This window comes from Streptomyces sp. NRRL F-6676 (assembly GCF_000725625.1).
Lineage (GTDB): Bacteria > Actinomycetota > Actinomycetes > Streptomycetales > Streptomycetaceae > Streptomyces.
This window is the reverse complement of the sequence record NZ_JOHS01000029.1, coordinates 1-57,671: the sequence shown is the minus strand read 5'-3', so window position 1 is coordinate 57,671 and position 57,671 is coordinate 1. Positions and strand designations below refer to the sequence as shown.

At 73.2% G+C, this 57,671-nt stretch carries 49 protein-coding genes, 1 pseudogene and 1 riboswitch (1 of these 51 running past the window's edge); of the genes and pseudogenes, 16 read left to right on the top strand and 34 right to left on the bottom strand.

The features are described from left to right. The 19 genes from IO29_RS18990 to IO29_RS18900 form a co-directional block, all read right to left on the bottom strand. Positions 1–183: the 5' portion of a glycosyltransferase family 2 protein gene (locus tag IO29_RS18990; RefSeq protein ID WP_030381124.1), read on the bottom strand. The gene continues 783 nt to the left of window position 1, outside the view; only the first 183 of its 966 coding nucleotides appear in the window; the start codon lies at positions 181–183; its stop codon lies off the left edge, out of view. A 19-nt stretch (positions 184–202) separates the two neighbouring features. Next, positions 203–1,594 carry an MATE family efflux transporter gene (locus IO29_RS18985; RefSeq protein WP_051707622.1) on the bottom strand — a complete coding sequence of 464 codons (1,392 nt, stop codon included), beginning with the start codon at positions 1,592–1,594 and terminating at the stop codon, positions 203–205. Then, complete coding sequence (locus tag IO29_RS18980; RefSeq protein WP_030381122.1) at positions 1,591–2,874, bottom strand: DUF4910 domain-containing protein; 1,284 nt, start codon at positions 2,872–2,874, stop codon at positions 1,591–1,593. The genes IO29_RS18985 and IO29_RS18980 overlap by 4 nt, the downstream gene beginning before the upstream one ends. After that, entirely contained in the window at positions 2,862–3,887 is a 1,026-nt protein-coding gene (locus IO29_RS18975) for an NAD-dependent epimerase/dehydratase family protein (RefSeq protein ID WP_030381121.1), read from the bottom strand. Before IO29_RS18975 ends, IO29_RS18980 begins: the two co-directional genes overlap by 13 nt. Before the next feature lie 3 nt (positions 3,888–3,890). Next, entirely contained in the window at positions 3,891–4,538 is a 648-nt protein-coding gene (locus IO29_RS18970; protein ID WP_030381120.1) for a PIG-L deacetylase family protein, read from the bottom strand. Further along, entirely contained in the window at positions 4,535–5,329 is a 795-nt protein-coding gene (locus IO29_RS18965; protein WP_030381119.1) for a glycosyltransferase family protein, read from the bottom strand. The genes IO29_RS18970 and IO29_RS18965 overlap by 4 nt, the downstream gene beginning before the upstream one ends. Next, entirely contained in the window at positions 5,326–6,561 is a 1,236-nt protein-coding gene (locus IO29_RS18960; protein WP_030381118.1) for a class I SAM-dependent methyltransferase, read from the bottom strand. The genes IO29_RS18965 and IO29_RS18960 overlap by 4 nt, the downstream gene beginning before the upstream one ends. Continuing rightward, positions 6,558–7,838 carry a glycosyltransferase gene (locus IO29_RS18955; protein WP_033225582.1) on the bottom strand — a complete coding sequence of 427 codons (1,281 nt, stop codon included), beginning with the start codon at positions 7,836–7,838 and terminating at the stop codon, positions 6,558–6,560. Before IO29_RS18955 ends, IO29_RS18960 begins: the two co-directional genes overlap by 4 nt. Positions 7,839–7,840: 2 nt before the next feature. Further along, positions 7,841–9,148, bottom strand: a complete 1,308-nt coding sequence (locus IO29_RS18950) for a membrane protein (protein WP_030381116.1) — start codon at positions 9,146–9,148, stop codon at positions 7,841–7,843. A 1-nt stretch (position 9,149) separates the two neighbouring features. Continuing rightward, positions 9,150–10,712 (bottom strand): right-handed parallel beta-helix repeat-containing protein, encoded by a 1,563-nt coding sequence (locus IO29_RS18945; protein ID WP_106969810.1) that lies wholly within the window; start codon positions 10,710–10,712, stop codon positions 9,150–9,152. A gap of 4 nt (positions 10,713–10,716) precedes the next feature. After that, positions 10,717–12,648: an alginate lyase family protein gene (locus tag IO29_RS18940; RefSeq protein ID WP_030381114.1), complete on the bottom strand. Its 1,932-nt coding sequence runs from the start codon at positions 12,646–12,648 to the stop codon at positions 10,717–10,719. Beyond that, positions 12,645–14,837 carry a bi-domain-containing oxidoreductase gene (locus tag IO29_RS18935; protein WP_030381113.1) on the bottom strand — a complete coding sequence of 731 codons (2,193 nt, stop codon included), beginning with the start codon at positions 14,835–14,837 and terminating at the stop codon, positions 12,645–12,647. Before IO29_RS18935 ends, IO29_RS18940 begins: the two co-directional genes overlap by 4 nt. A 27-nt stretch (positions 14,838–14,864) precedes the next feature. Next, a complete protein-coding gene (gene asnB / locus IO29_RS18930) occupies positions 14,865–16,793 on the bottom strand; it encodes an asparagine synthase (glutamine-hydrolyzing) (protein ID WP_030381112.1) in 1,929 nt (642 codons plus the stop codon). 3 nt (positions 16,794–16,796) lie between these two features. After that, positions 16,797–18,527: a Wzz/FepE/Etk N-terminal domain-containing protein gene (locus IO29_RS18925; protein ID WP_078618382.1), complete on the bottom strand. Its 1,731-nt coding sequence runs from the start codon at positions 18,525–18,527 to the stop codon at positions 16,797–16,799. Further along, entirely contained in the window at positions 18,524–19,933 is a 1,410-nt protein-coding gene (locus tag IO29_RS18920) for a Wzz/FepE/Etk N-terminal domain-containing protein (RefSeq protein WP_030381110.1), read from the bottom strand. The genes IO29_RS18925 and IO29_RS18920 overlap by 4 nt, the downstream gene beginning before the upstream one ends. Next, positions 19,930–21,231 carry a glycosyltransferase family 4 protein gene (locus tag IO29_RS18915; protein WP_420705371.1) on the bottom strand — a complete coding sequence of 434 codons (1,302 nt, stop codon included), beginning with the start codon at positions 21,229–21,231 and terminating at the stop codon, positions 19,930–19,932. The genes IO29_RS18920 and IO29_RS18915 overlap by 4 nt, the downstream gene beginning before the upstream one ends. Further along, complete coding sequence (locus IO29_RS18910) at positions 21,221–22,537, bottom strand: nucleotide sugar dehydrogenase (protein WP_030381108.1); 1,317 nt, start codon at positions 22,535–22,537, stop codon at positions 21,221–21,223. The genes IO29_RS18915 and IO29_RS18910 overlap by 11 nt, the downstream gene beginning before the upstream one ends. A 123-nt stretch (positions 22,538–22,660) precedes the next feature. Beyond that, positions 22,661–24,157: a sugar transferase gene (locus tag IO29_RS18905; RefSeq protein ID WP_030381107.1), complete on the bottom strand. Its 1,497-nt coding sequence runs from the start codon at positions 24,155–24,157 to the stop codon at positions 22,661–22,663. Positions 24,158–24,554: 397 nt separating this feature from the next. Then, the gene (locus tag IO29_RS18900) at positions 24,555–25,298 is read right to left on the bottom strand and encodes an SDR family oxidoreductase (RefSeq protein WP_030381106.1); all 744 of its coding nucleotides are present in this window, start codon (positions 25,296–25,298) and stop codon (positions 24,555–24,557) included. Positions 25,299–25,473: 175 nt separating this feature from the next. Here IO29_RS18900 and IO29_RS18895 point away from each other — a divergent pair, with 175 nt between their 5' ends. Then, on the top strand, positions 25,474–26,400 hold the full coding sequence (locus IO29_RS18895) for a LysR family transcriptional regulator (RefSeq protein WP_030381105.1): 927 nt from the start codon (positions 25,474–25,476) through the stop codon (positions 26,398–26,400). Between the two features lie 185 nt (positions 26,401–26,585). Here IO29_RS18895 and IO29_RS18890 read toward each other — a convergent pair whose 3' ends face one another. Further along, positions 26,586–26,999, bottom strand: coding sequence for a (R)-mandelonitrile lyase (locus IO29_RS18890; protein WP_030381104.1), 414 nt, complete (start codon positions 26,997–26,999; stop codon positions 26,586–26,588). A 119-nt stretch (positions 27,000–27,118) separates the two neighbouring features. Then, entirely contained in the window at positions 27,119–28,135 is a 1,017-nt protein-coding gene (locus IO29_RS18885; protein WP_030381103.1) for a zinc-dependent alcohol dehydrogenase family protein, read from the bottom strand. A gap of 163 nt (positions 28,136–28,298) precedes the next feature. On the opposite strand from IO29_RS18885, the gene IO29_RS18880 reads away from it, so the two are divergent. Beyond that, complete coding sequence (locus IO29_RS18880; RefSeq protein WP_030381102.1) at positions 28,299–29,219, top strand: helix-turn-helix transcriptional regulator; 921 nt, start codon at positions 28,299–28,301, stop codon at positions 29,217–29,219. A 146-nt stretch (positions 29,220–29,365) separates the two neighbouring features. Then, complete coding sequence (locus tag IO29_RS18875) at positions 29,366–30,115, top strand: SDR family oxidoreductase (RefSeq protein ID WP_030381101.1); 750 nt, start codon at positions 29,366–29,368, stop codon at positions 30,113–30,115. 81 nt (positions 30,116–30,196) lie between these two features. On the opposite strand, the gene IO29_RS18870 is transcribed toward IO29_RS18875, so the two are convergent. Next, positions 30,197–30,892, bottom strand: coding sequence for an SDR family oxidoreductase (locus tag IO29_RS18870; protein WP_030381100.1), 696 nt, complete (start codon positions 30,890–30,892; stop codon positions 30,197–30,199). 94 nt (positions 30,893–30,986) lie between these two features. On the opposite strand from IO29_RS18870, the gene IO29_RS18865 reads away from it, so the two are divergent. Together IO29_RS18865 and IO29_RS18860 are read left to right on the top strand one after the other, a co-directional pair. Beyond that, positions 30,987–31,556: a TetR/AcrR family transcriptional regulator gene (locus IO29_RS18865; RefSeq protein WP_030381099.1), complete on the top strand. Its 570-nt coding sequence runs from the start codon at positions 30,987–30,989 to the stop codon at positions 31,554–31,556. Between the two features lie 111 nt (positions 31,557–31,667). Further along, the gene (locus IO29_RS18860; RefSeq protein WP_030381098.1) at positions 31,668–32,288 is read left to right on the top strand and encodes a TetR/AcrR family transcriptional regulator; all 621 of its coding nucleotides are present in this window, start codon (positions 31,668–31,670) and stop codon (positions 32,286–32,288) included. Between the two features lie 6 nt (positions 32,289–32,294). On the opposite strand, the gene IO29_RS18855 is transcribed toward IO29_RS18860, so the two are convergent. Both IO29_RS18855 and IO29_RS18850 read right to left on the bottom strand, forming a co-directional pair. Next, positions 32,295–32,540 (bottom strand): DUF397 domain-containing protein, encoded by a 246-nt coding sequence (locus IO29_RS18855; protein ID WP_030381097.1) that lies wholly within the window; start codon positions 32,538–32,540, stop codon positions 32,295–32,297. Continuing rightward, a complete protein-coding gene (locus IO29_RS18850; RefSeq protein WP_030381096.1) occupies positions 32,537–33,391 on the bottom strand; it encodes a helix-turn-helix domain-containing protein in 855 nt (284 codons plus the stop codon). Before IO29_RS18850 ends, IO29_RS18855 begins: the two co-directional genes overlap by 4 nt. 157 nt (positions 33,392–33,548) lie before the next feature. On the opposite strand from IO29_RS18850, the gene IO29_RS18845 reads away from it, so the two are divergent. After that, complete coding sequence (locus IO29_RS18845) at positions 33,549–34,001, top strand: ATP-binding protein (RefSeq protein ID WP_030381095.1); 453 nt, start codon at positions 33,549–33,551, stop codon at positions 33,999–34,001. Positions 34,002–34,054: 53 nt separating this feature from the next. Here IO29_RS18845 and IO29_RS18840 read toward each other — a convergent pair whose 3' ends face one another. Further along, complete coding sequence (locus tag IO29_RS18840) at positions 34,055–35,083, bottom strand: sporulation protein (RefSeq protein ID WP_030381094.1); 1,029 nt, start codon at positions 35,081–35,083, stop codon at positions 34,055–34,057. A 196-nt stretch (positions 35,084–35,279) separates the two neighbouring features. On the opposite strand from IO29_RS18840, the gene IO29_RS18835 reads away from it, so the two are divergent. Further along, positions 35,280–36,833 (top strand): hypothetical protein, encoded by a 1,554-nt coding sequence (locus IO29_RS18835; RefSeq protein ID WP_030381093.1) that lies wholly within the window; start codon positions 35,280–35,282, stop codon positions 36,831–36,833. Here IO29_RS18835 and IO29_RS18830 read toward each other — a convergent pair. Further along, positions 36,793–37,689: a helix-turn-helix transcriptional regulator gene (locus tag IO29_RS18830; RefSeq protein WP_030381092.1), complete on the bottom strand. Its 897-nt coding sequence runs from the start codon at positions 37,687–37,689 to the stop codon at positions 36,793–36,795. The two genes, IO29_RS18835 and IO29_RS18830, sit on opposite strands and share 41 nt — an antisense overlap. 195 nt (positions 37,690–37,884) lie before the next feature. On the opposite strand from IO29_RS18830, the gene IO29_RS18825 reads away from it, so the two are divergent. Next, complete coding sequence (locus IO29_RS18825) at positions 37,885–38,838, top strand: aldo/keto reductase (protein ID WP_030381091.1); 954 nt, start codon at positions 37,885–37,887, stop codon at positions 38,836–38,838. Between the two features lie 67 nt (positions 38,839–38,905). Here IO29_RS18825 and IO29_RS18820 read toward each other — a convergent pair whose 3' ends face one another. From IO29_RS18820 to IO29_RS18805, 4 genes are all read right to left on the bottom strand, one after another. Beyond that, positions 38,906–40,009: an ABC transporter ATP-binding protein gene (locus tag IO29_RS18820; protein ID WP_030381090.1), complete on the bottom strand. Its 1,104-nt coding sequence runs from the start codon at positions 40,007–40,009 to the stop codon at positions 38,906–38,908. After that, a complete protein-coding gene (gene modB / locus IO29_RS18815; protein WP_030381089.1) occupies positions 40,006–40,860 on the bottom strand; it encodes a molybdate ABC transporter permease subunit in 855 nt (284 codons plus the stop codon). Before modB ends, IO29_RS18820 begins: the two co-directional genes overlap by 4 nt. Next, positions 40,857–41,684 carry a molybdate ABC transporter substrate-binding protein gene (modA, locus tag IO29_RS18810; RefSeq protein ID WP_030381088.1) on the bottom strand — a complete coding sequence of 276 codons (828 nt, stop codon included), beginning with the start codon at positions 41,682–41,684 and terminating at the stop codon, positions 40,857–40,859. Before modA ends, modB begins: the two co-directional genes overlap by 4 nt. A gap of 210 nt (positions 41,685–41,894) precedes the next feature. Next, complete coding sequence (locus IO29_RS18805; RefSeq protein WP_234307585.1) at positions 41,895–43,109, bottom strand: Nickel transporter NicT; 1,215 nt, start codon at positions 43,107–43,109, stop codon at positions 41,895–41,897. A 28-nt stretch (positions 43,110–43,137) separates the two neighbouring features. Further along, positions 43,138–43,350: riboswitch (cobalamin riboswitch) on the bottom strand. Between the two features lie 171 nt (positions 43,351–43,521). Between IO29_RS18805 and IO29_RS18800 the strand changes: the two genes are divergently transcribed. The 8 genes from IO29_RS18800 (at position 43,522) to IO29_RS18765 (ending at position 52,117) form a co-directional block, all read left to right on the top strand. Next, positions 43,522–43,875: an ArsR/SmtB family transcription factor gene (locus IO29_RS18800; RefSeq protein WP_030381086.1), complete on the top strand. Its 354-nt coding sequence runs from the start codon at positions 43,522–43,524 to the stop codon at positions 43,873–43,875. A gap of 100 nt (positions 43,876–43,975) precedes the next feature. Next, positions 43,976–44,386 carry a cell division protein SepF gene (locus IO29_RS18795; RefSeq protein ID WP_030381085.1) on the top strand — a complete coding sequence of 137 codons (411 nt, stop codon included), beginning with the start codon at positions 43,976–43,978 and terminating at the stop codon, positions 44,384–44,386. 142 nt (positions 44,387–44,528) lie between these two features. Beyond that, entirely contained in the window at positions 44,529–45,680 is a 1,152-nt protein-coding gene (locus IO29_RS18790) for a P-loop NTPase family protein (RefSeq protein ID WP_033225577.1), read from the top strand. A 71-nt stretch (positions 45,681–45,751) separates the two neighbouring features. Beyond that, the gene (locus IO29_RS18785) at positions 45,752–46,114 is read left to right on the top strand and encodes a nucleotide pyrophosphohydrolase (RefSeq protein WP_030381083.1); all 363 of its coding nucleotides are present in this window, start codon (positions 45,752–45,754) and stop codon (positions 46,112–46,114) included. Positions 46,115–46,288: 174 nt separating this feature from the next. Then, positions 46,289–46,765: a DUF6099 family protein gene (locus IO29_RS18780; protein ID WP_030381082.1), complete on the top strand. Its 477-nt coding sequence runs from the start codon at positions 46,289–46,291 to the stop codon at positions 46,763–46,765. A 102-nt stretch (positions 46,766–46,867) separates the two neighbouring features. Then, positions 46,868–47,788 (top strand): LLM class F420-dependent oxidoreductase, encoded by a 921-nt coding sequence (locus IO29_RS18775; protein ID WP_030381081.1) that lies wholly within the window; start codon positions 46,868–46,870, stop codon positions 47,786–47,788. A 223-nt stretch (positions 47,789–48,011) separates the two neighbouring features. Beyond that, a complete protein-coding gene (locus tag IO29_RS18770) occupies positions 48,012–49,502 on the top strand; it encodes a 3' terminal RNA ribose 2'-O-methyltransferase Hen1 (protein ID WP_030381080.1) in 1,491 nt (496 codons plus the stop codon). Then, entirely contained in the window at positions 49,499–52,117 is a 2,619-nt protein-coding gene (locus IO29_RS18765) for a polynucleotide kinase-phosphatase (protein ID WP_051707619.1), read from the top strand. The genes IO29_RS18770 and IO29_RS18765 overlap by 4 nt, the downstream gene beginning before the upstream one ends. Before the next feature lie 103 nt (positions 52,118–52,220). Here the strand turns inward: IO29_RS18765 and IO29_RS18760 are convergent, their stop codons facing one another. From IO29_RS18760 to IO29_RS18745, 4 genes and pseudogenes are all read right to left on the bottom strand, one after another. Next, entirely contained in the window at positions 52,221–53,657 is a 1,437-nt protein-coding gene (locus tag IO29_RS18760; protein WP_051707618.1) for an amino acid permease, read from the bottom strand. A 258-nt stretch (positions 53,658–53,915) separates the two neighbouring features. Continuing rightward, positions 53,916–54,923, bottom strand: a complete 1,008-nt coding sequence (gene argF, locus IO29_RS18755; protein ID WP_030381077.1) for an ornithine carbamoyltransferase — start codon at positions 54,921–54,923, stop codon at positions 53,916–53,918. 92 nt (positions 54,924–55,015) lie between these two features. After that, the gene (locus IO29_RS18750) at positions 55,016–56,245 is read right to left on the bottom strand and encodes an arginine deiminase (RefSeq protein WP_030381076.1); all 1,230 of its coding nucleotides are present in this window, start codon (positions 56,243–56,245) and stop codon (positions 55,016–55,018) included. A 193-nt stretch (positions 56,246–56,438) separates the two neighbouring features. Then, positions 56,439–57,577: pseudogene (locus IO29_RS18745) on the bottom strand (sulfate adenylyltransferase subunit 1). Positions 57,578–57,671: the final 94 nt, after the last annotated feature.

Genomic DNA, 57,671 nt, shown 5'->3' with positions numbered 1-57,671 from the left:
ACGGGAGTCCTTCGCGGCGTACCGGCGGCAGATCCCCTCCGTGCCGTCGGTCGAGGCGTTGTCGGAGATCACCAGCTCGAAGTCCTCGTACGTCTGGCCGAGCAGGGCGTCGAGCGACTCGGCCAGGTACTCCTCGCCGTTGTACACGGGCAGGCCGATGCTCAGCCTGGGTTGCGCGGTCATGGGGTCCTCACTTCAAGGCTCACGGCTGGCTCACTTCTGGCTCACTTCGGGAAGGGGACGGGTCGTGCCGCTCGCGCAGGGCGGACCGCAGCTGGAGCCACCACACGGCCGAGGCGAGGAGCGTCGCGGCGGCGACGCCCCACGCGGAACCGACCGTGCCGCCCCAGGCCGCCCCGCCGAGCCCGCCGCCCACGTAGCAGACGGAGGCGAACAGCTGGCAGCGCAGGCTGCGCCGGGCCGCGGCGAGCGCCCGCAGCCCGGCCGCCGCGCCGGTGCCGAGACCGGAGCCGGCGACGCCCAGCGTGACCGGCACGATCAGCGCCGAGGCGGAGTTCCAGACGTCACCGAGGACGAGTGCGCCGGCCCGGTCCGGCAGCAGCAGCAGCGCCCCGCCCCACAGCAGCGCGGCGACGGCCTGTCCGCCGCCGAGCAGCAGGCAGAACCTGCCGAGCCGGTGCGGGGCCCGCCGCAGCACCCGGGCCGCCTCCGCCACGGTGACCAGCGAGAGCCCCATCAGGATGGCCATGAACGGGCCCATCAGCAGCTCGGCGCCCCGGACCACGCCCACCGCGCCGACCCCGACGAGCACGCCGAGCCCGTACGCCCGCAGCTGGCTCGCCCCGCTGACGCCGACGTTCTCGACCAGGTACCGGTAGCCGAGGTCCCGGTGCGCGCGCAGCCAGGCGCGGATCCCGGTGAGCCGGGGCCGGATGCCGGACTGGAGGCAGCCGTACCCGGCGGCCACCGCGGCGGAGCCGCCCCAGGCGAGCACGAAGCCGCCCACACTGCCCATCCGCGCCGCCACCACCAGGGCCGGGATCAGTGCCACGCCCCACACGACGTCGTTGACGAACGCCTTGCGGCCGGTGCCCGCCGCGAAGAACGCGTACCGCCAGGCGTCCTGGAGCAGCAGCCCCGGCAGGACCACGCCCAGGCACGCGAACGCGGGCCCCACCCGGCCCCCGAGCGCGAGCCCGGCCGCCAGACACGCCACGCCGATGACGGTGCCGACGCCGAGCGCGGTCCCCGACGACCGGGCCGCCGCCCCGCGCCAGGACTCCTCCGGCACCCCGCTGAACCGCACCACGAGCGGGTCGGTGGCCACCCCGCGGGAGACGCTGAGCACCACGCCGTACGTCACCCAGGCCAGGCTGAACACGCCGAACGCCGTCGGCCCCAGCGAGCGGGCCACATAGACGCCCACCGCGAAGTTGCTCAGGCTGGAGGCGGCCTGGTCGGCCAGGCCCCAGGAGAGCCGGCCGAGGACGGCCCGGCCGGTGGACGGCCGGGTGGACGGCCGGGTGGACGGCCGGGCGGACGGGGGAGCGGGCGCCCCCTCGGGCCCGGCCCGCCCCGCCACCGGTGCGGCCGGTGTCGTCGTGCGCTCCCCCTCCGTGGTCATCGGCGTCACGCCTTGAGCAGTCCGGCGCCGTGCAGGGCATCGGCCGCGTCGGCGACGGTGTCGAACGGCAGCCCGGCCCGCTCGGCGACGTCGAGCACACTGTGCGCCCCGTCGGAGAGGCTGAGCACCCAGAGCATCGCCAGCTGCGCCTGCTCGGCATCGCTCCGCCCGCCCAGCGAGCCGTACAGCCCCCGCCGCCCGAGCTGTGGTTCGCCGTACGGACTGAGGTTGACGTAGCGCCGGTTGCGGTCCAGGACGCCGAACGCCTCGCGGCACACGGCGAGGGTGTCCGCCATCGCCGCCGGGGAGACGAAGTCCAGGTCGTCCGCCGAGGTGTGATATTCGGGGTACCCGGCGTACGGGGTCCGGGTGAGCGAGCCCACGCCGAGGTCGAAGCCGGGGGAGCAGTACTGCCGCTCGTCGTAGCCGTACGGGGTGAACTCCGTGACGCGGTGCGGGCGTTCGGACGCCGTCAGAACGTGCCGCAGCACCCGGTCGATCTCCGCGTCACCCCGCCTGCTCCGCTTGTACGTGAGCTGCCCCGGGTCGCCCGCGCAGGCGAGCACCAGCCCGTGTTTCACGCGGTCGACCCGCTCCCGGTTGCGGGCCAGCCAGGTGATCGCCCCGATGGTGCCGGGCGCGAAGATGAACCGGTAGGTGTAGTAGGGCTTCCGTTCCGCCAACTCCCGTGCCAGGTAGGTCGCCACGGCGATGCCGGCCAGGTTGTCGTTGGCCAGCGACGGGTGGCAGACGTGGCAGGAGACGATCACCTCGTCGGGCACCTGCCCGGGCACGACGTGCTCGGCGTAGGTGAGGTGGCCGTCGGCGAGGGTGGAGTCGACGCGTACCTCGTACTCGCCCTCCGGCAGCGCGTCCAGGGTGTCCTGGGCCAGGCAGAAACCCCACGTGGGCGTGTAGTAGCTCGTGCGGTACGGCACCCAGGAGGGGTGGTCCGGCAGGGTGTGCAGACGGTCGCGCAGCTCCGAGAGCGGCATCCGCGCCGCCACCGGCACGCTGTAGCCGAGCACATGCAGACTGGACTCCCGGAAGTCGACGACCCGCCGGCCGTCGGCGTCGGCGATGTAGGCGTCCCGGATGTTCCACTCCCGCGGGACCGTCCAGTCCAGCACCTGCGTACCGGTCGGCACCTCGTGCACCTGGAGCGGGACGTACTCGTCGACGATGCGCAGGGTCTCGCGCACCCCGTCGCCCGTGATGCTGCGGCAGAGCGGGTACAGCCGCTCCACCAGGGCGTGCATCTCTTCCCCCACCCGGGTCATCGGCGCCACCGCAGGGTGTCGTCCACCGTGCCCGCCTCGGCCGCCCCGCGCAGCACCGCGAGGCGTGTGTAGCGGCGCTCGAAGTCCTCCCGGGTCAGCCCGAACTCGCGGTAGGCGTCGGCGAGTTCGAGGGCGCCCCGCTTCACCGTCCACTCGCAGTCGAAGCCCGGGACCGCGGCCCGGAACCGGGAGAAGTCCACCCGGTACGAGCGCGGATCGGCGCCGGTCTCGCCGGTGATGACCACCTTGGAGCCGGGCACCGCCGCGGCGACCTGGTCGGCGATCTCGGCGACCGTGACGTTGTTGGCCTCGCTGCCGATGTTGAACGCCCGGTCGTGCACCGCCTCGCGCGGCGCGGTCAGCGCGGCCGTGAAGGCCCGTGCGATGTCGGCGGCGTGCACCAGCGGACGCCAGGGCGTGCCGTCGGACATGACCAGCACCTTCCCGGACAGCAGCGCGTGGCCCACCAGGTTGTTCAGCACGATGTCGGCGCGCAGCCGGGGCGAGAAGCCGAAGGCGGTGGCGTTGCGCATGTACACCGGGGTGAAGTCGTCGTCGGCGAGCGCGTGCAGATCGTCCTCCACCCGCACCTTGGACTCCGCGTACGGCGTCACCGGACGCAACGGGGCGTCCTCGCCCACCAGTTCGCCGCCGCCCGCGGCGCCGTAGACCGAGCACGTCGACGCGTACAGGAAGCGCCGCACCCCCGCCTCGCGGGCCAGCCGGGCGAGGCGGACGGAGGCGTGGTGGTTGATGTCGTAGGTGAGTTCGGGCGCCAGCGAGCCCAGCGGGTCGTTGGAGAGCGCGGCGAGGTGGATCACGGCGTCCACCCCGGCCACGTGCTCGGCCGTCAGGTCCCGCAGGTCGACCTGGGTGCCCGGCGGGTCGGCGGGCACCGGGCCCAGCACGCAGTCGGCGAACAGGCCGGAGTCCAGGCCGACGACCTCGTGTCCGGCGGCGGTCAGCACCGGGGCCATCACGGTGCCCAGGTAGCCCTGGTGTCCGGTCAGCAGTACGCGCAAGGTTCAATCCCCCAGGTTCAGAGTGAGTTTGGTGACGTGGAACGCCTCGGCGTAGCGGGCGTGGCATTCGATGCCGCGGATCCGGGCGAGGCCGAGGAAGGCCTCGCGGTCGTACCAGGGGCGGTGGCGCTGCGAGGGGTAGTGCTCCTGGAGCAGCCGCGCCTTCTCCTCGGCGATGTCCGGCGACAGCGGCTGGTAGGCCGTCGGGCGGCCGAGGTCGCCGTCCCACTTGACGATCTCGTAGCCGAGCACGAGGTGGTCGCGGAACGCGCTCGGCATCAGCTTGGCGAGGCAGCGGTGGTCCTGGTGGGCGTCCTCGGTGCGCGGGGCGAGCACGAGGTCGGGCTCGGTCCGGCCGCGCAGTTCCTCGACGGCCGTCTTGGCCTCCTCCCAGTACGCGGGCATCCGCCCGTCGGGCAGCTTGAGCACGGTCAGCCGCAGCTCGGCGTCCGGGCAGAAGGCGGCGAGCGCGGCCCGCTCCTCCCGCTCCCGCTCACCGCCGCCCCCGGAGAGCACCAGCGCGTCGACCCGCAGCCCGGGCCGGGCGCGGCACAGCGTCAGCAGGGTGCCGCCGGCGCCGATGGCGAGGTCGTCGCAGTGCGCGCCCACCGCGACGATCCGCTCCAGGGGCCCGGCGCCGAGCCGGATCACGCGCGCACCTCCGCGCCGTCCCGCTCCCAGACGGCCCACGGGCGGTCGCCGCGCGCGTAGGCGGCGTCGAGCGCGGCCCGCTCCTTGACGGTGTCGGTCGGCCGCCAGAAGCCCCGGTGCTGGTGCGCCACCAGCCGCCCCTGCTTGGCCAGTCGGGCACATCCGTCGGCGACGAGGTCACCGTTCTCCGGGATGTGGTCGAAGATCTCCTGACGGAGCACGAAATAGCCGCCGTTCTCCCACAACGGCAGCTCGCTCACCGGGGTGATGCCCCCCACCAGACTGTCCTCGCCCAGCTCCACGCAGTGGAACGAGGACTGCGGCGGCACCACCATCATCGAGGCCCCGGCGTCGCGCCGCGCGAACCGGTCGATCATCTCGGGCAGCGGGGCGTCGGTGAGCACATCGGCGTAGTTGGCGAGGAACATCTCGTCGCCGTCCAGATGGTGCCGCACCCGGCGCAGCCGCTCCCCGATCGGGGACTCGATGCCGGTGCCCGCGAACGTGATCGTCCAGTCGGAGATGTCGGTGGACAGCAGCTCGGTCCGCCCGCCGCGCAGCACGAAGTCGTTGGACGTCGTCTCCTCGTAGTTGAGGAAGAAGTCCTTGATGTGGTCGGCCCCGTAACCCAGGCACAGGATGAACTCGGTGTGCCCGTAGTGCGCGTAGTAGCGCATCACGTGCCAGAGCAGCGGGCGCGGGCCGACCATCGCCATCGGCTTGGGCACGTCGTCCGCGGCGCCGCTGCGCATCCGCATCCCGTAACCGCCGCAGAACAGGACGACCTTCACGGTGCCACCTCGACAATGCTCAGTTCCGGTATGGGAAAGACCAGCCGGCCGCCCCACTCGCCCACGAAGGACAGCTGCTCGGTCAGTTCGGCGCGCAGGTTCCACGGCAGGACGAGGACGTAGTCCGGCTTGTCGGCGGCGATCCGCTCGGGCTCGAGAATGGGGATGCGCGCGCCGGGGGTGAACCTGCCGTGCTTGTAGGGGTTGCGGTCCACGGTGTACGGCAGCAGGTCGGGCCGGACGCCGCAGTGGTTGAGCAGGGTGTTGCCCTTGCCCGGGGCGCCGTAGCCGACGACCGTCTCGCCGCGCTCGGCCGCGTCGATGAGGAACCGCAGCAGGTCCCGGCGCACCTTGGCCACGCGGGCGGAGAACTCGGTGTAGCCGGACAGCTCCTGGAGCCCGGCGGCCTTCTCCCGGTCCAGGACGTCGGTCACCCGTCGCGTGGGCTCGCCCGCCACCCCGTCGGGGCGGGCCCACAGCCGGATCGAGCCGCCGTGCGTGGGCAGCAGCTCGACGTCCACCAGGGTGAGTCCGCCGCTCGCAAGGGCCCGGGCCGCAGACGCCACCGTGTAGTACTGGAAGTGCTCGTGGTAGATCGTGTCGTACTGGTTCTCCTCGATCAGGGTCAGCAGGTGCTGCACCTCGATGGAGACCCAGCCGTCGTCCGCGACCAGCGCGCGCAGCCCCTGGGTGAAGCCGACCACGTCGGGGATGTGCGCGTACACGTTGTTGGCCACGACCAGGTCGGCCGGTCCGTGTTCGGCGCGGACACCCGCGCCGGTGTCCGGGCTCAGGAACGCGGTGAGCGTGGGCACCCCCGCGTCCCGGGCCGCCGCGCCGACGTTCACCGAGGGCTCGATGCCGAGGCAGCGGATCCCGCGGTCCACCATGTGCTTGAGGAGATATCCGTCGTTGCTCGCGACCTCGACGACGAACGCGTCCGTGCCGAGCCCCAGCCGTTCGACGGCACCGGTGACGAAGGCGCGCGCGTGCTCCACCCAGGAGGTCGAGTACGAGGAGAAGTACGCGTACTGCGTGAACGTCTCCTCCGGGGTGATCAGCGGCGGGATCTGCGCCAGCCAGCAGTCGGTGCACACCCGCAGATGCAGCGGGAACGCCGGTTCCGGCAGGTCGAGTTGGTCCGCGGCGAGGAAGCTCTCGCACGGCGGGGTCGCGCCCAGGTCGACGACGCTCGAAAGCGCCGCCGAGCCGCAGAGTCGGCATCGTGTCATCTACTGCCCCCATTTCGCTCACGCGGGCGCCCCCGCCGCGAGCCGGTCATTGCGTTCCCCTCGGGCGGCGGGCTCTCCCCGCCGCCGGACCGGACCGCGAGTGCGGCGCGGTACCCCTCCACCAGGCGTTCCAGGCCGACGGCCGGACTGAAGTCCCGCTCGTAACGGTCCCGGGCCGCCCGGCCCATCTCCCGGTTGCGGTCACCGTCGCCCGCGATCCGGCGCAGGCACTCCGCCAGCGAGGCGGCGTCGCCCGGCCGGTGCAGCAGCCCGCTCACCCCGTCCTCGACCAGCTCGGTGAAGGCGCCGTGCCCCGCGGCGACGGCCGGGACCCCGGCCGCCATCGCCTCCACGGCCACCAGGCCGAACGCCTCCAGCCAGGTCGAGGGCGCCACCACGGCCACCGCCCGCGCGAGCGCCTCCCGGCACTCGTCCGGGCCGTACAGCCCGGCGTACCGCACGTCGTCCCGGCCCGCCGCCCACGCGGCCACCTCGCGCTCCAGCGGCCCCGCCCCGGCGATCACCAGCGGTACGCCCGCGCCGCCGGACGCGGCCAGCTCGTCCCACGCGGCCATGAGTAGCCGTACGCCCTTGGGCTCCGCGAGCCGGCCCAGGTAGAGCAGATGCTCGCCGGGGCCCGTGCGGCGGGCGTCCGGGCCCGGGTCCGGGACGAAGTTGTGCTTCACCGCGAGCCGTGCGGCCGGCATCCCGGCCTTCACCAGCACCTCGCGCTGGGCCGCCGAGATGCAGAAGAACCGCTCCACGCCGGTCCACCAGCGCCGCCGGTTGACCGCGAGGCTCACCGCGAGCGGCACCGTCGCCGCCCGCGAGTCGCGGTAGCAGCCGTGCTTGACGGCGGGCAGCGGCGAGGAGCCGACGCACTCCGTGCACGGCCGGCCGTCCCGCTGCAAGGTGCCCGGCGGGCAGACCTGCGTGTAGTTGTGCAGCGTGGCGACGGCCGGCACCCCGGCGTCGGCGCACGCGGCCAGTACGGCGGGGGACAGCAGCGGGAAGACGTTGTGCACGTGCACCACGTCGGGCCGCTCGGCCCGCAGCCGCGCGGCCAGCTCCCTGCGCACCGCCGGGTTCCACGGCACGAGCAGCGGCACGGCGGCCTTGCCGAGCGGGGAGCGGGCGGCGATGTCGTCGCTGCGCCGCTCGAACAGCTCGACCTGGTGGCCGCCCGCGCGCAGCAGCTCCACCTCCTGGTCGACGGCCTTGTTCTCCCCGCTGGGCTGCGCCGAGCGGTAGCGGTTGTGCACCACGAGGACACGCATGGTCAGGGAGCCTCCGGTTTCCGGGCCCAGCGCGGGACACGTCGGCGCGGGGGTTCGGGCGGCGCGGGGAGCGCGAGCGGCGACGGGTCCGGGGCCGGCGCCGCCAGCAGCGAGGCGGCCACCGTCAGATGCAGCAGATACGGCGAGGCGTCGCCGAGCCCCGCCTCCGTGTACGACGCGAGCGCGCAGTAGCTGATCAGGAAGAGCGCGCAGGCCCGCGACAGCGACGGCGGCCGCAGCAGCGCGACCCCGCCCAGCACGACGAGGGCTGCCGCCACCAATGAGACGCCCAGCAGGCCCTGTTCGTGGTAGACGGCCAGCCAGCTGTTGTCGATCGGCAGCCCGTCGAAGGACTTGTCGCCCAGCCCCACCCCGAACACCTGCTCGGTGACGGTCCGGGGCGCCGCCAGCAGCGCGTGCCACACCTTGGCCCGGCCGGTGAGGCTGGAGAAGTTCTCCTCGCTCTGCCCGCGCAGGAACCACGCCTGCAAGGCCGAGCCGAACCCCACCGCCGCCACGGCCGCGCACACCACCGCCCAGGTGAAGAACCGGCGGGCGGCGGCGCTGGTCAGGAACAGCGAGCCGATCGCCACAAGGAGCCCGACGAGCAGGCCGAGGGTGGCCGTGCGGGTGTGGGTCAGCGCGAGCAGCACCAGCGACGGCACGATGATCACCGCCGCGCTCGCCCGGTCCGTCCGCCGGCCCAGCAGGAGCAGCACCGTCAGCCCGATGATCACCGCCGCGTACTGGCCGATCTGCGGCGGGGTGAGCGGCCACAGCGCGCCGACCAGCCGTCCGCCGTACAGATCGGGCAGCGCCGCGCCCGGGGAGATGACGGCACCGGCGGCGACCGACCCGAGCACCGCGAAGTACATCCGGATGTGGTGCCGAACGAAGGTGTGGCCGCCGTCCCACCAGCGGCTGAGCAGCCACAGCGTGCCGAGGAACAGCGCGAGCCGGGCGCAGCGGAACAGCGCGCCGAACCCGGACCCCAGATCGGCGCTGGAGATCACGCTCGGCACCAGCAGCAGGGTGAGCAGAAGCAGGAACGCGCCGCCCCGGACGCGCAGCCGGGGATTGACCGCGAGCGCCAGCGCGAACGCGGCGACCAGCGCGCCCATCGTGACCATCTGGATGAGCGAACGGGGCAGCGGCACGATGGTCTTCGCCCCGGCGGAACCGAGGGTGTTGAGGACGAGCAGCCCCCAGACGACGGCGACGGTCCGGGGCGTGCGGCCGGGACGGGACGCGGCGCCGGCCGGAGGCCGGACCGAACCCGGCAGCCCCTCGCCCCGCAGATCCGTACTCATCTCAGCCCCCCGCCCGTGTGTCGAGGGTGCTGCCTGTGTCCTGCCGGTAGGGCGTGGCCCGCCACTCCTCGAAGTCGAGCACCCGGCTCGGATCGTGGGCGACGAACTTCCACGGCCCGACGTAGACGTTGTCGTGCCACCGGTTGCGCTGCTTGCCGGTGATCGCCTCGGCCACCCGCTCGCCCTTGTACGGCGACCAGTCCGGATACGTGCCGTAGTTGGCCAGCACCGCCATCCGGTCGCACTTCACCGTGCAGTCGACGACGGACTTGTCCAGCACGAACCGGTTGGCGTGGATGTCCACCCGCTGGGTCTTCCAGCGGCAGTCCGCGTAGAGCGGCGCGTCGGCGATGGCCGGCCGCGCGCAGCGCTTCGTGTCCTTCACCAGCAGCGTGCAGTCGCCGGAGGAGGTGTTGGCCGGGCTGTTGCAGAACCGGTCGGCGTTCTCCCACAGGGTGATCCCGGACCAGTTGTTCTCCAGTACGTTCCGGTAGATCTCGATCCTGTCCGTACGGGCGGGGACACGCGGCTCGCCGCCGGACTCGGAGATGTACACGGTCGCGAAGGGGAAGTTGTCGCCGCGGTCGGCGTACGTGCGGCCCTCCACCCAGTTGTTGCGCCGGATGGTGTTGTTCCGCACAACCGCGTTGTAGCTGGTCTCGTAGATCAGCGCGGCACCGTCGTTGGCCTCCAGGACGTTGTCCTCGATGCGGAAGTCGTTGTTGTTGGTGTCCGCCCACAGCCCGGCACCGCGGTTGTCGTGCACCCAGTTGCCGCTGATGTCGGCGCCGTCGACGGCCCAGAACTTGACGCCCCCGGTGCAGCCGCAGCCCGGCTTCCGCTTCTCCCAGTCGCCGGTGTTGTTGCCCGTGATCTCGTTGCCCTCGACCACCAGGTCACGGAGCGGGCCGTTGCCCTTGTACGCGTTCATGCCGTACTGCCCGTTGTCGCGCAGACAGCTGTCCCGTACCTCCTGGCGGGACCCGGCCATCAGCCCGGCACCGGAGTTGCGCTGGATCGTCGCGTGCTCGATCACCCAGCCGTCGGCCGAGTCGTGGTTGACCACGCCCTCGTCCGGCGGGGCGACGAACCCCTGCACGGTCAGATGGCGAATGGTGACGTCGGGGGCGGAGCCGCCGAACGCGTACTGGTTGGTCTTCCGCCCGTCGAGCACCGCGCCCGGGGCGCCGAGGTAGCGGTCGCCCTTCTTGGGCACGACCTGGGAGAAGCGGTCGTGGTCCAGGCGGTGCTTGCCCGGCCGCAGCCAGAACGTGGTGTGCGGCGGGCTGCTCTTCGTCTTGGCGGAGAGGTCGCCGACGACCGAGGGGTCGACCGTCACCGCGCCCTTCGGCGCCTTCGCCCATCCCGCCGCGGGCTCCTCGCACACCCGGGCCACATGCCGGGTCACGGACGCGGAGGGTGCGGCGGTCGGCTCCGCCCTCGGGGCGTCCGGCGAGGCGGTGACACAGCCGGACACCAGCAGAACCGGCGCCAGCGGTGCGGCCGTCAGCGCCCAGCGCCGCCAGTTGATCCCCACGCGTCCTCCTCCCCCTTCCCTCTCCATGCGGTCAGTCGTGGAACGTGAGCACGGTGGTGAACCCGCGCGTGCCGTCGGTGAACCCGGTGCCGATCAGCGTCGTGGCGGGCTCCTTGCGGCCGAAGCCGGGGGAGTACCAGCCGAGCGGCGGATCGCTCTCGCCGCGGTGCGCCCGCCAGGACAGCCCGTCGGGCAGATCGAGCACGGCGGAGCGCTGCTCGCCGTCCCGGGCCCACGCCAACTCGGCCCGGTGGTCCGCCAGTTCGGCGGCGACGGCCGGTCCGAGGTGGAACGCCAGACGTACGGCCCGGCGTGGACCGCGCACCTCGTCGACCACCCGCAACCGCCTGCCGTCCGGGACGAGTTCGACCCGGCGGCGATGGACCGAGCCCCGGTAGCCGTCGTGCTCGGCGCACCAGCGCGACGGCCCCGCCTCCAGGACACGGCTGCGGGCGTGCCGGACCCACAGGAACGGGCCGCCGGAGCCGGACTGGTCCTCGCCGTCCAGCTCCAGGGTGTTGTGCCCGAGCGTCGAGCGGAAGTAGCGCCGCCACTCGGGCTGCCCGTGGTAGCAGTACGTCCCCGGGTCGGCGAGCACGTCGACCCCGTCGTGCCGCACCTCCAGCGAGAGCGCGTCCGCGTGGGCGTGCGCGGCGATGGACAGGAAGCCGTGCGGACCGCCGTCGCAGCGGCACCAGATGCCCGCCGGGCCGCGCAGCACGGTCAGCCCCGCGTCCGCGAAGTGGGCCGGCCGCTCCGCCGGGCGGCGCACGGACGGCTCCGTCGGCCGGACGAGCGCCGCCAGCAGCGTCGTACGCACATCCGTGCCGGTCACCGCCGGCCACCAGGGCAGGGCGCCGAACACCGCGTCCCCGGTGGCCAGCAGCGAGCCCCAGCGGTCGGTGCCCGCGCCGTCCACGACCAGACCGTGCCCGTCGTCCGCGTCGCCCTGGCGGGGCGGGCGCAGCCGGCCGTCCACGACGGCGGCGAGCGCGTCGGTCATCCGCAGCAGCACCAGCCGTACCGACGCCGGGACCGGAACCCGGGCGGCGTCCGCCTCCGCCAGCGCGGCCAGGCCGAGTTCCAGGACGAGGCCGTGGTACTCGGTGGCCAGCTCGCGGTTGAGACCGGAGGGGAAGGTGTTGGCGCGCAACTGCCGGTCGAGGGAGCGCAGCGCCTCGGCCCGCCACCGCGCCGAGTCGGGGAACCAGTCGAAGGCGCAGGCCGCGGCGAACTGCCCGGCGGCCTCCGCGATCACATGGTTGTTCGCCGAGGAACCCCGGCTGGGGAAGGCGGCCAGCCAGCGCTGGTGGTGCCACACCTGCCGCACCGCCTCCGGGTTCTCCTCGAACAGCCCGGCGGCGCCCGGCCAGCCGTCGAGCAGCCGGCGGATCCACACCCACGAGACGAGCCGGATGCCCAGCTCGATGCCGCTGACCCAGTGCACCCCGCGCAGCGGCGGATTGGCCGCCCACCACGACCGCAGCTGCCCGGCGACCCGCTCGGCGTACCGTGCGTCGCCGGTGAGCGCGTAGGCGGCGGCGAGCCGAGTGAGGTACTGGTGCCGGGACGGCTCCCAGATCTGCTTGATGTCGCCGACCGTCTCCTCGTCCCGGTACGGCACGTCGAAGGCGTAGCCCGACGGGGCCCGGCGCCCGGTCCTGGGGTCGTACGACCAGTCCGGGTCGGCCATGTCCGCGCGGCGCACGCCGAAGAACTCGGCGTGCCCCTCCAGCAGCCGGTCCGCCTCGCCGACCAGGCGCTTCGCGGCGTCCGGCGGCACCGCGGCGAGCGTCCCGGCGGGCAGGACGGCGGTGAACCGGGCGCCGGTCACGCGCGGGCCGTCCGGCGGGGGCGCCGACCGCCACCGCCGTCGGCGCACCGCGTCGGACGCCCGGCCGCCGACCTCCCGCGGCCCCATCCGGGACAGCCGCCGGAGGTACCAGCCCGGACCCATGCTCATCGCGCCCCCGCCAGCGTCACCGGGGCGCCGCCCGCCAGGCTCGCGCGCACGGCGAGGGTGGCCGCCGTGGTGGCGACCAGCGACTCCAGCGGCACCGGCATCGGGCCGCCGGTCCGCACCGCCCGCACGAACGCGGCCAGTTCGGCCTCCTGGCCCTTGTCCCGGGCCTTCGGCAGCCGCGAACTGACCCACCGCTTCCCGCCGTACACCGAGGCCCGGACGAAGTCGTCGAGCCGCAGCGCCCTGCCGTCCGCGACGAGGTCCAGCGTCTCCTTGGGGAAGCTTCCCGGCCCGCTGGTGACATAGCTGAGGGTGGCGATGGAGCCGTCCGGGTAGCCGAGGACGATCTGGAGGTCCTCGTTGCCGGGGGTGGCCGTCGCGTACACCGAGACCGGGTCGGCGCCGATCAGCCGGCTCGCGGTGTCGATGAAGTGCCCGCCCTCGCCGGTGAACCGCGAGCCCTCGCTGTCCTGCCGGAGGTACCAGCTCCCGTGGTCCAGACGGCCCGCGTTGATCAGATAGCGCAGGCTCGCCGGGCCGGTGCGGGGGCCGAAGCGCTTCCCGGCCTCGTGCAGCAGCGGGGCGAAGCGGCGGTTGAAGCCGACCTGGAGGCGGTCGTTGCCGGACTCCTCCACCGCCGCGACCACACCGGCCAGTTCCTCCTCGGTGAGCGCCAGCGGCTTCTCGACGAAGACCGCCTTGCCGGCCAGCAGCGCCTTGCGGGTCAGCTCGGCGTGCGAGCTGTGCCGGGTGACGACGAACACCGCGTCGACGGCACTGTCCCCGAGTACGGCGTCGAGGTCGGTGGTCGCCTCCGCGAAGCCGAACTTCCGCTGGGCGTTGGCGGCGGACAGCGCCGTCGTGGTGACCACCGTGGACAGCTCGACGCCGTCACGCCCCGCCAGCTGCGGCAGCAGCATCGACGTGGCGTAGTTCCCGGCGCCGACGAAGGCCAGGCGTACGGGAGTTCCGGCGGCGCGGGCCGGTGCGGGTGCCGTGGCGGTGCCGCGCCGCACGGCGGGCACGGTCACCTCCGCCGGCTCCGGGGGCGCCGCCTTCGCCGTCCGGCCGGGGTAGCGGAACAGCACCGCCACCGCCTTGAGTTCGCCGTCCTTCAGACGCCGGTACGCCTCGACGGCGTCGTCGAAGTCGGCGATGTGCGAGACCAGCGGCTCCACGTCGACGCGGCCCCGGGCCACGAGGTCCAGGAAGCAGGCCAGGTTGCGGCGCTCGGTCCAGCGGACATGGCCGATCGGGTAGTCCCGGCCCTGGAGCTCGTACTCCGGGTCGTAGCGCCCGGGCCCGTAGGAGCGGGAGAAGCGGACGTCGAGCTCCTTCTCGTAGTACGCGTTCCACGGCAGGTCGAGGCGGCACTTGCCGATGTCGACGACCCGGCCCCGGTCCCGGCTCAGCCGGGCGGCCAGCTCCACGGGCTGGTTGCTGCCGCCGCCGGCCGCCAGATACACCTGGTCCACGCCGTACCCGTCGGTGAGCTCGGCGACGGCGGCCTCCACGGCCGCCGCCCCGGGATCGCCGCAGGAGACGGCACCCAGACGCTCGGCGAGCGCGCAGCGCTCCGGGTCGGGGTCGGCGCCGACGACCCGGACCCCGGAGGCGGTGAGCAACTGCACCACCAGCTGCCCGATCAGCCCGAGCCCGATGACCAGCGCCACCTCGCCGAGCCGCGACTCGCCCTGGCGGACGCCCTGGAGCGCGATCGAGCCGACGGTGCCGAAGGCCGCGTGCCGGGGGGCGAGGCCGTCCGGCACGGGCGCGTAGAGGTTCTTCGGCACCCAGTTCAGCTCGGCGTGCAGCGCGTGCTCGTTGCCGGCGCAGGCCACCAGATCGCCGACCTTCACGTCGTCGATCCCGGCGCCGACCTCCTCGACGACCCCGCACAGCGAGTAGCCCAGCGGCGTGTACGAGTCCAGCTTGCCCATCACCTTGCGGTAGGTGGCGGGCACGCCGTTGGTGGCCACGCTCTGCATGACCTTGGCGACCTGGTCCGGGCGGGAGCGGGCCTTGCCGAGCATCGACATGCCGGCCTCGGACACCTTCATCAGCTCGGTCCCGGTGGAGATCAGCGAGTAGGCGCTGCGCACCAGCACACCGCCCGGCTTGCACCCCGGCACCGGCACGTCGAGGAGCGCCAGCTCGCCGCTCTTGTAGTTCTGTACGACCTGTTTCACCCGAGCTCCTCTTGGATTCCCACGCCGTCAAGCCGCCTTGTCGTGACCCGGGTCGGAGATCGCGTCGCGATACCAGTACTCGAGGGTCAGTACGTGCCACAGATGTTTGGAGAAGTCCCGCTGCCCGGCGGCGTCCTCGGCGACGAGCCGTTGCAGCGCCTCGCGGCGCAGCAGCCCGGAGCGGACGAGTTCGCCGTCGTGCACCACCTCGCGCACCAGCGGCGCCAGATCCCGGCTCATCCAGGCCCGCAGCGGGGCGCTGAACAGGCCCTTGGGCCGGTACACGATCTCCCGGGGGAGCACGGAGGCGGCCGCCTCCTTCAGGACGGCCTTGCCCTGCCGGCCGACGATCTTGCGGTCGCCGGGGAAGGCGAACGCCGCCCTCACCACCTCGACGTCCACGTACGGCACCCGGACCTCGGTCGACGCGGCCATGCTGGAGCGGTCCGTGTAGGCGAGGTTGAGGCCCGGCAGGAACATGCGGGCGTCGCCCAGGCACATACGGTTGACGAAGTCGTCGAGGTCGTTGTCCGCGTAGACGTCCGCGTGCTCGGTCAGTACGTCCTCGACGGTGCCCGCCAGATCCGGGTGGACCAGGGCGAGCAGCTCCTCGCGGTCGTACATCGTGTAGCTGCGGCGGAACGCGGTCTCCTCCGGCAGCTCGGCGAAGGACAGGAACCGCTTCGCGAACCGCACCGACCGGTAGCCCCGGCGGGCCGACGCGACCGGCAGCCGGTCCACGGCGGCGGACAGCCCGCGCCGCAGGGGGCGCGGGACGCGCTGGTAGCGCAGCGCGAGCACGTTGGCCAGGTGCTTGCGGTACCCGGCGAACAGCTCGTCGGCGCCCATCCCCGACAGCATCACCTTGACCCCGGCCTCCCGGGCGGCCGAGCAGATCAGATACGTGTTGATCGCGGCGGGGTCGCCGATCGGCTCGTCCAGGTGGTACGTCATCCGGGGCAGCAGGTCGAGCACGTCCGGCGCGATCTCGATCTCGTGCAGGTCGACGCCGAACCGTGCGGCGACCTCGCGGGCGTACCGCAGATCGTCCGGCATCGCCTCGAAGCGGGCGTCCTCGGCGCGGAACCCGATCGTGTAGGCGGAGATCCCGGGCCGGTCGCGGGCGGCCAGCGCGGTGAGATAGCTGGAGTCGAGCCCGCCGGAGAGGAAGGTCGCCACGGGCACGTCGGAGAGGAGATGACGCCGGGTCGACTCCTCGACGACGGCGGCGAGGTCCGGCGACTCCCCGGCGCGCGCCCGCTCCCGCCCCTCCGCGGCGACGTCCTTCAGAGTCCAGTACCGGCCGCGCTCCACCCGCCCGTCGGGCCGGCAGCGCAGCCAGCTTCCCGGCGGCAGCTTCTCCGCCTCGCGGAACGCGCAGCGCGAGTCCGGCACCCAGTAGTAGAGCAGCGAGGCGACCAGCGCCCCGTGGTCGACCTCCAGCCTGCCGCCGGTGACGGTGGCGAGCGCCTTGAGTTCGGAGGCGAACACCAGGCCGTCGCCGCGCCGGAGCAGGAACAGCGGTTTGATGCCCAACTGGTCGCGGGCGAGCGTCAGTTCGCCGGTGCGTTCGTCGAAGACGGCGAACGCGAACATGCCGCGCAGCCGGGGCAGGCACTCCGTGCCCCAGCGCCGCCAGGCCTCCAGGAGCACCTCGGTGTCGGAGGTGCCGCGGAAACGCGCCCCGGCGGACTCCAGTTCGGCGCGCAGCTCCGGCGCGTTGTACAGCTCGCCGTTGTAGGTGAGGGCGAGGCCGCCGGAGACCATCGGCTGGGCGCCGGTTCCGGACAGGTCGATGATGGACAGCCTGCGGTGCCCGAGCTGCACCTCGCCGTCACCGGCGGGGTGGCTGTAGCGGCCCGCCGCGTCCGGGCCGCGGTGGGCGAGGACGTCGGTGAGCCGGTCGGTCACGGCCTTGCCGTCCGGCCAGCGATAGGTACCCGCGATGCCACACATGCGCTAGCGCACCTCCCGTTCGCTGCCCGCCCGGCCGCTGCCCGACCGTTCGCTGTCCGCTCGGCCGCTGTCCGACCGTTCGCTGTCCGTCCGCTCGCCGTCCGGCACCCGCGGCACCGGCATCGACGGCCGCTCCGCGCGGGCCCGGCCCGCCGCGACCCCGTCCGGCCGCCCCGTCCACAACGTGCCGTCGGTACGGTCCCGGGGGTCGGCGTCGACCAGCACGACCCCGAGCACCCCGACCCCCCGCTCCGCGAGCTGCCGCGCCACGGTGTGCAGCCAGGCGGTACTCCCGTACCCGACGCGCACCACGAGCACGGCCCGCTCCCCGAGAAACGGCAGATCACCCCACGCGGCCCCGGGCCGAACGGACCCGACCCCGATCCGGCGCGCCGCTGCCGTGTTCCCGCGCGGGGCCGTCGTCCGCTCGCCGCCGCCCGTGGGCGTGGTGCGCGGGGTCACCGTGTGAGCGCCGTTGACGGTGGCCGTCGGCCAGGGGGCGCCGGCCACGGGCGTGGCGCGGTCGCCCCCGCGTGCTGCCGGGGTACGACCGGCGTCGTCCACGGTGACCGTGGGGTCGTCGGCGGTGACCACCGCCGGGCCGCCCCGCTTCCGGCCGAGCCTGGTCAGGTCCTGGCCCGGCAGGCCGTCCACGACGACCACCTGACCCTCCGCCTCCAGCGCCGCCGCGAGGTCCAGCGCCAGGGCGCTCGTGGTGCGGGCGCAGCCCAGTTCCAGGAGGGAGACGGGGGCCCGCGTGCCCCGTACCGTGCGGGTGAGGGTCGTGGTGAGGCGGGTGCGGGCCGCGCGGGTGCGGCGGCGCTGCCATCGGCCGCCCGGGCGGCGGGGGGCGTGGCGCAGCTCCGCGAGGACCGAGGCGCCCAGGTGCGCGGCGATCTCGCGGCGCAGTACCGGCCGGTCCGCCACCACCGCGCCGACCGCCGCCACCGCGAGCCCCAGGACGAGGCCGAGGACGAGGCCGATCGCGGCGTCGGTGACGACGGCCCTCGGCACGGAGTGCGGCACCGCCCGCGCGTCGTCCACGATCTGCGTGCCGGCCACGACCTTGGGCGTGCCGGTCCGCGCCTCCGCCGCGCGCTCGTCGAAGTCGGCGATGCGCGAGTTGAGTTCGGCCCGCCGGGCGAACAGCGACTCCACGCTCGCCGACGCCTTGGGGTCGTTCTCCGACTGGTCGCCGATCGACTTGTTGACCTGGGCGAGTTCGCCCCGCATCCGGTCGCGCTGGTCGAGCAGGGCCTGCGCCTCGGCGTCGGCGGCCTGCCGCATCCGTCGCACATGGTCGGCGACGAACGCGTCGGCCAGGGCCTTGGCGCGGGCCACCGCCTGCGCGTCGCTGTCGCCGGTCACGTCGATGCGCAGGAGGTTGTTGGTGAGGCCGGTGCCCCGGTAGTCCCGGAGGAAGTCCTCCGGCTTCTCCGGGGAGTCGAGCGCGCGCAGGGCCGCGCCGGCGATGCGTGTGGTGCCGAGGAGTTCGACGTCGGTGCGGATCAGCGTGCCCGTGTCGTTGGGCTGGTCCTCCGCGTGCGCGACCAGCACCGTCGTCACCGCGGCCGGCGCCGGCGGCAGCAGGACCGCCACCGCCGCCCCGAGCAGCAGCCCCAGCAGCGCCAGCGAGCCCCACAGACGGCGCCGTCGGCGCACCGCGGCCACCAGCGAGTGCAGATCCAGGAGCGGGGCGGTGCCCGACGGCTCCGCGGCTCGGTCCGCCGTCATACGGCACCCCCCGTCGTACGGCCGCGCGCCGCGAGCGCCGGCGCGGCGGTGTCGTCCGGGACGGCGCCGTCCGCGGCGGCCCGCTGCCGCCGGCCGGCGGACCGCGTCGTACGGACGCGGACGGGACCGGCGACGACGACGCCGACGACCTCGTGCCCGCCGTCCGCGCACGCCTCCGCGAGCCCGGCCAGCTCCTCCGCCGTCCAGGTGCCCGCGCCGGTCACGACCAGCGCACCGGACTCGGTGTCGCGGTCCGGCACCATCGGCCGGGACACCGGCACCTCCACCACTCGCAGCAGGGGATCGCCCCCGGCCTCGGCGACGAGTTCCCCGGCCGCACGCCGGGCGGTCTCGTCGCCTTCCGGTACGACGACCAGCAGCCGGCGCGGCGCCGGGAGCCGCTCCCGCAGCCGCGCGCACACCCGCCGGTGGCGCAGCCGCCGCCCGGCCTCGTCGCCCGACGCGCGCGGCACCGGCACGTCCCAGCGGGTGTCGGTGCCCAGCAGCCGGCGCAGCCGGGCCCGTACGCCACGGCGCTTCGGGCCGTGCCGCCCGGCGGGCACGTCGACCGTGCCCAGCGGCGTCGCGCCCAGCGCCGCGGCGATCTCCGCCTCGCCGTGCGGCCGGCGGTTGGCCCGCGCGGCCACGAGATGGCCGACGACCGCGAGCAGCAGGAACAACACCGCGCCGCCGACAATGAGTTGGAGCCGTGTCGGCGGCGCCTCACCGGTGGGTCTGGGCGCCGGGCCCATGACGACCATGCCCGCCTTGCTGGTCGCCGGGTCGGCTTCGTCCAGCTTCTTCATGGCCTCCTGGAGCGCCGTCCGCAACTGCTCCAGCTCGGTGCGGGCCTGCACGCTCTCCACGGTCTGCCCGGGATCGGCGGCGTCGGCCAGGTCGGTGATGCGCCGGTTGGTCTTCGTCACCTGCTGCCGCAGCGCCTCGGGCCCCGCCGCCCCGTCCGTGTCACTGGTGGCACCGGTGTCCCCGGTATCGCCCGCGATCCGCCCGGCGAACGCGACGAACTGCCGCGCGACCTGGTCGGTGAGGCGCTGGGCGCGCGCCGGGGTGTCGGCGGTGCCGGAGATCTTGATGATGTTGCCGTCGGTGGCCTTCGCGCTCACGTCGTCCCGCAGCTCGGTGCGGCTGACGTCGGGCCGGCGCAGCGCGGCCGCCGCGCGGTCGACCACCGTCGAACTGGTCGCGATCTCCGCCTGGGTGAGCAGCTCGCGCTCCTCCCACTGCCCCGGCAGCAGCACCGAGGCCGACGCGGTGTAGCGCGGCGGGAACAGCAGCGAGGTGCCGTAGCCGACGAGCGCGCCCACCACGACGAGGACGGCGAGCAGCCGCCGGCGCCGGCGCAGTATCCGCCCGAGGGTGACCAGCCGGATCGTGTCCTCGCTCATCGCCGCCGCCTTTGTCCCCTGCGCGGGGCGCGGCTCTCGCACGCGGCGGCGTAGGCGGCGAGCAGCGACGCCTGGGAGTGGCGCCAGGAGAGCCGCCCCTCGATCCGCTCCCGGCCGATCCCGCCCATCCGGGCCCGTTTCTCCGGGTCGTCGAGGAGCATCGCGATCAGCTTGGCGAACGCGGACTCGTCGTCGGCGGGCGCGTAGACGGCGGCGTCCCCGGCGGAGACCCGCGCCTCCTTGAGGTCGAAGGAGACGATCGGCCGGCCCATCGCCATGTACTCCAGGACCTTGTTCATCGTCGACACGTCGTTGAGCGGATTGCGCGGGTCGGGGGAGAGGCACACGTCGGCGGTGGACAGATGGCGCAGCAGGTCGGCGTCCGGGATGCGCCCGGTGAACGTCACCCGCTCCTCCAGACCGAGGCCGCGGGACAGCTCCACCATCGCGTCGAAGGCGTCGCCGGAGCCGACGAACACCGCGTGCCAGTCGGTCCGGCCCAGCTCGTCGCGGAGCTTCGCGAGCGCCCGCAGGGCGTAGTCGACGCCGTCCTGCGGGCCCATCACGCCGAGATAGCACAGCAGATGGGGCTTGCCGTGCTTGAGCTCCGGCTCGGGAGGCACCGGCCGGAACCGGTCGGTCCGGGGCGCGCTGCGCACCACGAACACGTCCTCGGGCCGCCGCCCGCCGCGGCCGACCGCGACCTCCTTGTAGCTCTCGTTGGTGGCGAGGACGACGTCCGCGGCCCGGTACGTCATCCGCTCCAGCGCGCACACCGCGCGGTACAGCAGGTCCTCGCCGCGGCCGAACCGGGACAGGTACAGCTCGGGCACCAGGTCGTGCTGGTCGAAGACGAACCGCGCGCCGCGCCGCTTGAGCCGCAGCGCGGGCAGGAACAGCAGGTCGGGCGGGTTGCAGGCGTGCACGACGTGGACGGGGCCGACCGCGCGGGCCAGCCGGGCGGTGTGCCACAGCGCCGCGCCGTACTCCCGCAGATACCCGGCGGGCCCGCCGGTGGCCGCGCGCAGCGGGTAGCGGTGGATCCGCACCCCGTCGATCTCGGCCTCCGCCTCCGTGTCCCGCTTGGTGCCCCGGGGGCAGATGACGTGCACCTCCCAGCCGGCGTCGCGCAGGGTCGTGCACTCCTGCCACACGCGCCGGTCGAACGGCACGGAGAGGTTCTCCACCAGGATCAGCGCACGCCGGCCCGGCCGCCCGGACCCGGCGGGACCTTTCGACGCGCCGGACCCGGCCGGGTCTTGCGACGAGCTGTCTTTCAACGTTCTGTCACCAGGCAAGGCCCACGTACCCCGGTTCGGCCCGGCGCGCGTCGGCGTCGGGAAGGCGGACGAGATCGACGAGCACGCGGCCGTCACCATGGGGCAGCGCCGTCAGCACGGCCGGGTCCCTCGTCCCCACGAGGCACACCTCGGCGTGGTCCAGCACCTCCTCCACGGAGTCCGCGAGCAGCTGCGCGAGATGCGGCAGCCGGGTCTCGACGTACTCGCGGTTGGCGCCCAGCAGCCGCGACAGGCTCACGTTGGCGTCGTGGATGCGCAGGTCGTACCCCTTGCCGAAGAGCCGTTCCGCCAGCTCGACGAGCGGGCTCTCGCGCAGGTCGTCGGTGCCGGGCTTGAACGACAGCCCGAACAGGCCCACCCGGCGCTTGCCCGTGCGCTCCACCAGCTCCACCGCGCGCTCCAGATGCGCGGAGTTGGACGGCAGCACATGGGAGAGGATCGGCACCGACACATCGGCCCGCTGCGCGGCGTACACCAGGCTGCGCAGGTCCTTGGGCAGGCAGGAGCCGCCGAAGGCGAAGCCGGGCCGCAGATAGGCGGGGCTGATGTTGAGCTTGCGGTCGGCCAGGAAGACGTCCATCACCTGGTGGGAGTCGACGCCGAGGGCCCGGCACACCGCGCCCAGCTCGTTGGCGAAGCCGATCTTGAGGCCGTGGAAGGCGTTGTCCGCGTACTTGATCGCCTCGGCCGTCGGCACCGGCACCCGGAAGACCTCGCCGGGCAGCCCCTCGTACAGCTTCAGCACGGTGTCGCCGCTGGCCGGGTCGAGTTCGCCGACGACGGTCTTGGGCGGGTCGAAGAAGTCCCGCACGCTCGTGCCCTCGCGCAGGAACTCCGGGTTGACCGCGACCCCGATGTCCACCCCGGCGAGCCCGCCGACGTGCTTCTCCAGGAGCGGCACCAGCAGGTTCAGGCAGGTGCCCGGGAGCATGGTGGAGCGGAAGACGACGGTGTGCCGGCCGCCCCGCTCGGCCAGCGCGGCACCGATCTCGTCGGTGACCCGCTCCAAGTACGTGGTGCACAGGCTGCCGTTGGGCTCGGAGGGCGTGCCCACGCAGACCAGCGACACCTCGCTGCCCGCGATCGCCTCACGGACGTCCCCGGTGGCGCGCAGGGCCCCGGAGCCCACCACCTCGGCGATCAGCTCGCCGATCCGCTCCTCGACCACCGGCGCCCGGCCCCCGTTGACCAGGTCGACCTTGACCTGGTTGACGTCCACCCCGATGACCTCGTGCCCCATCCCGGCCAGGCACGCGGCCGACACACAGCCCACGTAACCGAGCCCGAACACGCTGACTCTCATGACCCGTTCCTCCCCCCAGCTCCCATGACCCGTTCTCCCCCCGGCCGCCGTACCGGCCCGCTCTCGTCCCCCTGTCCGCCGTACCGGCCCGCGCTCCGCGCGCCGGTACGGCGGCCCCGTGCCTCAGTACGCGCCCTGCCCGTAGAGCACCGCCCGCAGCGTCTTCCACAAGATCACCGTGTCCAGGGCGAGCGACCAGTCCTCCACGTACCGCAGGTCGAGCCGGACCGCCTCCTCCCACGGCAGGTCGCTGCGCCCGCTGATCTGCCACAGACCGGTCAGCCCGGGCTTGACCAGCAGCCGCCGCCGGATGTCCGGTCCGTACGCGGCGGACTCCTCCGGCAGCGGGGGCCGGGGCCCGACCAGCGACATCGACCCCGTCAACACGTTGAACAGCTGCGGGAGTTCGTCGAGCGAGTAGCGGCGCAGCACCGCTCCCACCCGGGTCACCCGCGGATCGCGGCGCAGCTTGAACATCAGCCCGGCGCCCTCGTTGCGGTCGGCCAGCGCGGCACGGGCCCGGTGGGCCCCGGCGACCATGGTGCGGAACTTCAGGATGGTGAACTCGCGGCCGTCCTTGCCGACCCGGCGCTGCCGGTAGACCACCCCGCCCCGGCTGTCCACCAGGACCAGCAGGGCGACGAGCACCATCAGCGGCGCGAACAGCAGCAGCAGCAGCGCCGCGCCCAGCCGGTCGACGACCTCCTTGACCACCCGGCGGCCCCCGGTGAACGCCGGCATGCTGACCCGCAGCAGCGGGATGCCGAGCACCGCGTCGACGTGCAGCCGCGGCCCTGCCACCTCCATCAGCACCGGGGCGACGACCATCTCGGCGTCGCTGCCCTCGAGGTTCCAGGCCAGCCGCTGCAACCGGTCCGGCGTCCAGTGCGGGTCCGGGGTGACGGCGACGACGCGGTAGCCGTCGCGGCGGACATGGGTCGCGACCTCCGTCAGCCGGCCGACGACCGGCACGCCGTCCAGGTGGTCGGTGTCCGGGCCGAGACCGTCCGTCGTGCACACCGCGTCCACGCGCCAGCCGAGGTGCGGGAACTTACGGGTGCGGGTGATGAGATCGCGGACGGTGGCCGGGTTCCCGGCGGCGAGCACCGGTCTCAGGCACCGGCCCTCCTTGCGCTGTCCGTGCAGCCAGAGGCGCAGCAGATAGCGGGCGATCATGGTCACGAGGGCGATCGCGGGGATCGCGACGAAAATCCAGAGTTTGATGTTGCGCGAGGTGAGCGCGATACCGCCGAGTGCCAGGACGACCGTCGCCATGAACAGCGAACGGCCGAGCCGGCGGAATTCCTCGGCGCCCTGGCCGAGTACCGCCGGCGCCCATGCCCGGCTCACTCCGAGCGCGGCCAGCACGAGTAACTCGGTGCCGAAGGCGAGAATTCCCCACTTCTCGTGCCAGTTGGCCGCGTCCCGGGCCCCGAAGAATTCCCCGATCACGGCCACGACCAGGGCGGTCGCCACCGTATCGGCCATGATCACCGTACGGCGGTAGCGCTGTTCCCAGTCGTGTCCGGACGGTCTGATCCCGCCGTCCGCCTCGTCCACCCCGTCCGCCAGACGCCCGCGCGCCGACGGAAAAGGGCTGACCAATCCCCCCTGCCGCACAGAAACCCCCCAGGTCACCAGTGGTTCGGCGTGCCCCGCCCACCACTGTGCTCACCGCGAGAGGCCCCCGCCCCTCGCAGTCCCTCCCCTTCATGGGGGGCACCGCCCCCCGTGTCGCGCCGTTCCTCCCCGCGGCAGGCCCCCGCCTCCCGCGCACGACATCCCCGCCACTTTCCCGAGTGTGCGCAATGCTGATCCATACCCGTGGAACATCCGGAGAACGCCCGTGGAACACGGGGAACTCCACAATGGATCACCGGTAATTGATCATCCCCTGAAGATCATTGCCGTTTGCCTCGCACCCGAAGGTCCGAGGCACGGTCAATCTAGACCATCGGGGCCGTTGTGTAGAGGGGATGTGTGCAATTCGTGAGCGGCTTTGAGACAGGATTACCTGTCAGATCTGCGTGCCGCCTCCGTCCACGGTGAGTTCCGCGCCGGTGGTGTACGTCGCCTCGAAGGCGAGGAACGCCGCCGCCCTGGCGACCTCGTCCGGCGTCCCCATGCGCCCCATGGGATTGGCGGCGGCCATCTGCGCCTTGGTCTCCTCCGCGGCCTCCCTGGGCATCGACTTCTCCAGGATCCCGGAGTCGATCGGCCCCGGGCTGACCGCGTTGACCCGGATCCGGCGGGGAAGCAGCTCGCGGGCCAGGCCGCGGGTCATCGAACGCAGCGCCGCCTTCCCGGCCGCGTACGCGCTCAGCGTGGGCAGGCCCAGCACATTGGCCACCGAGGTGGTGAGCACCACGCCGCTGCCCTCGGCCAGCAGCGGGAGGAGCTTCTGCACGGTGAAGTAGGGGCCCTTGGCGTTGATGGTCATGAGCTCGTCGAAGAGCTCCTCGCTCGTCTCCTCGAACGGGGCGAAGCCGTTGACCCCGGCGTAGACGAACAGGGCGTCGACCGTGCCGAACTCGGCCTTCACACGGTCGGCCAGCGCGTCGATCCCGGGCAGCGAGGCGGCGTCGCTGCGGACCGCGACCACTTTCCCGCCGAGCCGGTCGTGGGCGGCGTCGAGCCTGGCCTGATCGCGTCCGGTGATCAGCACCTGGGCGCCCTGGCCCACGAGCAGCTCCGCGGTGGCCAGGCCGAACCCGCTGCTGCCCCCGACGATCACTGTCTTCCTGCCCTCGTACGAACCCATGGCGAACACACCTCATCTGTGGAAGGGGAAGGGGGAAATCCGGAGAGTGCCCGGCGGCCGTCACCGGCTCGGGCACCTTCGAGTCAACAGCCGTCCGGCCGGGGGCGTCCAAGACCCGTTCCGCACCCCGTCATGCCCCATCGGTATGACGGTCGGGGGCGGTTACGCTGGGGACGTGTCCGACCACACCGTCCCTCTCCCGGCCTCCCGTCCCGTACCGGATCTCGATCTCAGGCTGGTGCGGTACTTCGCGGTCGTCGCCGAGCATCTGAACTTCGCCCGTGCGGCCGAGGCGCTGCACATCGCCCAGCCCTCCCTGAGCCGTCAGATCAAACGGCTGGAGGACACCCTCGGGGTACGGCTGCTCGACCGCACCACCCAGGGCAGCGCGCTCACCGCGGCGGGGGCGGCCTTCCTCCCGCAGGCGCAGACGCTGCTGCACGCCGCCGAGCGGTCCGTGACCGCCGCCCGGGACGCCGCCCCGCCGCACGTGCTCACCGTGGGGTACGTCGAGGACCTCGTCGTCACCCCCGCCGTACGGGAGTTGCGGCGCCGCCGCCCCACCGCGCACGTCCGCACCCGGCACCTCGACTGGGACGGGGCGGGCGCCCTCCTCGACGGCCGGGTCGACGCGCTCGTCCTGCGCACACCGCTGCCGGTCCCGGCCGACGACCTGGAGGTGACGGTCCTCTACGACGAGCCCCGGGCGCTCCTCGTGCCGGCCGATCACCGGCTGGCCGGCAAGGAGAGCGTCAGGTCGGCGGAGTTCGCCGGCGAGCCCCTGGTGGCCTGCGCCGGCATGGTCGCGCAGTGGACCGGGTTCTGGCGGCTCGATCCCCGCCCGGACGGCAGCCGGGCGCCGATCGGGCCGATGCTCGTCGACACGTTCGAGGACAAGCTCGAAGTCGTCGCCGACGGCCGCGCCGTCGCCCTCGTACCGGCCGGCGACCGCCGCTGCTCGGCCCGCGACGACCTGGCCACCGTGCCCGTCGAGGACGTCGAGCCCTGCCAGGTGGTCGTCGCGACGCGCCGCGCGGACGCCAACCCGCTCCTCGGCGCCTTCCGCGCCTGCGCGAAGGAGCTGCTGGTGGGCGGGGGCTGAGGCACCAGGGCCCTACGGCCGCACGGACGGACGAGCCGGCGGGCGCGCACGCGCGCGAGCGGCGCGCGGCCGGCCGTCCGCGGACCCCCGCGGCGTCACGCGTCCCCCTGGCACCACGCGCACGCACGGCCGACGCACGGCCGACACCCGCGCACACGACGCCGGCCGCGACCGCCGGGTTCCGCCTACCGCGGGTCCTCCGGCGCCGCCGCGTACTCCTCGTCCGTGACCGGGTCCAGCCAGTGGACGACGTCGTGGGCGGTGTCGCTCTCGTTGAGCGCGAGGTGGACCATCAGCCGGTGGGGCGCGGCGCCGTGCCAGTGCTCCTCGTCCGCCTCGAACAGGACGCGGTCACCGGGGCGGATGACCTCGATGGGGCCGCCCCGGCGTTGGCACAGGCCGATCCCCTCGGTGACGAAGACGGTCTGGCTCAGCGGGTGGCGGTGCCAGTGGGTGCGGGCGCCGGGCATGAAGTGCACCAGCGCGGCACTGAGCCGGGACGGCTCGGGCGCGGCGGCGACGGGGTCGATGTAGACGTCCCCGGTGAACCAGTCGGCCGGGCCCTTGACGGTGTGGAGCGAACTACGGGTGATCTGCACGGTGATCTCTCTTGCGGGACGGGATTCAGGGAGGGGAGCGGATTCAGGGAGGGCGGGAGGGAATTCAGGGAGGGAGAAGGGGGCGGGGGCGGGGGGCGGAACTCGGGAGGGCGCCGCGGTCAGGGCTTCAGCAGCGTCTTGATCGCGCGGCGTTCGTCCATCGCCCGGTACCCCTCGGCGACCTCCTCCAGGGGGAGCGTGAGGTCGAAGACCCTGCCCGGGTCGATGCGCCGGGTCAGGACGCGGTCGATCAGGTCGGGCAGGTAGCGGCGCACGGGCGCGGGGCCGCCGCGCAGGCCGACGTGGGAGAAGAACAGCTCCTGGCCGTCGATCGCCACCTCGTGCGGAACACCGACGAAGCCGACGCCGCCGCCGGGCCGCGCCGAGTGCAGCGCCTGCCGCATGGATTCGGCGGTGCCGACGCATTCCAGGACCGCGTCCGCGCCGACGCCGCCGGTCAGCTCCCTGATCCGGGCGACGCCCTCCTCCCCGCGCTCGGTGACGATGTCGGTCGCGCCGAACTCCCGGGCCAGCCGCTGCCGGGGCTCGTGGCGCGACATGGCGATGATCCGCTCCGCGCCCAGCTCCTTCGCCGCGATCACCGCGCACAGGCCGACCGCCCCGTCACCGACCACCACGGCCGTCGAGCCCGGCGTCACCTGGGCCGCGTCGGCCGCCCACCAGCCCGTGCCCATCACGTCGGACACGGCGAGGAGCCCCGGCCAGAACTCCTCGTCCGGCACCTCCTCGGTGGCGACCAGGGTGCCCTGCGCGTTCGGGATGCGTACGTATTCGGCCTGGCAGGTGCTCATGAACTCGCGGTTCACGCAGTTCGACTGGAAGCCGGCCCGGCAGTGCGGACAGGTGTTGTCCGACGTGGCGAACGAGCCGACGACGAACTGGCCGGGCCGGACCGCCGTGACCTCAGGCCCGGTCTCCTCCACGAAGCCGACGTACTCGTGGCCCATCGGATGCGCCTCGTCGGTCGCGTCCAGGCCGCGCCACGGCCACAGGTCGGAGCCGCAGACGCAGGTCACGGCCGTACGGATGATCGCGTCGGTCGGCTTCAGGATCCTCGGTTCGTCGAGAGTCTCGAAACGCACGTCGCCGGGGGCATGGATCACTGCTCCGCGCATGAGGGGGGTCCTTACCTACGGTTGTCGGGGGATATGGCCGAAAAGCGCCACCTCGTTCAGGTAACCCGATTTCCGTCCGTGCAACGAGTCACGGAGAAGAGGTGTACCGGCGGTACATCCCTCCGCCCGTCCACGGGCCGCCTCGGGGCCGTACGGTCGAGGGGTGGACAACCGTGACGAGGTCCGCGAGTTCCTCACCTCGCGGCGAGCGAAGATCACCCCCGAGCGGGCCGGACTCCCCACCGGCCCCCGGCGCCGCGTGCCCGGCCTGCGCCGGAGCGAGGTCGCGGCGCTGGCCGACATGAGCGTCGAGTACTACGCGAAGCTCGAACGCGGCAGCCTCGCCGGCGTCTCCCCGGCCGTCCTGGAGGCCGTCGCCCGCGCGCTCCAGCTCGACGACGCCGAGCGCGCCCACCTGCTCCGCCTGGCCCAGGCCGCCGACGGCTCCGACGTGCTCACCCGCCCCCGGCGCCGTACCGCCCGGCAGTGGACGCCGCACCGCAGCCTGCAATGGACGCTGGACGCGATCACCGCAGGGCCCGCGTTCGTGCGCAACGGCCGCATGGACATCGTCGCCGCCAACCCGCTCGCCCGTGCGTTCTACGCCGACGTCCACGCCTGCCCGGACAACCGGGGCAACCTCGCCCGCTTCCAGTTCCTCGACCCCGCCTCCCGCCGGTTCTACCCCGACTGGGAGCCGTTCGCCGACATCGCGGTGGCCATCCTGCGCACCGAGGCGGGGCGCGACCCCCACGACAGGGACCTGCACGACCTCATCGGCGAACTGTCCACCCGCAGCGAGGAGTTCCGCACCCGCTGGGGCGCCCATGACGTCCGCCGGCACGGCACCGGCACCAAACGGTTCCGCCACCAGGCCGTCGGCGACCTCACCCTCGCGTACGAGGGCCTGGAGCTGACCGCCGAACCCGGCCTCACCCTCACGATCTACGCCGCCGAGCCGGGGTCGCCCTCCGAGGAGGGGCTGCGCCTGCTCGCCTCCCTGGCGGCGACGGCGGAGGCGGAGGCGGCGGAGGCGGCGAATACGCCCTCCCCGGGACGGACGACCGGCCGCACACCGCGCTGACCTGTGCCGATACGCCATCCGTACCAGCCGATGAAGAACGTCTATTGGCCGCGGGGTGAGGGACGGGGGCAAGGTGGACGGTGCAGCGGCCCGGTGGTCTCCGGTGCCGCGTCCCCCACCTGCCGTCGCGTCGAAGGAGCACCCTCATGTCCACCCCCACCCCCACCGCCCTGATCACCGGCGGAACCAGCGGCATCGGCAGGGCGACGGCCGAACTGCTGCACGAGCGCGGATACCGGGTGATGGTCACGGGCCAGAACCCCGACACCCTCGACGCCGCCAGGAAGGAACTCCCCGACGACATCGTCGTCCTCCGGGCGGACGCGCGGTCCCTGGCCGACGCCGACCGCGTCGCCGAGGAGGTCCGCACCCGCTTCGGCTCGCTCGACGCTCTCTTCCTCAACGCCGGCATCACCCGCCCGGTGCCCCTGGAGCAGGCCGACGAGGCGACCTTCGACGAGGTGTTCCAGGTCAACGCGAAGGGACAGTTCTTCACCCTCCAGAAGACGTATCCGCTGCTCGCCGACGGCGCCTCGGTCGTCTTCACCGTGGGCATCGGCGTGACCCGCGGCATGGCGGGCGGCAGCGTCACCGCGGGCAGCCGGGGCGCGCTGCTGGCGATGGTGCCCTCCCTGGCCGTCGAGCTGGCGCCCCGGGGAATCCGCGTCAACGCCGTGAGCCCCGGCGCCATCGACACGCCGATCTGGACCAAGTCCGGCATGCCGCCGGAGATGCTCGCGGAGATCACCGAGGCCGCCGCCGCCCAGATTCCCTTCGGGCGGTTCGGCACCGCCCGCGAGGTCGCCGAGACGGTCGCCTTCCTGGTCTCCGACGCCGCCGGTTACGTCACCGGGCAGAACATCGTCGTCGGCGGAGGCAGCGGCCTCACCCCGTGAGACCCCCGGGGCCGGGACCAGCGGGTGCGGCTGCTGGAACCCGCCCGCCGGTGCCGGCGGCGCCCTCCCGGCTGTATGCGCTCAGGCCGCCGCCGGTGCGGCCGGTGCCGCCGCCAGGCCCTGCTTGACGAGGCGGGTGACGTCGTCGGCGAGGATCTCGGGCAGGCCCCGCTCGACCCCGTCCAGGGCCTGGGCGGCGACCTCGGCGGGGTCGACCTTCTGGTCGGCCGGCACGAAGTCGGCCATGTCGGTGTCCATGTACCCGACGTGCAGCGCCGAGACGGCGATGCCCCGGGGCGCCAGCTCCTCGCGGACGGCGTCGGTCAGCGCCCACGCGGCCGCCTTGGCCGCCGCGTAGGCCCCGGTGCGCGCGGGGTGCAGCCAGGACAGCACCGACAGGACGTTGAGGACGGCACCGCCGCCGTTGCCCTCGATGACCGGGGCGAAGGCGCGGGTCACGGCGAGCGGGCCGAAGAAGTTGGTCCGCATCTCCAGGTGCACCGCGTCCAGGTCGCCGCCGACCAGCGCCGTGCCGGTGGAGATGCCCGCGTTGTTGACCAGCAGTGTCGCGTCGGAGGCGAGGCGCGCCGCCGCCCGGACCGACTCCTCGTCGGTCACGTCCAGGCGGAGCGGGACCGCCCCGGGCACGTCCACGCTCTCGGGCCGGCGGGCGGCCGCGTAGACCTTGGCGCCGCGCGCCACGAGCTGGGTGGCCAGGTGCCTGCCGAGCCCCCGGTTGGCTCCGGTGACGACGGCGACCGTGTCCTTCAGTTCCATGTCCGCTCCCTGTGCTCGATCATCGTTAGATTACGAATGAAATCTAACGCGAGCGTAGAATAGATGGCAACCGACATCCAAGCGGAGGTGGCCGATGGGGCGCGTATCACAGGCGCAGGCGCGGGAGAACCGGCAGCGGGTCGTGGAGACCGCCTCCCGGCTCTTCCGCGAACAGGGCGTCCACGTCAGCGTCGCCGACCTGATGAAGGCCGCCGGTCTGACCCACGGCGGCTTCTACAAGCAGTTCGCCTCGAAGGAGGCGCTCGTCGACGAGGCCACGACGCTCGCCTTCGAGGAACTGGCGCGGACGTACGCGCGCGGGCCGGTGGACGAGTCCACTCGGCCGGGACCGGACGAGTCCGCCCGACGCGACCTCATCGACGCGTACCTCTCCGTGCGCCACCGCGACAACGCGGCGGACGGCTGCCCCGTCGCAGGCCTCGCCACCGACATGGCCCGCACGGACGACAGCCGCGAGGCCCACCGTGTCTACGCGGAGGGCGTCCGCGGCTTCGCCGACGCGCTCGCCACGGACGAGGAGGACGGCCTCGTCCGCATGTGCACGATGATCGGCGCCCTGACCCTGGCCCGCGCCACCAAGGACTCCCCGCTCTCGGAGGAGATCCTCACGGCCGCCCGCAGGGCACTGACGTCGGACGGCTGACCGCGCGCACGGCGCCCGGAGGACGGAAGCCCTGCCGCCGCCCCCGTACCGGGGCCCCGTGCCAGAATGGGGGCGTCCTCCGCCGCCGATCCCTGTCCCGAGGTCCCGCCCGTGCCCAAGCCCGTCGTCCGCGAACCGGTGCGGAGCAACGCGCGGTCCAACCGGGCGCGCATCCTGGCCACCGCCCGCCAGGAGCTGGGCCGCGATCCGGACGTCACGCTTGAGGAGCTGGCCCGCGCGGCCGGCGTCGTACGGCGCACCCTCTTCGGCCACTTCCCCGGGCGCGCCGCGCTCCTGGAGGCCCTGGCGGAGGAGGCGTCCGAGACACTGCGGGCCACGATGGAGGACGGCGCCCGCCGCCCCGAGGAACCGGCCGAGCGGGCCCTGGCCCACTTCACCCTGTCGATGTGGGCCGTCGGCGACCGCTACCGGCTCCTGCTCTCCCTGGCCCGGCGCGACCTCGGCGCCGAACGCGTCGCCGAGGTCCTGGCCCCGGCGCGCGACGCGGTCACCGCGATCCTGGAACGCGGCCAGCGCGACGGCGTCTTCCACACCCACCTCCCGGCCGCGGCGCTCAGCGCCGGTCTGGAGGCGATGACCGTCGCCCTCCTGGAGTCGGTCAACACCGGCGCCCTGACGGACGACGGCACGCGTACGGCGGTCGCCATGCTCATCGCGGCCGGGGTGCCGCGGGAGCGGGCGGCCACGGTGGTCGCCGAGGCCGCCGGGTGAGTGTGGTCAGGTGCGTGCGGCGTAGGTGAGGAATGAGGCCCAGGCGCCGGGGGAGACGGCGAACTGATCGCCGTCCCGCACCTTGGAGTCACGGACGTGAATGGCGTCGGGGCAGGGGGCGACCTCGACGCAGTCCCCTTGACTGCCGCTGCTGTAGCTGGACTTGCGCCAGTCCAGGGCGACTTCGACGCAGTCGCCGGACCCGCCGCTGCTGTAGCTGCTCTTGAACCAGGCCAGTTCCGATGTGTTCACAGCGCCCCTCGCAATCGCTTCAGCAGACCCAGGGAATCTTCCGGGGTTAGGGCCTGCGTTCGCATCTTGGCATAGCGCTGATGAAGACGGCTGATCTCTTTCGCGTCGGTGATGAGCCGACCGTTCTCCTGGCCTTCCGAATACCCGAACCACCGGTGGTCCGGTGTCTCCGCCAACTGGAGTGGCCCGTCCAGCCCCGGATGTACCGGCTGTCGCAAGGGCATGACTTGCACATCGATGTTCCAGTTCCGCTCAATCACCGTCAACAGGTGGTCGTACAGCTCCACAGTGACGTCTTCGCCACCGGTATGGCGCTCCAGCACCGCTTGTTCGACGATGAAGCTGAACACGGCCGGGGGCTTGCGCTGCGTGGACAACAGCTCATGGCGGGCCATGCGGGCTGCGACTCGCTCGGTCACCTCTTCTTCAGTGGGGACCGGCGGGACGCTCCGCGACACGGCCTGCGCGTACCCCTCCGTCTGCAACAAGCCAGGCACGACCCGGCATTCGTACGTGTAAAGACTCACCGCCTCCGCCTCCAGGCGGGCCCACTGGCGGAACCAACTCGCCAGCCCGGGTTGGCGCGAGAGGTGCCGCGCAGCGTTGCGCAGCGTGCCGAACCCGTCGAGGACCTCCTCCGCGCGCTCCACGAAATCCCTCGGTGGAAACCGTCGGCCCTGCTCGATCGCCGCGACAGTCGGCACGGAGTACCGGACCGCCGGTGCGAACTGTTCCTGCGTGAGCCCCGCTCGTCGGCGGAAGGCCTTGACGACCTCGCCGAAGGTCTTGAGGCTGTCGGAGACCTCCGGTTCGCTGTTTCCGGAGCCGATACCACCCGTGCTGTCCACCATGAGGACACCTCCCGCACATCCAACCCGCCAACCACCCCAACGGCGGCATGGTCACGGATGGTGACCTCTACTGTCCACCGTGCGTACCCATACGCTGACCGAGCGTATGGGTGCCCGATCTGGTGTAGGTCGTGTGATCGCAGGTCAGATGGGCCGCATGCGACCAACCCCCACTCCCCGGGCCCCGGTTACCGTACGTGTGTTCAGGCAGCGGTTCAGTTCCACACCGCGAGGTGCCCGCCTGGCCCGGCATCTCGCCGTGCACCGACTGGACGCCTGGGGCATCCCGTACGGCTCGGCCGTCTCCGAGACGGCGGCACTGCTCGTGGCGGAACTGACGGCGAACGCGGTGACGCACGGCTGCGTGCCGGGCCGGGACATCGAGGTGGTGCTGCGACTGGACCCGTACACGCTGGTGATCGACGTGTCGGACACCCGCGGCGAACGCCGCCCGCCGCCCCCGGAGGCGGCGACCGCCGCCGATCCGGTCGCGGAGGGCGGCCGAGGACTGCTCCTCGTGACCGCCCTCGCGACCCGCTGGACGGTCCTGGACCGCGTCCCCGTGGGCAAGACGGTGCGGGCGGAACTGGAGCTGTCGGCGCGGGAGTGACAGCCGCGACTGCCGTAGTCGCGGCTGTCGTCACGGCTCCGCCCGGCGCCGGCTCAGTCCTCGTCGCCCCCGTCGTCGCCGTCGTCGTCACCCTCGAAGAAGTCGCCGATCTCGTCGACGACTTCGGCCGCGACCATGCCGCCGACCACGCCGACCGCCAGCCCCGCCGCGCCCGCGGCGACCGCCGTGCCGATGCCGGGGCCGCCCGAGCCGTGTTTGCCGTGATGGCCGTAGTGGTCGTGGTGCGTGCTGTACAGGGCGTCGTGGCCGTACGACGCGTGCGAGCCGTATGCCTCGCGGTGCTCGACGAGTTGGCGGACCCAGCCGTCGACCTCGGCGTTCCAGTCGCGCACCGAGGCGTCCTGGTGGGCGACCGTGAAGCGGGTCAGCGCGTCGTGGCCGCCGGAGAGGAGGCCGCCGCGCTTGTCCGCCTCCAGGACCACCTCCACCCCGGTGGGGGAGGCCAGGAACGTCAGCTCGATCTCGTTCATCGCGTGCGCGTACGCCGGTGCCGGGGTCAGCTCGATCTCCTGGTAGAACGGCAGCCGCTGCCCCGTCCCCCCGATGTGGCCGTACTCCAGATCCGCCGACCGGAACCCGAAGCCCAGCTGCCCGAACGCCTCGAGGACCGCCTCCTGCACCGGCAGCGGCGCCACGGTCAGCGGATCCAGGTCGCCCTTGTCCCGTGCGCCGGCCACCGCCAGCTCCGTCCGCACGCCCAGCACGATGCCCAGCGGCTGTCCGTACAGCTCCGTGACCGGCGTCTCCCACGGCAGCGTCACCTGGAACGGCACACTGCGCCGCTCGCCCTCGTCGAGCCGGAAGCCCCCGCCGACGACGAAGCGTTCGAACGCGACCGTGCCCTCGCTCTCCCCCTCCTCGTGCTCGGCCTCAACGCGCGCGAGCAGCTCCAGGGCGATGTGCTCGATCTCCACGGCCGAGCCGCCGCCCTCCAGCCGGACCTGGCCGGACAGCACGCCCCCGGGCCGCACGGCCACGCCGCCGCCGTCCCCGCCGTCCAGGACCGTGTCCACCGAGGGACCGCCCACGCCCATCGCTCCGAGCAGCCGTTTGAACACCATGCCGGTGTCGCTCCTTTTCACTCACGTCGAGACCGTCAAGATCACAACTGCCGCGCCAGGTAAAAGAGTTCCCAAACGCCCTCGTACGAGTGACGCACGCGGTGCGCAGGCGGCGCACGTCCCGCCCGCTCGCGCTGCATCCGTCGGAGAGGTGGGTTAATTTGTCCTGGTTCGCCAGGTTTCCATGGAGGTCTTGGTGCGTCAGGACGCGTACGACACGCTCGTCGGCGTCCGCCGTCGGGCCGGCCGGCCGGCACCCCGTCCGGCCGGCCCCCCGCCGCTCCGGCGGCGCGGCCGGCTGCCGCTCGCGGCCGTTGCCGCCCTGTTCACCGTGGCCCAACTCGCCCTCGTACGGCCCGACCTGGGGCTCGGCTGGGACGAGACCGTGTACGTCAGCCAGGTCGGCGACCACGCCCCGGCCGCCTTCTTCAGCGCGCCCCGCGCCCGCGGGGTGACGCTGCTGGTCGCGCCGGTCGCCTCCTGGACGTCGTCCACCGTGCTGCTGCGGGTCTACCTGGCGGCCCTCTCCGGCCTCGGCCTGTACCTCGCGCTGCGCGTCTGGCGCGGACTGCTCCCGACCCGCGTCCTCACCCTCGCGGGCGCCCTCTTCGCCACCCTGTGGGTCACCCTCTTCTACGGCCCGCAGGCCATGCCCAACCTGTGGGTCGCGTACGGCGCCCTCGCCGCGACCGGCTGCCTCCTGCGCGCCCGCGCCGACGGCGACGACCGCGCCGCGCTGTGGGGGCTGGGCGCGAGCGCGGCCCTGATGGCGTGGATGCGGCCGACGGACGCGGTGTGGGCGACGGTCCCGCTGTTCGTCCTCGCGGTGGTGCGCCGTCCGAGGCGGCCGCTGCCGGTGCTCGTACTGGCGGGCGGGCTGGCAGCCGGGGCCGTCGAGTGGGTCGTCGAGGCGTACGCCGCCTACGGCGGGCTCGGCCGCCGTCTGGCCGACGCCTCCCGCATCCAGGGCGGCCTGGGCTGGAACCTCGCCTTCGACGACCAACTGCGCGGCCTCGCCGGGCGCGCCCTGTGCCGGCCGTGCGCCGGACCGCTGCCGGCGGTCGGGGTCACGGCCTGGTGGTACGCGCTGCCGCCGCTCGCCGCGCTCGGCGTCGTCGTCGCGGTCCGCGCCCGGCGGGGGGCGGCCGTCCTGACGCCGGTGGCCTGCGCCGTGACCGTCGCGGCCCCCTACCTGCTCATGATCGGCTACGCCGCGCCGCGCTTCCTGCTCCCGGCCTACGTGCTGCTCGCGCTGCCGGTCGCCGTCGCGGTGCTGCGCCTGGTGGACGCCGGGTCCGGACGGTGGCGTACGGCCGCGCGGGTGCTGGTCGCGGCGGGGCTCGTCGGGCACCTGGCGGTGCAGTACGCGGTGCTCGACGGGGTGGTGGAGCGGTCGGCGGCGGGGCGACGGGCGTGGGCGCGTACGGCGAGCGAGCTGCACGCGCTGGGTGTGCGGCCGCCGTGTCTGCTGACGGGGCGGGAGGCGATTCCCGTCGCGTACTACACGGGGTGCGGGTCCGCGCAGGTCGCCGGGCACAACGAGAACAGCACGGAGGGGGAGATCGTGCGGGCGGCGGCGCGGATGCCGGTGGCGGTGCTCGTGGCGCCGGGTGCTGATCCGCCGGGGTTCGCCCACGGGTGGGCGGTCCATCGGTACGGGGGCGTGTGGGTGTGGGTGGCGACTTCTCGCGCGGTTCCCCGCGCCCCTTTCACGGGCGCGGTGTGGCCGACCAGCTCGCCAGCAGTCTGAGACGGTCCTCGGACGCGGTGCCGGGTTCGGCGGTGTAGAGGACCAGGTCGTGCACGGCCCGGTCCGACAGGGGCAGGTCGAGGGACTGGAAGGTCAGTTCCAGGCGGCCGACGTCGGGGTGTTCGAGCCGTTTGACGCCGTCGTGGCGCATCAGGACGTCGTGCGCGGCCCACTGGCCGCGGAACTCCGGACTGAGCGTGGACAGCTCGCCGACGAGTTCGCGCAGCGCCCGGTCACGGGGCTCGCGCCCGACCTCGGCGCGCAGCAGGGCGGCGGTGGCACTGCCGGCGGCCTCCCAGTCGACGTAGAAGTCGGGTGCGCCGGGGTCGAGGAAGATGTAGCGGGCGAGGTTGGGGCGGCCGTGCCCGTCGACGGTGCCGCTGTCGAACATCGGCGCGAGCAGGGCCCGTGCCAGGGGATTGCAGGCGACGATGTCCGTGCGGCCGTTGCGTACGAACGCCGAGGACATCGTCATGGAGTCGAGCAGCCACGTGACCCGGGGCGGGATCTCGACGTCCCGGCGGCGCGACGGCGTACGACTCGTGTGCCGCGAGGACCGGGCCAGGTCGAACAGGTAGGTGCGTTCGTCGTCGTCCAGCCGCAGCGCGCGGGCGACCGCGTCGAGGACGTCCTCGGACACGCCGTTGATGTGGCCCTTCTCCAGCCGCGTGTACCACTCCGTGCTCACGCCGGCGAGGACGGCGACCTCCTCGCGCCGCAGCCCGGGGACCCGGCGGCGGGCGCTGGTGGGCAGTCCGGCCTGGGCCGGGGTGATCCTGGCGCGCCGGCCGGTGAGGAAGTCCCGGATCTCGCCGCGGTTTCCGGTGTTTCCGGTGTCTCCGGGCTGTCGGTCCATGTCCTTGAGGATAAGCGCCGGTCACAGCGCCAGGGGGGTTGAGCTTGTACCCCCGATGAACGCGACCTTCTCCGGTGGCGGCGCTCACGGTCTCCTGAGTTCGGACGTTCCGACGCGATCCCGGCGACGAACGACGAACGACAAGCGACGAACGACAAGCGACGAACGACGAGCGACGAACAACAGAGGTGGAACATGACGAGCAAGGCGCTGACGGTGCCGGCGGTGGCGTTGGGCACCTGGGCCTGGGGCGACAGCGGCGAGGCGGGCGACGGCTACTTCGGCAGTCCGCTGAGCGAGCCCGGCCTGCGAGAGGTCGTCGAGAAGGCGCAGTCGAACGGGTTCACCCTGTACGACACGGCCGTGGCGTACGGCATGGGCCGCTCGGAGAGCACCCTCGCCCAGGCACTGGCGGGCCGTCACCGCGGCGAGTACCAGCTGTCGACCAAGTTCACCCCGCAGCTGGCGGGCGACGGCGACGACCCGGTCGCGGACATGCTGGCGCAGAGCCTCGACCGGCTGCGTACGGACTACGTGGACCTCTTCTGGATCCACAACCCCGCCGACGTCGCACGCTGGACGCCGTCCCTGATCCCGCTGCTGGAGAGCGGCACCGTCAGGCATGTCGGCGTCTCGAACCACAACCTGGAGGAGATCGTTCTCGCGGACCGGATCCTCGGCGAGGCCGGGTTCCGCGTGGAGGCGGTCCAGAACCACTACAGCCTCCTGCACCGGGGCTCCGAGCGCGCGGGCATCCTGGACCACTGCCGCGAGCACGACGTGCGGTTCTTCTCCTACATGGTCCTCGAACAAGGCGCGCTGACCGGCAGGTACGGCCCGGCGAATCCGTTGCCGGAGGGAAGCAGCCGGGCGGACGTCTACAACGGCATCCTGCCCCAGCTGCGGGCGCTGACGGACCGGATGGCGGCGATCGGCGAGGACCGGGGCGCGTCCGCCGCCGAGGTCGCCACCGCCTGGGCCCTCGCCAAGGGCACCACCCCGATCATCGGGGTCACGAAGGCGGGTCACGTCGACGGGCTGGTCCGCGCGCGCGGCATCGAACTCGCCGACAAGGAGATCGCGGAACTGGAGGCACTGGCGGATGCCGCCGACGTCGACACCCGCGGCTGGTGGGAGCAGGAGATGTGAGGCCGGGGCGCGAGACGTGAGGCCGGTGCGCGAGACGTGAGGCCGGGGCGCGGCGGCGCGCTCCCCGTCACGCCGGATACGCGTGCGTCTGGGTCGCCTTCACCGTCGCCCAGACCGTCGCGCCGGGCCGCAGGTCCAGCCGGGCCGCGGAGACCGTCGTCAGGTCGGCCAGGACGCGGAGGTCGCCGGACAGGTCCGCGCGGATCTGGTCGGCGTGGGTCTCCAGGCCCGCCACCTCGCAGCGCCACAGGTTGCGCGCGCTGGCCCCCACCGGGCGCTCGCTGTGCAGCGTGACCGCGCTCGGCGGGAACGCCACGAACGCCGGGCCGGACAGCTCCTCCGTCGTCGTGATCGACGGCCCCCCGTCGAGCAGCCGTACGGTGTGCCCCTCGGCCTCCCCCCGGTACAGGTTCAGCCCGACCAGCCGTGCGATGTAGTCCGTTCGCGGATGCCGGGCCACCTCGGACGGCGGGCCCTCCTGCACCACCTGGCCGTCCTCCACCACGACCAGCCGGTCGGCGAGCACCATCGCGTCCAGCGGGTCGTGCGTGACGAGCACCGCGACCGCCTCGAACTCGGCCAGCCGGCGCCGCAGTTCGGCCCGCACCTCCAGCCGGGTCCGGGCGTCCAGCGCGGCCAGCGGCTCGTCGAGGAGGAGCAGCCGGGGCCGGGTCGCCAGCGCCCGGGCGAGCGCGACCCGCTGCGCCTGGCCGCCGGAGAGCCGGCGCGGCTTGGCGCCCGCGTGCTCGGTGAGGCCCAGCCGTGCCAGCCACTCGGCGGCCTGCGCCCGCGCCTCCGCCCTGGACGCCCCCCGGCAGCGCGGCCCGAACGCCACGTTGTCCAGCGCGGTCAGGTGCGGGAAGAGGAGATAGTCCTGGAAGACGACGCCGACGGGGCGGGACTCGGGCGGCGTACGGTCCAGCGTCACCCCGTCCAGCCGCAGCCGGCCACCACCACTGCCGCTGCCGTCGTCGGACAGCGGGACCAGACCCGCCAGCGCCCGCAGCGCCGTCGTCTTGCCCGCGCCGTTCGGGCCGAGCAGCGCGACCACCTCGCCGGGCGCGGCGGTCAGCGTGACGTCGAGACGGAAGGAGCCGCGGTCGACGAGCAGTCGCGCGTCGAGGCCCTCGCCGGTCCGTACGGCCTCCACCGGCCCGCCCACCGTGCTCATGACGCCGTCAGCCAGCGGTCGCGCAGCCCGGCCAGCACCGCGATCGACACCGCGAGCAGCACCAGGCTGAGCGCGATCGCCGCCGCCGGGTCGTTCTGGAGCGCCAGATACACCGCGAGCGGCATCGTCTGCGTACGGCCGGGGAAGTTGCCGGCGAAGGTGATCGTCGCCCCGAACTCGCCCAGCGCCCGCGCCCAGGCCAGCACCGCGCCCGCCAGCACGCCGGGCGCGATCAGCGGCAGCGTGACCCGGCGGAAGGCGGTGAACCGGGAGGCCCCCAGCGTGGCGGCCGCCTCCTCGTAGCGCGGGTCGGCCGCCCGCAGCGTGCCCTCCACGCTGATCACCAGGAACGGCATCGCCACGAACGCCTCCGCCAGCACCACGCCCGTCGTCGTGAACGGCAGCGTGATCCCGAACCACTCGTCCAGCCACTGCCCGACCACGCCGTTGCGGCCGAGCGCCAGCAGCAGCGCCACACCGCCCACCACCGGCGGCAGCACCAGCGGCAGCGTCACCAGCGCCCGCAGCAGCCCGCGCCCGGGGAACTCGGTACGGGCCAGCAGCCAGGCCAGCGGCACGCCGAGGACGAGACTGACGGCGGTCGCGGCCGTCGCGCTCAGCAGCGAGAGCCGCAGCGCCTGCCACACCTGCGCGCTGGTGAGCTGGTCCGGCAGCTCCCGCCACGGGGCCCGGATCAGCAGCGCGAGCAGCGGCAGCAGGAGAAAGAGGAGACCCACCAGGGCGGGGAGCAGCAACGGCAGGGGGGCACCGGCGCGCCGGCCGCCCGGCAGCGGGGCGCCCGTGCGCCGGCCGCCCCCGGCCGGTCGCGCCCGCCGGAATCCGGCCGTCACGGCGAGAGGAACCCGGACGCGCTCATCACCTTCTGGCCCTCCGCCGACTTCACCAGCGCGATGAACGCCTTGGCCCCGGCCACGTTCCCGGCGTTCTTCAGCCGGACGATCGGATAGTCGTTGACGGCCTTGGCCGACTCGGGAAACTCCACGCCCTCCACCTTGTCACCCGCCGCCTTCACATCGGTGCGGTAGACGACGGCCGCGTCGGCCTCCTTCAGCTCCACCTTGGTCAGCGCGCTCTTGACGTCCTGCTCGTACGAGACGGGGGTGAGCTTCAGGCCGCTGGCCTCCAGCGCCGTCTGCGCGGCCGCACCGCACGGCACGGTCCTGGCGCACAGGACGACCTTCAGCCCCGACTTCGTCAGGTCCTTCAGGGAGGAGATCTTGTCGGGGTTGCCGGGCAGGGCGGCGATCTCCAGGCGGTTGCGCACGAAGGTCGACGGCGTACCGGCCGCGTCCTCGGCGTCCGTCACCGTCTTCATCGTCTTCGGGCTGGCGGAGGCGAACACGTCGGCGGGGGCGCCGCCGGTGATCCCGGCGGCGAGGCTGTCGCTGCCGCCGAAGTTGAAGGTGACCTTCGTGCCCGGGTACCGCTTCTCGAACGTCTTCCCCAGCGCGGTGAAGCTCTCCTGGAGGGAGGCCGCCGCGAACACGGTCACGTCCCCGGAGACCTTCGCGGAGGCGCCGCCGCTCGCACCGCCGGAGCCGTCGGAGCCGTCGGAACCGGAATCGGAGGAACAGGCACCGGCCGCCACCAGCACGGCGGCGACACCGACCCCGGCGAACACCCGCCGGCGAGCACGGCGGGACATACGGGTCATCACTGAAGGTCTCCCTCTGCCTGGGCGTCACACCTCATGGCCACCCTGATCATATTCTCGCAGATACAAGGCAGAGGGAACCAGATCGCCAGCAGGAGCGACGGCGAGGGCGGAGAAGACCTGGCACATGCCTTCCTGCCGCGTTCAGGGGCGCGGGGAACCGCGCAACGGCAGGGGCGGCGGGGGCGAAAGCCCCGGCCGGGCGCCCCCTCAGTTGCCGTCGGCCGCCCGCGGCCCCCATCGCTGCTCGACCCGGGCCAGCCGCCAGTAGGCGAGGGCCAACGCCCACACCACCACGAACAGCCCGGCGATGACGTACCCGACGTTGTCGAGATCCAGCCCCGCGATCCACCCCGTCACGGAGTCCGTCAGGTCCAGCTTCTCGTGCAGCACACCGACGAGCTCGATCGTCCCGATCAGAAACGCGACGGCGATCGACAACCCCGTGATCGTCAGGTTGTAGAACACCTTGCGCACCGGGTTGGAGAACGCCCACTGGTAGGCGAAGTTCATGAACGTCCCGTCCAGTGTGTCGAACAGGCTCATCCCGGCGGCGAACAGCAACGGCAGGCACAGGACCGCGTACCAGGGCAGTCCCGCCGCCGCGCCACTGCCCGCCATCACCATCAGCGTCACCTCGGTCGCGGTGTCGAAGCCGAGCCCGAAGAGGAAGCCGAGCGGGAACATCTGTCCGGGGCGGCTGATGGAGCGGGTGAGGCGGCCGAGGACGCGGTTCATGAAGCCGCGGGAGTCCAGGTGGGCCTCCAGCTCCTTCTCGTCGTACGTTCCGGTCCGCATCGCCCGGAACACCCGCAGGATGCCGAGCAGCGCGAGAAGGTTCAGCGCGGCGATCAGGTACAGGAAACCGCCGGAGACGGTGGTGCCGACCACGCCGAGCACCTGGTGCGTGGACGAGCCGTCGTCCAGCAGCGTGCCCGCCAGGGCCGTGCCGCCGGCCACCAGCGCGGCCATGACCACCACCACGCTGGAGTGCCCCAGCGCGAACCAGAACCCGACCGACACCGGACGCCTGCCGTCGGCCATGAGCTTGCGGGTGGTGTTGTCGATGGCCGCGATGTGGTCGGCGTCGAAGGCGTGCCGCATGCCGAGCGTGTAGGCGGTGATGCCGAGTCCGATGCCGAAGGCCTTGGAGCCGACCTCGTAGTGCGCGGGCGCCACCAGCAGGAACAGCACCCCGAACGCCACCACGTGCAGGGCCAGGATCACCGCCAGCAGCCCGGCGGTACGGACGGTGTCCTCGCGCCGCCAGCGGAAGGAGACGGTGGGGACGGCAGTCCCGGGAGCCGGGTCGGCCGGGGCGGCCACGTCGGCCGGGTCCAGCGCGTCGGCCGCGTCGGTCGCAGGGGTCGAGGCGGCCGCGGGGGTCGCCGATGTCTGCCCGGAAGGGCGCGCGGGCAGGGCCATTCGCATCACGCTCCAGCACCTCGTGGATCACTTCGTGAGATGCCGTGGCCGGTCTCCTGGCTGACGGGTCGACGCGCCCGCCCCAACCTTCCCGGCCGTGCCTGCGCACGACCAGTGGCGCCACCCGAGGGCGGCACGGGACGGGAACTACCCGATCACAGTGGCGAGGGCCGCTCCGGACTCGACCCCCCGAAAGGGGCCTGCACCGGTCTTCCCGAGCACCACGGCCCGGCCACCATAGGGGGCGCCCGCCGATACCTGCAAGACTGCATATCTGCGCAGGTATTGCAGGTGGGTATCGCAGGTGGGTACCGCAGGCGGGGCAGATCACGCAGACGCTGCCGGGCGCACGCGGGCGATCCGAAAGCCCGGAACCGGCCACCGCCCGTCGTCCGCCTGGAACAATGCCCGCATGCATCTCGTCCCCGCCGACCGTGCCGACCGGCGCACCATCGACGGCCACCGGGTGTGCGAGGCCATCGCCGCCATCGGCGAGCCGGAGGCCGTACGCGCCTGGGCCGACCGCTTCTCCCTGCTCGCCGACCCCGGCCGGCTCTCCCTCCTGCTGGCGCTCGACCGGACGGGACCGCTCGCCGTCTCCGACCTCGCCATCGCCACGGGCATGAACGACCCGGCGGTCTCGCAGGCGCTGCGGCTGCTGCGGACGGCGGAGGTGGTGGCGGGGGAGCGGCAGGGACGGATCGTGCGGTACCGGGTGATCGACCCGGTGATGCTGGACCTTCTGAAACTGGTCAGAACCACCTGAACCGCCTTGGATCGACCGGCGGGTCCCGATGCCGGAGGCGTCGCGGACCGTGTCGCGTTCGGCCGATCGGGTGACGATGCGTAAGAATTGGCCCGTGCAGATGACCAGTGCGAGCCGACGGGGAGGGCCGGTGAACAGCCACGATGTCACCGACGAACAGTGGGAAGGGCTCGCCCAGGTCGTGCCGCTGCGTGGCCGGGACGCCTGGCCGTCCGCGGTGGACCACCGTTCCTACGACCACCGCGCCTACGCCGAGGCCGAGACGGAGGCCAGGCGCCGGTTCGTCGTCCTGCGGGTCAACGTCTTCGCCGACGCCCGCGACGTCGCCGAGACGCTGATGGCCGGCGTCCCGGTCCTCCTCGACCTGACCAACGCGGAGACGGAGGTCGCCAAGCGCGTCCTCGACTTCAGCACGGGAGTCGTCTTCGGCCTGGCCAGCGGCATGCACCGGGTCGACAAGAACGTCTTCCTCCTCACCCCACCGGACACGGAGGTCACTCCGTCCCAATAGGGGCGCGGGGGCGCGGGGAACCGTGCGACCAGCCACGGCGCGCCCGCGCACGACAACCCGCCCTCCGCCGCCGTCCCCCGTTCGTGCGAAGCACTCCCCGGCGGAACGGTTCGCCGCGCCCACCGCCGTCTACGTTCCCCGCATGCACCCGCCCCCGGCCCCCGCGCGGACCCCCACCACCCTCCGCCCCCACCTCACCGAACTCCACCTGTCCACCTACGCCGGCCACCGCCGCACCACCCTCCCGCTGGGCCGCCTCACCCTCCTCACCGGCCCCAGCGGCAGCGGGAAGTCCCGCGCCCTGGAGGCCTACGCCTCCCTCGCCCGCCTCGCCGCCGGCGCCGACCTCACGGAGGCGTTCCCGGCCCCGGCGACCTGTGTGCCGCGCACCGCCCGCCCCGACCCCCAGCACCGCCGCGGCTTCCGCATCGGCTGCACCGCCGACGGCCCCGCCGGTCCCGTCCGCCTCGACGTGGCCGTCCAGGTCGAACCCGAACTCCGCCTCGTCGGCGAGCGGTTGACGTCCGACGGGCTGCCCCTCCTGCAAACCGCGCTGCGCGACCCCGGCCGCCGCGTCGTGCAGGCCGCCTGGCACACCGCCGGCGCCGTCCCGGTGACGAGGGGGCCGTTGCCCGACGACCGGCTCGGCACCGCCCTGCTCCCGCTGCGCGTGGCAGGGGGCACGGACGGGCAGCGCAGGGTGCTGGCGGCCGCCGAGCAGATGGTGGTGGCGCTGCGCTCGGTCTTTCCCTGCGACCCGCGCCCCGAGCGGATGCGCGCCCCCGTGGCCCCGGGCGCGGGCCGGCTGCTGTCCGGCTGCGACAACCTCGCCGACGTGCTGTTCCGGACCCGCGAGGAGTGCGGGCAGCGGCACGCGCTGCTGGTCGCCGCCGTCCGCGCCGGCACCGCGGGGACGGTGACCGGACTGCGGGTGGAGCGTGGTGACGACGGCCGGTTCCGCGCCTGCGTCGACCGCGGCGAGGGCTCCCCGGCCACGCCGCTCGAACTGCTCGGCGACGGCGAACTGCGCCATCTCGCCCTCGCTCTGGTACTGCTCACCGGGCCCGGGGTACTGGAGGTGGACCCCGTGGGGGAGGTCCCGGCGGCGTTGCAGACGCTCACCGTGCTGGCGGACGACCTCGACCGCTCCCTGGACCCGCGGCAACTGCGGGAACTACTGCGGCTGGCGGTGCGGATGTGCGACCGCGGGCACATCCGGCTGATCGGCGCGGTCGCCGACGCCTCGCGGGTGGCCGGGGTGGAGGGCGTGACGGTGGTACACCTGGGCGCGTGAACGAACAGGCCCATGACGAACAGGTCCGTGGCGAGCAGGCCCATGACGAACAGCCCCACGACGCACACCCGTTGAATCTGGCCCATTTGCAACGCCGGCTCGTGGACTTCGCGGCCGCGCGCGGCTGGTGGCCGCACCACACGCCGAAGAACCTGACGGCCGCGCTGAGCGTGGAGGCGTCCGAACTGCTGGAGATCTTCCAGTGGTTGACACCGGAGCAGTCGGAGCGGGTGATGGCGGACCCCGAGACCGCGTTCCGGGTCCGGGACGAGGTCGCTGACGTGCTGGCGTATCTGCTTCAGCTCTGTGAGCGGCTGGACGTGGACCTGCTGACGGCACTGGACGAGAAGATCGACCGCAACGAGACCCGCTTCCCGGTGCCCGCCCCGGAGCCCGGACCGGGGACTGCCCCGGAGCCCGCCCCCGAGGCGTAAACCCCGCCCTCGTTCATCACTCTGAGTAGTGATGATGTTGTCCACAATCGGCCGTCTGTCCACAGATTTCGGACGACCTCTGGCTTTTCGACTGGATGACCTTCACTCTGGGTAATGAACAAGGGAGTCCGGGTTGGCGCGTGGCGAGCGCGCCGGAGGGAACGGGGGCAGCGCATGGACGCGGTGCGGCTCATCGTGGAGAGCAGGCACGCCCTGACGGACAGCGAGGACGCCTTACGGATCACGGCGGAGGCGTGGCAGGCCTACGCCCTGGCGCAGGCGATCGGCAGCCGGCTCGCGGTGTCGGGCCCACCGCAGCTCCGGGGCGAGGCACTGGGGCTGACGGAACTGGCGGGCAGAGGGTGCGGCGTTCTGGACGCCCCGCCACCCCACGTCGCCGATCTGCGCGCCGCGCATCTCACCGAACTGGGCGACGCGCGCAAGGCCTTGCTGGAACTGGGCTCGCTGCTCGTGGAGGTGGCCATGTCACTGGTCGCCCTCGCGAGCACGGCCGGGGACGAAGGGGCGTACTGGCAGTGCATGGAAGCGATCGACGCGGCGGACGAGTCCCGGGACCGCGTCCAGGAGATGCTCCGCCGTCTGGCACTGACGGAGGAGGAGCCCACCCCCTGGGACGCGGCACTGGGCTGACCTCGGCACAGTCCCGCGCCCCTGGCCGGGGCCGGGGCCGATGTGCCACCGGCCGCCCACCCCCGTCGCGCTCCACCCCCGCCGCCAGGCAGGATGGACCGTATGGAACTCCGCATCTTCACCGAACCCCAGCAGGGTGCCAGCTACGACACGCTTCTCGCCGTCGCCAAGGCGACGGAGGAGCTCGGGTTCGATGCCTTCTTCCGTTCGGACCACTACCTCAAGATGGGTGACGGCGACGGGCTGCCCGGGCCCACCGACGCCTGGATCACCCTGGCGGGGCTCGCCCGGGAGACCCGCCGTATCCGCCTCGGCACGCTCATGACCGCCGGCACCTTCCGGCTGCCCGGCGTGCTCGCCATCCAGGTCGCCCAGGTCGACCAGATGTCCGGCGGCCGGGTCGAACTCGGTCTCGGCGCGGGCTGGTACGAGGACGAGCACAAGGCGTACGGCATCCCGTTCCCCAAGGAGAAGTTCGCCCGCCTGGAGGAGCAGCTCGCGATCGTCACCGGCCTGTGGGCCACGAAGCCCGGCGAGACGTTCAGCCACCACGGCACCCACTACGACCTCACCGACTCGCCCGCGCTGCCCAAGCCCGCCCAGTCGAGGATCCCCGTGCTCATCGGCGGCATGGGCGCCACCCGCACCCCGCGCCTGGCCGCCCAGTACGCGGACGAGTTCAACATCCCCTTCGCCTCCGTCGCCGACAGCGAACGCCAGTTCAACCGGGTCCGGGAGGCGGCCAAGGCCGCCGGCCGTGACGCCGGCGAGCTGACGTACTCCAACGCGCTCGTCGTCTGCGTCGGCAAGGACGACGCCGAGGTCGCCCGCCGCGCCGCCGCGATCGGCCGCGAGGTCGACGAGCTGAAGGAGAACGGCCTGGCCGGCTCCCCGGCCGAGGTCGTCGACAAGATCGGCCGCTACGCGGAGATCGGCGCCACCCGGTTCTACCTCCAGGTCCTCGACCTCTCCGACCTCGACCACCTGGAGCTGATCGCGCACCAGGTGCAGGCCCAGCTCTGAGCCGGAGCCCCGGAAGGACCGGCCGGAGGGCGGAAAATAGCTGATGACCGGCGTGCCGTTCGCTGTACGTTGGGCGGCACGCCGGGTCCGGAACACCAGTACGGGTCCCGTGACCGGCGTACCCGCGACGACGCACCGCGGCGCCCCCACGGCGCCGCACCCGCCGTCGCCGCACGTCCCTTCACGCCCCGTTCTCCAGGCCCCGTATCGAGGTCCGATTCCCGTGTTCCTGACGATCAGCACCACCGGCACGCCCGAGCGCCCCGCGACCGACCTCGGCCACCTGCTGCACAAGCACCCCGACGCCGCGCAGACGTTCTCCACCTCCTACGGCACCGCCCATGTGCTCTATCCCGAGGCGGACGAACGGCGCTGCACGGCCGCGCTGCTCCTGGAGGTCGACCCGGTGGCGCTGGTCCGGCGCGGCAAGGGCAAGGGCCGCGGCGGCGCACCCGACGCCGCGCTCGCCCAGTACGTCAACGACCGCCCGTACGCCGCCTCCTCGCTCCTCGCCGTCGCCCTGAGCAGCGTCTTCTCCAGCGCCCTGCGCGGCGTCTGCAAGGCCCGCCCCGAGCGCGCGGCCGAGCCGCTGCCGCTGCGCGTGGAGATACCCGCGCTCCCGGCCCGCGGCGGCCCGGCCCTGGTCCGACGCCTGTTCGAGCCGCTCGGCTGGACCGTCACCGCCGACCCGGTGGCCCTGGACGTGACCTTCCCCGAGTGGGGCGACTCCCGCTACGTACACCTGGTCCTTCAGGGCGAGACCCTCACCCTCGCCCAGGCGCTGCGCCAGCTCTACGTGCTGCTCCCCGTGCTCGACGACGCCAAGCACTACTGGGTGTCGTCCGACGAGGTCGACAAGCTGCTGCGGGCCGGCGAGGGCTGGCTGCCCGCGCACCCGGAGCAGAAGCTGATCGTCGGCCGCTACCTCACCCGGCGCTGGTCGCTGGCCCGGCAGGCGATGGAGCGGCTGGAGCTGGTCCGGCTCGCGGAGACCGACGACAGCGAGATCGAGGAGATCGACAACGCGGTCGCCGCCGAGACCGAGCAGGAGGAGCGGCCCACCCCGCTCGCCGTGCGCCGCCGCGACGCGATCGTCGCCGCGCTCCGGCGCCACGGCGCCGCCCGCGTCCTCGACCTCGGCTGCGGCCAGGGCCAGTTGGTGCAGACGCTGCTGAAGGACCCGCGCTTCACCGAGATCGTCGGCGTCGACGTCTCCGTGCGGGCCCTCACCATCGCCTCCCGCCGGCTCAGGCTGGACCGCATGGGCGAGCGGCAGGCCGCGCGCGTCCAGCTGCGCCAGGGCTCGCTGACGTACACCGACAAACGGCTCAAGGGGTACGACGCCGCCGTCCTGAGCGAGGTGATCGAGCACCTGGACCTGCCGCGGCTGCCCGCCCTGGAGTACGCGGTGTTCGGCGCCGCCCGCCCCCGCACGGTCCTGGTGACCACGCCGAACGTCGAGTACAACGTCCGCTGGGAGAGCCTCCCGGCCGGGCAGGCGCGCCACGGCGACCACCGCTTCGAGTGGACCCGGCAGGAGTTCCGCGCCTGGGCGGATGCGGTGGCCGAACGGCACGGCTACGCGGTGGAGTTCGAGCCCGTGGGCCCGGAGGACCCGGAGGTCGGCCCGCCCACCCAGATGGCCGTCTTCGTACGGCACGACACCACGGAAATGACCGAGCGGACCGACAAGGGAGAGGTGAAGGCGGCATGACCGAGAGCGACCGGCGACCCGACCGGCAGAACGACCCGACCGGCCGACGGACCGACCCGCAGGCCGGCCGCCCCGCCCGCCCCCGCGCCCTCCCCGTCACCGACCTCTCCCTCGTCGTCCTCGTCGGCGCCTCCGGCTCCGGCAAGTCGACGTTCGCCCGGCGGCACTTCAAGCCCACCGAGGTGATCTCCTCGGACTTCTGCCGGGGGCTGGTCTCCGACGACGAGAACGACCAGGGCGCCACCCGTGACGCCTTCGACGTGCTGCACTACATCGCCGGCAAGCGGCTCGCCGCCGGCCGCCGTACCGTCGTCGACGCCACCAGCGTGCAGCAGGACGCCCGCCGCGCCCTGATCGACCTGGCCCGCGCGCACGACGTGCTGCCCATCGCCGTCGTCCTCGACGTGCCCGAGGAGGTGTGCGCCGCACGCAACGCCGCGCGCACGGACCGCGCCGACATGCCGCGCCGCGTGATCCAGCGGCACATCCGCGAACTCCGCCGTTCGATACGCCACTTGGAGCGCGAGGGGTTCCGCAAGGTGCACGTCCTGCGGGGCGTGGAGGAGATCGAGAACGCCACCGTCGTCACCGAGAAGCGGTTCAACGACCTCACCCACCTCACCGGCCCCTTCGACATCGTCGGCGACGTCCACGGCTGCTCCGCCGAACTGGAGTCGCTGCTCAGCGCGTTGGGCTACGCGGACGGCGTGCACCCCGAGGGCCGTACGGCCGTCTTCGTCGGCGACCTCGTCGACCGCGGACCCGACTCGCCGGGCGTACTGCGCCGGGTGATGTCCATGGTGAAGTCGGGCAACGCGCTGTGCGTCCCCGGCAACCACGAGAACAAGTTCGGCCGCCATCTGCGCGGCCGGCAGGTCCAGCACACCCACGGACTCGCCGAGACGATCGCGCAGATGGAGGGCGAGAGCGAGGAGTTCGTGCGGGAGGTGCGGGAGTTCGTCGACGGACTGGTCAGCCACTACGTCCTCGACGGCGGGAAGCTCGTCGTCTGCCACGCCGGGCTGCCCGAGAAGTACCACGGCCGCACCTCCGGCCGGGTCCGCTCGCACGCCCTGTACGGCGACACCACCGGCGAGACCGACGAGTTCGGGCTGCCCGTGCGCTACCCGTGGGCCGAGGAGTACCGGGGCCGCGCGGCCGTGGTCTACGGCCACACCCCGGTGCCGAAGGCCACCTGGCTCAACAACACGATCTGCCTGGACACCGGTGCCGTCTTCGGCGGCCGGCTCACCGCGCTGCGCTGGCCGGAACGCGAGCTGGTCGACGTGCCCGCCGAGCGCGTCTGGTACGAGCCGGTGAAGCCGCTGGCCTCCGAGGCACCCGGCGGCCACGAGGGCCGGCCGCTGGACCTGGCCGACGTGCACGGCCGCCGGGCCGTCGAGACGCGGTACGCGGGCCGGGTGGCGGTGCGCGAGGAGAACGCGGCGGCGGCACTGGAGGTCATGAGCCGCTTCGCCGTCGACCCGCGTCTGCTGCCGTACCTGCCGCCGACCATGGCGCCGTCGGCCACCTCGCACCGGGAGGGGTACCTGGAGCACCCGGAGGAGGCGTTCGCGCAGTACCGGGAGGCGGGCGTCGAGCGGGTCGTGTGCGAGGAGAAGCACATGGGCTCCCGGGCCGTCGTCCTGGTCTGCCGGGACGCCGAGGCGGCCGGCAAGCGGTTCGGCGTCCCGGGCGGGGCGGACGGACCGACGGGCGCGCTGTACACCCGTACCGGGCGGCCCTTCTTCTCCGACGGGGCCACCACCGAGCTGATCCTCGCCCGGCTGCGCGCGGCGGTCGGCGCCGCCGGGCTCTGGGAGGAGCTGGCGACCGACTGGGTGCTGCTGGACGCCGAGCTGATGCCGTGGTCGCTGAAGGCGTCCGGGCTGCTGCGCGGCCAGTACGCCGCGGTCGGCGCCGCAGCCGGGGCCGTGTTCCCGGGCGCGCTGGCCGCGCTGGAGCAGGCGGCGGACCGGGGTGTCGACGTGGCCGCGCTGCTGGAGCGGCAGCGGGCGCGGGCGGTGGACGCGGAGGCGTTCACCGAGGCCTACCGGCGCTACTGCTGGCCGACGCGGGGCCTCGACGGGGTCCGGCTCGCCCCCTTCCAGCTCCTTGCCGTGCAGGACCGCAGCCTGGCCGCGCTCCCGCACGACGAGCAGCTCGCCCTGCTCGACCGGCTGGTCGAGCACGACCCGAGCGGACTCCTCGCCACCACGCGCCGGCTGCACGTCGACACGGGCGACGAGGGCTCGGTGCGGGCCGGGGTCGACTGGTGGCTGGAGATGACCGCGCGGGGCGGCGAGGGCATGGTGGTCAAGCCGGTCGGCGCGGTGGTGCGCGACGGGCAGGGCCGGCTGGTCCAGCCCGGCATCAAGTGCCGGGGCCGGGAGTACCTGCGGATCGTCTACGGTCCCGAGTACACCCGCCCCGACCACCTCGCCCGCCTGCGCGACCGCTTCCTCAACCACAAGCGGTCGCTGGCGCTCCGCGAGTACGCCCTGGGCCTGGAGGCCCTGGACCGCCTCGCCGAGGGCGAGCCCCTGTGGCGGGTCCACGAGGCGGTCTTCGCAATCCTGGCCCTGGAGTCGGAACCGGTCGATCCGCGCCTGTAGGACGCGGAGCCGGGCCGGGGCGCGCGGCCGCGCGCCCCGGTGCGTCCCTCGGGCGGGGGCGTGGCCGCCCGTGCGGCCGCAGTGCCGTCCGCGCCCCGGTCCCTCAGGCCAGCCGGGACCGCAGCCGGCCGTACGCCGCGTACACCAGGCAGCCCACCCCGAGGAACCCCGCGAACTGGGCCCAGGCCGCCCACCCCGTCTCGTACATCAGGTAGACGCAGCAGCCGATGCCGAGCAGCGGCATCACCGGGTACAGCGGCACCCGGAACGTGCGGGGCAGCTCCGGGTCCCGGCGGCGCAGGACCATGAGCGCCGCGTTGACCGCCGCCATCGTCGCCAGGGTGCCGATCGTGCACAGCCCCACCACCGCGTCCAGCGAGCAGAACGCCGCCGGGACCGCGAAGACGACGCCGATGATCAGCGTGCCCGCCACCGGGGTGGAGGTCCGCGGGGACACCCGGGCGAAGACGCCTGGCACCAGGCCGTCCCGGGACATCGACATCAGGATGCGGCTCTGCCCGTACAGCACCGCCAGCACCACCGACGCGATGGCGACGACCGCGCCGAAGGCGATGATCCCGCCGCCGACGGCGGAGCCGGTCACCTCGTTGACGACGTACGACAGCGCGGCGGGCCGCCCGCCGACCCGGTCGCCGCCGACCGCCCCGATCGCCGACAGCGCGACCGCGCAGTACAGCACGGTGACCACGCCGATGCAGATCAGGATCGCGATCGGGATGCTGCGGCGCGGGTCGCGCGCCTCCTCGCCGGCCGTGGTGATCGCGTCGAAACCGATGTAGGAGAAGAACGCGGCGGTCGTGCCCGCACCGATGCCGCCGAGCCCGTCGGGCGCGAACGGCAGCAGGTTGCCGTCTTTGAAGGCACTGAACCCGATCGCGCAGAACGCGATCAGGATCACCAGCTTGAGGATCGCCATGGCCGCCGTCGCCCGCGCGCTCTCCCGCACCCCGCGCACGAGGAGCAGACAGGCCAGGGCGATGACGGCCACGGCGGGCAGGTTCACCACCCCGCCGTCACCGGGCCCGGCGGACAGGACGTGCGGAAGCTGGTGGCCGGTGAGGCCGTGCAGCAGTTCGTTGACGTACTGGCTCCAGCCGACCGCGACCGCCGAGACGGAGACGCCGTACTCGAGGAGCAGGCACCAGCCGACGAGGAACGCCGCGCCCTCGCCGAGCCCGGCGTAGGCGAAGGAGTACGAGGAACCGGCGACCGGGATCGCGCCGCCCAGCTCGGCGAAGGAGAACGCGGTGAGCACACAGGTCAGCGCGGCCAGTATGAACGAGACGACGACCCCGGGACCGGCCTTGGCGACCGAGTCGGAGAGCCCCACGAAGATGCCGGTACCGACGATGGCCCCGACGCCGAAGCAGATCAGCTGGAAGAGACCCATGGTCCGCTGGAGGCCGTGCCCGTGCCGGTCGTGACCGGCCTCGGCGACCAGCAGGGCGGGGGACTTGAAGCGGAGCGGGTGGGGAGCGGCGGGGGGCGCCGGGCTGTGCAGGGGGGCCGAGCTGTGCATGGGGGTGGTGCTCTCTGTGCTGGTGCGGTGCGCGGCGGGGATGGGCCGCGCGGTGGCAGACCCCGGAAGGGGTGGTTCCGGGGTCCGCGGGGGGTGAAGCGGGCGGTACGGGGACGAAGCGGATGGCGCGGGTGAAGCGAGTGACGCAGGGGTGAAGCGAGTGGTTCGGGGCGGTGCGGGTGGTTCGGGATGGTGTGGGTGATTCGGGGTGGTGCGGGGGCAAGCGTAGGGGATCGGGACTCGGGTCGGCCCGTGCGCTCAGGCGAGCGTCGCGACCAGGACCGCCTTGATCGTGTGCATCCGGTTCTCCGCCTCGTCGAACACGACCGAGTGCGCGGACTCGAACACCTCGTCGGTGACCTCCAGCTCGCTCAGCCCGTGCCGCTCGTATATCTCGCGGCCGACGACCGTCCCGAGGTCGTGGAAGGCGGGCAGGCAGTGCAGGAACTTGACGTTCTCGTTGCCGGACGCCCGCAGGACGTCCATGGTCACCGCGTACGGGGTGAGCAGCGCGATCCGCTCGTCCCACGTCTCCTTCGGCTCGCCCATCGACACCCAGACGTCGGTGGTGACGAAGTCGGTGCCCCGCACGCCCTCCTTCACGTCCTCGGTGAGCGTGATCCGTGCCCCGGACGCCTCGGCGAGCTCGCGCGCGGCCGTGACGACCGGCTCCTCGGGCCACAGCGACCTGGGCGCGGCGATCCGTACGTCCATGCCGAGCAGTGCGCCGGTGACGAGGTAGGAGTTGCCCATGTTGTTGCGGGCGTCGCCGAGGTAGGCGTAGGCGATGTCGGTGAGCGGTTTGTCGCAGTGCTCGGTCATGGTGAGCACGTCGGCGAGCATCTGCGTGGGGTGCCACTCGTCGGTGAGCCCGTTGTAGACGGGCACCCCGGCGAACGCGGCCAGCTCCTCCACGACGGCCTGCCCGTGCCCCCGGTACTGGATCCCGTCGAACATCCGGCCGAGCACCCGCGCGGTGTCCTTCACCGACTCCTTGTGCCCGATCTGCGAGCCGACCGGGTCGAGGTAGGTGGTGGACGCGCCCTGGTCGGCGGCGGCCACCTCGAAGGCGCAGCGGGTGCGGGTGGAGGTCTTCTCGAAGACCAGCGCGATGTTCTTCCCGCGCAGGTACGGCGTCTCGGTCCCGGCCTTCTTCGCGGCCTTCAGCTCGGCGGCGAGCGCGAGAAGCCCGCGGAACTCGTCGGCGGTGAGGTCCACCTCTTTGAGGAAGTGGCGGCCGGCGAGGGCGGTCGGGACAGTCGCCATGGGGTGCTCCAGGGGTGCGGGGACGGATGGATGGAAGTCTATACGATGCTCCACATTTATATACAGTCCAGGTCTGTGGGCCCCGGGCCTTCTCAGTACCGCACCGCGTCCCGCTCCACCGGGCAGCTCATACAGCGCGGCCCGCCCCGGCCCCGGCCCAGTTCGCTGCCCGGGATCTCGATGACCTCGATGCCCTGCTTGCGCAGGTGCGTGTTGGTGGTGGCGTTGCGCTCGTAGGCGACGACGACGCCCGGCTCGACGGCGAGCACGTTGCAGCCGTCGTCCCACTGCTCGCGCTCGGCGGCGTGCACGTCCTGCGTGGCGGTCAGCACACGGATCTCGCTCAGCCCCAGCGCGGCGGCGATCGCGCGGTGCATGTGCTCCGGCGGGTGGTCGGTGACCTTCAGCTCCTTGTCGCCGACGCCGGGTTCGATGGTGTACGAGCGGAGCATGCCGAGCCCTGCGTACTGGGTGAACGTGTCGCCGTCGACCATCGTCATCACCGTGTCCAGATGCATGAAGGCGCGCCGTTTCGGCATGTCCAGGGCCACGATGCTGCGCGCGGACCCGGCCGCGAACAGCTTGTGCGCGAGCATCTCGACGGCCTGCGGGGTGGTGCGCTCGCTCATGCCGATCAGGACGGCGCCGTTGCCGATGACGAGGACGTCGCCGCCCTCGATCGTCGACGGGTAGTCCGCCTGGCCCTCCGACCAGACGTGGAAACCCGCGTCGCGGAAGAGCGGGTGGTGCCGGTAGATCGCCTCGAAGTGCACGGTCTCGCGGCGGCGGGCGGGCCAGCGCATGGCGTTGATCGAGACGCCGTCGTAGATCCAGGCGGAGGTGTCCCGGGTGAAGAGGTGGTTGGGCAGGGGGCGCAGCAGGAAGTCGTCCAGGTCCATCACGTGGAAGCGGACGGAGGTGGGTTCCGGGTGGCCGTCCAGGAACTCGCGCTTGGTCATGCCGCCGATCAGGGCCTCGGCGAGGGTGGGGGCGGGGAGAGCGGCGAAGGCGTCCCTGAGGTGGTCGGTGGCGAGGGGGCCGTACTCCTTCTCGTCGAAGACGCGGTCCAGGACGAGGGTTCTGGCGGCGGGGGCGCGCAGCACGTCCGTGAGGAGGTCGCCGAAGAGGTGGACGGCTACGCCCCGGTCGCGGAGGACGTCGGCGAAGCCGTCGTGTTCCGCGCGGGCGCGGCGGACCCAGAGGACGTCGTCGAAGAGGAGGGCGTCCTTGTTGCTGGGCGTGAGCCTTTTGAGCTCTAGGTCCGGCCGGTGCAGGATGACCCGGCGGAGCCGGCCGGTCTCGGAGTCGACGTGGAATCCCATGTCTCCATCCTGACCGGGCGGGGCGATTTTCACCCGGGTTCGCCGGGGAGGGTTTCCTCGCCCCCGCCGCCCCTACCCTTCCCATCCCTTCAAGGGGCTCTGCCCCTTGGACCCCGGGGTGCGTTGTCGGCTGACCGCCGGTGGGGCTTCTCGCGCAGTTCCCCGCGCCCCTTCAGGGGCGCGGTAGGCGCTCCTACACCTCCGCCATCCCCGCCGTCAGCGTCGATCCGTCGGACGGGTCGACGAGGAGGAAGGAACCCGTGCGGCGCACGGCCCCGTACGCGTCGATCGCCACCGGTTCCGCCGTCCGCAGGACAACCCGCCCCAGGTCGTTCGCGGTGAGTTCCGCCGCGCCGCCCAGGTCGGCCACCCGCGCCCGTACCGTGCGGGTCGTGTGCCGCAGGAGCACGCGGTCGCCGACCCGCAGCGGCCGGTCGGCGAGGTGGCAGACCGCCGCCCGTACCTCCTGCGTGAGCACCGGCACATCCGTCCCCGCGGTGATCATGTCACCGCGCGACACGTCCAGTTGGTCACCGAGCCGCACGGTCAGCGACTGCGGTGCGAGCGCCGTCTCCGCCTCCCGGCCGAGCACGTCGATGCCGGTCACCGTGGAGGTCCCGCCCGACGGGTGCACCGTCACCCGGTCGCCGACCCGCAGCGCCCCGGACGCCAGCTGCCCCGCGTAGTACCGCACCCCCTCGTGCCGCAGCACGTACTGCACCGGGAAGCGGACGGGCGCGTCCGCCGCCTCCGCGCCCACCGGCACCGTCTCCAGGAACTCCAGCAGCGCGGGACCGTCGTACCAGTCCGTCCGCGCCGACCGCTCGACCACGTTGTCACCGGCCAGCGCGGAGACGGGGACCGGGGTGAAGGACGCGAGACCCAGTTCCCCGGCGTACCGGGCGAAGTCCTCGGTGATCCGCCGGAACTCCTTATCCTGTCGACCAGGATCACGGTCAGTTCGGCGGTGGAGGCGCCGGTGACCATGTTGCGGGTGTACTGCACATGGCCGGGGGTGTCGGCGAGGATGAACCGGCGCTTGGGGGTGGCGAAGTAGCGGTAGGCGACATCGATGGTGATGCCCTGCTCGCGCTCGGCGCGCAGGCCGTCCGTCAGCAGGGCCAGGTCCGGTCCCTCCTGGCCGCGCGTCCGCGACGCCCGTTCCACGGCCTCCAGTTGATCCGCGAGGACCGACTTGGAGTCGTGCAGCAGCCGTCCGACCAGCGTGGACTTTCCGTCGTCGACCGAACCTGCCGTCGCGAACCGCAGGGTGTCGATGGTGTCGACCGTGCCGGCAGCCGGTCCGCCGGTGTCGATGATGGTGCTTGTCATGCCTAGAAGTACCCCTCGCGTTTGCGGTCCTCCATCGCGGCTTCCGACAGTTTGTCGTCGGCGCGGGTGGCGCCGCGTTCGGTGAGCCGGGAGG

Bases quoted from the DNA above. Each gene is read 5' to 3' on its own strand.
- IO29_RS18960 (WP_030381118.1), bottom strand. From the start codon at position 6,561: ATGACACGATGCCGACTCTGCGGCTCGGCGGCGCTTTCGAGCGTCGTC.
- IO29_RS18955 (WP_033225582.1), bottom strand. From the start codon at position 7,838: ATGCGTGTCCTCGTGGTGCACAACCGCTACCGCTCGGCGCAGCCCAGC.
- IO29_RS18950 (WP_030381116.1), bottom strand. From the start codon at position 9,148: ATGAGTACGGATCTGCGGGGCGAGGGGCTGCCGGGTTCGGTCCGGCCT.
- IO29_RS18945 (WP_106969810.1), bottom strand. From the start codon at position 10,712: ATGGAGAGGGAAGGGGGAGGAGGACGCGTGGGGATCAACTGGCGGCGC.
- IO29_RS18940 (WP_030381114.1), bottom strand. From the start codon at position 12,648: ATGAGCATGGGTCCGGGCTGGTACCTCCGGCGGCTGTCCCGGATGGGG.
- asnB (WP_030381112.1), bottom strand. From the start codon at position 16,793: ATGTGTGGCATCGCGGGTACCTATCGCTGGCCGGACGGCAAGGCCGTG.
- IO29_RS18925 (WP_078618382.1), bottom strand. From the start codon at position 18,527: ATGACGGCGGACCGAGCCGCGGAGCCGTCGGGCACCGCCCCGCTCCTG.
- IO29_RS18920 (WP_030381110.1), bottom strand. From the start codon at position 19,933: ATGAGCGAGGACACGATCCGGCTGGTCACCCTCGGGCGGATACTGCGC.
- IO29_RS18910 (WP_030381108.1), bottom strand. From the start codon at position 22,537: ATGAGAGTCAGCGTGTTCGGGCTCGGTTACGTGGGCTGTGTGTCGGCC.
- IO29_RS18900 (WP_030381106.1), bottom strand. From the start codon at position 25,298: ATGGGTTCGTACGAGGGCAGGAAGACAGTGATCGTCGGGGGCAGCAGC.
- IO29_RS18885 (WP_030381103.1), bottom strand. From the start codon at position 28,135: ATGCGCGGAGCAGTGATCCATGCCCCCGGCGACGTGCGTTTCGAGACT.
- IO29_RS18875 (WP_030381101.1), top strand. From the start codon at position 29,366: ATGTCCACCCCCACCCCCACCGCCCTGATCACCGGCGGAACCAGCGGC.
- IO29_RS18870 (WP_030381100.1), bottom strand. From the start codon at position 30,892: ATGGAACTGAAGGACACGGTCGCCGTCGTCACCGGAGCCAACCGGGGG.
- IO29_RS18865 (WP_030381099.1), top strand. From the start codon at position 30,987: ATGGGGCGCGTATCACAGGCGCAGGCGCGGGAGAACCGGCAGCGGGTC.
- IO29_RS18850 (WP_030381096.1), bottom strand. From the start codon at position 33,391: ATGGTGGACAGCACGGGTGGTATCGGCTCCGGAAACAGCGAACCGGAG.
- IO29_RS18845 (WP_030381095.1), top strand. From the start codon at position 33,549: ATGCGACCAACCCCCACTCCCCGGGCCCCGGTTACCGTACGTGTGTTC.
- IO29_RS18840 (WP_030381094.1), bottom strand. From the start codon at position 35,083: ATGGTGTTCAAACGGCTGCTCGGAGCGATGGGCGTGGGCGGTCCCTCG.
- IO29_RS18830 (WP_030381092.1), bottom strand. From the start codon at position 37,689: ATGGACCGACAGCCCGGAGACACCGGAAACACCGGAAACCGCGGCGAG.
- IO29_RS18825 (WP_030381091.1), top strand. From the start codon at position 37,885: ATGACGAGCAAGGCGCTGACGGTGCCGGCGGTGGCGTTGGGCACCTGG.
- IO29_RS18820 (WP_030381090.1), bottom strand. From the start codon at position 40,009: ATGAGCACGGTGGGCGGGCCGGTGGAGGCCGTACGGACCGGCGAGGGC.
- modA (WP_030381088.1), bottom strand. From the start codon at position 41,684: ATGACCCGTATGTCCCGCCGTGCTCGCCGGCGGGTGTTCGCCGGGGTC.
- IO29_RS18805 (WP_234307585.1), bottom strand. From the start codon at position 43,109: ATGGCCCTGCCCGCGCGCCCTTCCGGGCAGACATCGGCGACCCCCGCG.
- IO29_RS18800 (WP_030381086.1), top strand. From the start codon at position 43,522: ATGCATCTCGTCCCCGCCGACCGTGCCGACCGGCGCACCATCGACGGC.
- IO29_RS18795 (WP_030381085.1), top strand. From the start codon at position 43,976: ATGACCAGTGCGAGCCGACGGGGAGGGCCGGTGAACAGCCACGATGTC.
- IO29_RS18790 (WP_033225577.1), top strand. From the start codon at position 44,529: ATGCACCCGCCCCCGGCCCCCGCGCGGACCCCCACCACCCTCCGCCCC.
- IO29_RS18780 (WP_030381082.1), top strand. From the start codon at position 46,289: ATGGACGCGGTGCGGCTCATCGTGGAGAGCAGGCACGCCCTGACGGAC.
- IO29_RS18775 (WP_030381081.1), top strand. From the start codon at position 46,868: ATGGAACTCCGCATCTTCACCGAACCCCAGCAGGGTGCCAGCTACGAC.
- IO29_RS18765 (WP_051707619.1), top strand. From the start codon at position 49,499: ATGACCGAGAGCGACCGGCGACCCGACCGGCAGAACGACCCGACCGGC.
- IO29_RS18760 (WP_051707618.1), bottom strand. From the start codon at position 53,657: ATGCACAGCTCGGCCCCCCTGCACAGCCCGGCGCCCCCCGCCGCTCCC.
- argF (WP_030381077.1), bottom strand. From the start codon at position 54,923: ATGGCGACTGTCCCGACCGCCCTCGCCGGCCGCCACTTCCTCAAAGAG.
- IO29_RS18750 (WP_030381076.1), bottom strand. From the start codon at position 56,245: ATGGGATTCCACGTCGACTCCGAGACCGGCCGGCTCCGCCGGGTCATC.